Origin of the sequence: Stenotrophomonas sp. TWI169, assembly GCF_039674705.1 — a bacterium.
GTDB classification, from domain to species: Bacteria; Pseudomonadota; Gammaproteobacteria; order Xanthomonadales; family Xanthomonadaceae; genus Stenotrophomonas; species Stenotrophomonas maltophilia_P.
On sequence record NZ_JBDJOB010000017.1, the window covers coordinates 1 to 57671 of the forward strand.

General features: G+C 66.5%; 48 protein-coding genes (1 of these 48 running past the window's edge). 26 read left to right on the top strand and 22 right to left on the bottom strand.

Annotation, left to right across the window (positions count from 1 at the left end):
• Positions 1-956 (bottom strand): WYL domain-containing protein (locus tag ABE543_RS13450; protein WP_346475779.1); only part of this gene is annotated, 956 nt, incomplete at its 3' end.
• 81 nt (positions 957-1037) lie between these two features.
• Here ABE543_RS13450 and ABE543_RS13455 point away from each other — a divergent pair.
• Together ABE543_RS13455 and miaB are read left to right on the top strand one after the other, a co-directional pair.
• Positions 1038-1658: a glutathione S-transferase gene (locus ABE543_RS13455; protein ID WP_346475780.1), complete on the top strand. Its 621-nt coding sequence runs from the start codon at positions 1038-1040 to the stop codon at positions 1656-1658.
• 133 nt (positions 1659-1791) lie between these two features.
• On the top strand, positions 1792-3213 hold the full coding sequence (miaB, locus tag ABE543_RS13460; RefSeq protein WP_065176220.1) for a tRNA (N6-isopentenyl adenosine(37)-C2)-methylthiotransferase MiaB: 1422 nt from the start codon (positions 1792-1794) through the stop codon (positions 3211-3213).
• Between the two features lie 245 nt (positions 3214-3458).
• Here the strand turns inward: miaB and ABE543_RS13465 are convergent, their stop codons facing one another.
• The 3 genes from ABE543_RS13465 to ABE543_RS13475 are packed head-to-tail and all read right to left on the bottom strand — an operon-like array spanning position 3459 to position 11502.
• Positions 3459-5015 carry a hypothetical protein gene (locus ABE543_RS13465; protein WP_346475781.1) on the bottom strand — a complete coding sequence of 519 codons (1557 nt, stop codon included), beginning with the start codon at positions 5013-5015 and terminating at the stop codon, positions 3459-3461.
• A complete protein-coding gene (locus ABE543_RS13470; protein ID WP_346475782.1) occupies positions 5012-8320 on the bottom strand; it encodes a phospholipase D-like domain-containing protein in 3309 nt (1102 codons plus the stop codon). Before ABE543_RS13470 ends, ABE543_RS13465 begins: the two co-directional genes overlap by 4 nt.
• Positions 8321-8322: 2 nt before the next feature.
• The gene (locus ABE543_RS13475; RefSeq protein ID WP_346475783.1) at positions 8323-11502 is read right to left on the bottom strand and encodes a type VI secretion system Vgr family protein; all 3180 of its coding nucleotides are present in this window, start codon (positions 11500-11502) and stop codon (positions 8323-8325) included.
• 297 nt (positions 11503-11799) lie between these two features.
• Between ABE543_RS13475 and ABE543_RS13480 the strand changes: the two genes are divergently transcribed.
• The 6 genes from ABE543_RS13480 (at position 11800) to ABE543_RS13505 (ending at position 17088) form a co-directional block, all read left to right on the top strand.
• Positions 11800-12786, top strand: coding sequence for a PhoH family protein (locus ABE543_RS13480; protein ID WP_053516587.1), 987 nt, complete (start codon positions 11800-11802; stop codon positions 12784-12786).
• A complete protein-coding gene (gene ybeY / locus ABE543_RS13485; protein WP_053516586.1) occupies positions 12783-13268 on the top strand; it encodes an rRNA maturation RNase YbeY in 486 nt (161 codons plus the stop codon). The genes ABE543_RS13480 and ybeY overlap by 4 nt, the downstream gene beginning before the upstream one ends.
• A 64-nt stretch (positions 13269-13332) precedes the next feature.
• Positions 13333-13887 (top strand): hypothetical protein, encoded by a 555-nt coding sequence (locus ABE543_RS13490; protein ID WP_053516584.1) that lies wholly within the window; start codon positions 13333-13335, stop codon positions 13885-13887.
• A gap of 64 nt (positions 13888-13951) precedes the next feature.
• The gene (locus ABE543_RS13495; protein WP_053516583.1) at positions 13952-14833 is read left to right on the top strand and encodes a transporter associated domain-containing protein; all 882 of its coding nucleotides are present in this window, start codon (positions 13952-13954) and stop codon (positions 14831-14833) included.
• Entirely contained in the window at positions 14830-16059 is a 1230-nt protein-coding gene (locus tag ABE543_RS13500) for a DUF4105 domain-containing protein (protein ID WP_053516582.1), read from the top strand. The genes ABE543_RS13495 and ABE543_RS13500 overlap by 4 nt, the downstream gene beginning before the upstream one ends.
• Positions 16060-16065: 6 nt before the next feature.
• Positions 16066-17088 carry a magnesium and cobalt transport protein CorA gene (locus tag ABE543_RS13505; RefSeq protein WP_053516581.1) on the top strand — a complete coding sequence of 341 codons (1023 nt, stop codon included), beginning with the start codon at positions 16066-16068 and terminating at the stop codon, positions 17086-17088.
• 57 nt (positions 17089-17145) lie between these two features.
• Here the strand turns inward: ABE543_RS13505 and ABE543_RS13510 are convergent, their stop codons facing one another.
• The 10 genes from ABE543_RS13510 to ABE543_RS13555 all read right to left on the bottom strand — a co-directional run bounded on the left by ABE543_RS13510 (position 17146) and on the right by ABE543_RS13555 (position 29416).
• Positions 17146-18510, bottom strand: a complete 1365-nt coding sequence (locus tag ABE543_RS13510; protein WP_111185697.1) for an NAD-dependent succinate-semialdehyde dehydrogenase — start codon at positions 18508-18510, stop codon at positions 17146-17148.
• 63 nt (positions 18511-18573) lie between these two features.
• Positions 18574-19416 (bottom strand): ABC transporter permease subunit, encoded by an 843-nt coding sequence (locus tag ABE543_RS13515; RefSeq protein WP_005415928.1) that lies wholly within the window; start codon positions 19414-19416, stop codon positions 18574-18576.
• A complete protein-coding gene (locus ABE543_RS13520) occupies positions 19413-20345 on the bottom strand; it encodes an ABC transporter permease subunit (RefSeq protein WP_053516578.1) in 933 nt (310 codons plus the stop codon). The genes ABE543_RS13515 and ABE543_RS13520 overlap by 4 nt, the downstream gene beginning before the upstream one ends.
• Positions 20342-21478, bottom strand: coding sequence for a polyamine ABC transporter ATP-binding protein (gene potA, locus ABE543_RS13525; RefSeq protein ID WP_193395569.1), 1137 nt, complete (start codon positions 21476-21478; stop codon positions 20342-20344). The genes ABE543_RS13520 and potA overlap by 4 nt, the downstream gene beginning before the upstream one ends.
• Before the next feature lie 164 nt (positions 21479-21642).
• Positions 21643-23184, bottom strand: coding sequence for an efflux transporter outer membrane subunit (locus ABE543_RS13530; protein WP_065181217.1), 1542 nt, complete (start codon positions 23182-23184; stop codon positions 21643-21645).
• Positions 23184-24740 (bottom strand): DHA2 family efflux MFS transporter permease subunit, encoded by a 1557-nt coding sequence (locus ABE543_RS13535; protein ID WP_346475784.1) that lies wholly within the window; start codon positions 24738-24740, stop codon positions 23184-23186. Before ABE543_RS13535 ends, ABE543_RS13530 begins: the two co-directional genes overlap by 1 nt.
• The gene (locus tag ABE543_RS13540) at positions 24737-25903 is read right to left on the bottom strand and encodes an HlyD family secretion protein (RefSeq protein ID WP_065176210.1); all 1167 of its coding nucleotides are present in this window, start codon (positions 25901-25903) and stop codon (positions 24737-24739) included. The genes ABE543_RS13535 and ABE543_RS13540 overlap by 4 nt, the downstream gene beginning before the upstream one ends.
• 155 nt (positions 25904-26058) lie before the next feature.
• Complete coding sequence (locus ABE543_RS13545; protein WP_322523475.1) at positions 26059-27168, bottom strand: polyamine ABC transporter substrate-binding protein; 1110 nt, start codon at positions 27166-27168, stop codon at positions 26059-26061.
• Between the two features lie 92 nt (positions 27169-27260).
• A complete protein-coding gene (locus ABE543_RS13550) occupies positions 27261-28658 on the bottom strand; it encodes a glutamine synthetase family protein (protein ID WP_065181214.1) in 1398 nt (465 codons plus the stop codon).
• Complete coding sequence (locus ABE543_RS13555; RefSeq protein ID WP_346475785.1) at positions 28655-29416, bottom strand: gamma-glutamyl-gamma-aminobutyrate hydrolase family protein; 762 nt, start codon at positions 29414-29416, stop codon at positions 28655-28657. Before ABE543_RS13555 ends, ABE543_RS13550 begins: the two co-directional genes overlap by 4 nt.
• A gap of 161 nt (positions 29417-29577) precedes the next feature.
• Between ABE543_RS13555 and ABE543_RS13560 the strand changes: the two genes are divergently transcribed.
• From ABE543_RS13560 to ABE543_RS13570, 3 genes are all read left to right on the top strand, one after another.
• The gene (locus ABE543_RS13560; protein ID WP_262218342.1) at positions 29578-30855 is read left to right on the top strand and encodes an FAD-binding oxidoreductase; all 1278 of its coding nucleotides are present in this window, start codon (positions 29578-29580) and stop codon (positions 30853-30855) included.
• 98 nt (positions 30856-30953) lie between these two features.
• On the top strand, positions 30954-32555 hold the full coding sequence (locus ABE543_RS13565; RefSeq protein ID WP_164152733.1) for an MASE1 domain-containing protein: 1602 nt from the start codon (positions 30954-30956) through the stop codon (positions 32553-32555).
• Between the two features lie 194 nt (positions 32556-32749).
• Positions 32750-34330: an MASE1 domain-containing protein gene (locus ABE543_RS13570; protein ID WP_346475786.1), complete on the top strand. Its 1581-nt coding sequence runs from the start codon at positions 32750-32752 to the stop codon at positions 34328-34330.
• A 39-nt stretch (positions 34331-34369) separates the two neighbouring features.
• Here the strand turns inward: ABE543_RS13570 and ABE543_RS13575 are convergent, their stop codons facing one another.
• On the bottom strand, positions 34370-34780 hold the full coding sequence (locus ABE543_RS13575; protein ID WP_227255205.1) for a hypothetical protein: 411 nt from the start codon (positions 34778-34780) through the stop codon (positions 34370-34372).
• 358 nt (positions 34781-35138) lie between these two features.
• Here ABE543_RS13575 and ABE543_RS13580 point away from each other — a divergent pair, with 358 nt between their 5' ends.
• Entirely contained in the window at positions 35139-36482 is a 1344-nt protein-coding gene (locus ABE543_RS13580; protein ID WP_053516566.1) for a diguanylate cyclase, read from the top strand.
• Between the two features lie 86 nt (positions 36483-36568).
• Positions 36569-37030 carry a bacteriohemerythrin gene (locus tag ABE543_RS13585; protein ID WP_053516564.1) on the top strand — a complete coding sequence of 154 codons (462 nt, stop codon included), beginning with the start codon at positions 36569-36571 and terminating at the stop codon, positions 37028-37030.
• On the opposite strand, the gene ABE543_RS13590 is transcribed toward ABE543_RS13585, so the two are convergent.
• Both ABE543_RS13590 and ABE543_RS13595 read right to left on the bottom strand, forming a co-directional pair.
• Positions 37031-38311, bottom strand: coding sequence for an MFS transporter (locus ABE543_RS13590; protein WP_279941843.1), 1281 nt, complete (start codon positions 38309-38311; stop codon positions 37031-37033).
• Between the two features lie 149 nt (positions 38312-38460).
• Positions 38461-39957 (bottom strand): aldehyde dehydrogenase, encoded by a 1497-nt coding sequence (locus ABE543_RS13595; protein WP_346475787.1) that lies wholly within the window; start codon positions 39955-39957, stop codon positions 38461-38463.
• A 147-nt stretch (positions 39958-40104) separates the two neighbouring features.
• Between ABE543_RS13595 and ABE543_RS13600 the strand changes: the two genes are divergently transcribed.
• The 6 genes from ABE543_RS13600 to ABE543_RS13625 all read left to right on the top strand — a co-directional run bounded on the left by ABE543_RS13600 (position 40105) and on the right by ABE543_RS13625 (position 46339).
• The gene (locus tag ABE543_RS13600) at positions 40105-41457 is read left to right on the top strand and encodes an aspartate aminotransferase family protein (protein ID WP_065174732.1); all 1353 of its coding nucleotides are present in this window, start codon (positions 40105-40107) and stop codon (positions 41455-41457) included.
• Positions 41458-41520: 63 nt separating this feature from the next.
• A complete protein-coding gene (locus ABE543_RS13605; RefSeq protein ID WP_346475788.1) occupies positions 41521-42399 on the top strand; it encodes a plasmid replication/partition related protein in 879 nt (292 codons plus the stop codon).
• Positions 42400-42514: 115 nt separating this feature from the next.
• Positions 42515-43801 (top strand): DUF445 family protein, encoded by a 1287-nt coding sequence (locus ABE543_RS13610; RefSeq protein ID WP_128987861.1) that lies wholly within the window; start codon positions 42515-42517, stop codon positions 43799-43801.
• Positions 43802-44076: 275 nt separating this feature from the next.
• Positions 44077-44391 carry a DUF3649 domain-containing protein gene (locus ABE543_RS13615; protein WP_053518219.1) on the top strand — a complete coding sequence of 105 codons (315 nt, stop codon included), beginning with the start codon at positions 44077-44079 and terminating at the stop codon, positions 44389-44391.
• Positions 44388-46016, top strand: coding sequence for a PepSY-associated TM helix domain-containing protein (locus tag ABE543_RS13620; RefSeq protein WP_346475789.1), 1629 nt, complete (start codon positions 44388-44390; stop codon positions 46014-46016). The genes ABE543_RS13615 and ABE543_RS13620 overlap by 4 nt, the downstream gene beginning before the upstream one ends.
• A complete protein-coding gene (locus tag ABE543_RS13625; protein WP_065174727.1) occupies positions 46013-46339 on the top strand; it encodes a DUF3325 domain-containing protein in 327 nt (108 codons plus the stop codon). The genes ABE543_RS13620 and ABE543_RS13625 overlap by 4 nt, the downstream gene beginning before the upstream one ends.
• Positions 46340-46370: 31 nt before the next feature.
• Here ABE543_RS13625 and rlmKL read toward each other — a convergent pair whose 3' ends face one another.
• The gene (gene rlmKL / locus ABE543_RS13630; protein ID WP_346475790.1) at positions 46371-48509 is read right to left on the bottom strand and encodes a bifunctional 23S rRNA (guanine(2069)-N(7))-methyltransferase RlmK/23S rRNA (guanine(2445)-N(2))-methyltransferase RlmL; all 2139 of its coding nucleotides are present in this window, start codon (positions 48507-48509) and stop codon (positions 46371-46373) included.
• A gap of 145 nt (positions 48510-48654) precedes the next feature.
• Complete coding sequence (locus ABE543_RS13635) at positions 48655-49182, bottom strand: alpha/beta hydrolase (protein WP_053518227.1); 528 nt, start codon at positions 49180-49182, stop codon at positions 48655-48657.
• Between the two features lie 72 nt (positions 49183-49254).
• On the opposite strand from ABE543_RS13635, the gene ABE543_RS13640 reads away from it, so the two are divergent.
• Positions 49255-49821: an N-acetylmuramoyl-L-alanine amidase gene (locus ABE543_RS13640; protein WP_065174726.1), complete on the top strand. Its 567-nt coding sequence runs from the start codon at positions 49255-49257 to the stop codon at positions 49819-49821.
• Positions 49822-49892: 71 nt separating this feature from the next.
• Here ABE543_RS13640 and ABE543_RS13645 read toward each other — a convergent pair whose 3' ends face one another.
• The 3 genes from ABE543_RS13645 to ABE543_RS13655 form a co-directional block, all read right to left on the bottom strand.
• The gene (locus ABE543_RS13645) at positions 49893-50795 is read right to left on the bottom strand and encodes a sulfurtransferase (RefSeq protein WP_053518214.1); all 903 of its coding nucleotides are present in this window, start codon (positions 50793-50795) and stop codon (positions 49893-49895) included.
• The gene (locus ABE543_RS13650; protein ID WP_065181204.1) at positions 50792-51604 is read right to left on the bottom strand and encodes a CoA pyrophosphatase; all 813 of its coding nucleotides are present in this window, start codon (positions 51602-51604) and stop codon (positions 50792-50794) included. The genes ABE543_RS13645 and ABE543_RS13650 overlap by 4 nt, the downstream gene beginning before the upstream one ends.
• Positions 51605-51770: 166 nt before the next feature.
• Positions 51771-52472 (bottom strand): FKBP-type peptidyl-prolyl cis-trans isomerase N-terminal domain-containing protein, encoded by a 702-nt coding sequence (locus tag ABE543_RS13655; RefSeq protein ID WP_005408797.1) that lies wholly within the window; start codon positions 52470-52472, stop codon positions 51771-51773.
• 167 nt (positions 52473-52639) lie between these two features.
• On the opposite strand from ABE543_RS13655, the gene ABE543_RS13660 reads away from it, so the two are divergent.
• The 6 genes from ABE543_RS13660 to pstS (ABE543_RS13685) all read left to right on the top strand — a co-directional run.
• The gene (locus tag ABE543_RS13660) at positions 52640-53422 is read left to right on the top strand and encodes an enoyl-CoA hydratase-related protein (RefSeq protein WP_065181203.1); all 783 of its coding nucleotides are present in this window, start codon (positions 52640-52642) and stop codon (positions 53420-53422) included.
• A 4-nt stretch (positions 53423-53426) separates the two neighbouring features.
• Entirely contained in the window at positions 53427-53780 is a 354-nt protein-coding gene (locus ABE543_RS13665) for a hypothetical protein (protein WP_053518210.1), read from the top strand.
• A complete protein-coding gene (gene nth / locus ABE543_RS13670; protein ID WP_346475791.1) occupies positions 53780-54469 on the top strand; it encodes an endonuclease III in 690 nt (229 codons plus the stop codon). Before ABE543_RS13665 ends, nth begins: the two co-directional genes overlap by 1 nt.
• A gap of 193 nt (positions 54470-54662) precedes the next feature.
• The gene (locus tag ABE543_RS13675) at positions 54663-55874 is read left to right on the top strand and encodes an OprO/OprP family phosphate-selective porin (protein ID WP_053518208.1); all 1212 of its coding nucleotides are present in this window, start codon (positions 54663-54665) and stop codon (positions 55872-55874) included.
• Between the two features lie 208 nt (positions 55875-56082).
• Positions 56083-57102 (top strand): phosphate ABC transporter substrate-binding protein PstS, encoded by a 1020-nt coding sequence (pstS, locus tag ABE543_RS13680; RefSeq protein WP_346475792.1) that lies wholly within the window; start codon positions 56083-56085, stop codon positions 57100-57102.
• 352 nt (positions 57103-57454) lie between these two features.
• Positions 57455-57671, top strand: the 5' end (the start) of a protein-coding gene (gene pstS / locus ABE543_RS13685) for a phosphate ABC transporter substrate-binding protein PstS (RefSeq protein WP_053518206.1). The gene runs 872 nt beyond the window's last position; 217 of the gene's 1089 nt are visible here — the first part of the coding sequence; its start codon is at positions 57455-57457; the stop codon falls past the right edge of the window.

Here is a 57671-nt window from a genome sequence, read left to right on the forward strand (position 1 = left end):
TCCGCCCCCCCCGCCCCGCCCCCCCCCCCCCCCGGGCCCGCCCCCCTCCCCGCGCCCCCCCCCGGCGGCGTGGTCCACAGCTCCAGCGGCACCCGGTCGAGGCTGAGAATCTGCGCCAGCATCATGCCGCGGCTTTCCGCGCCCATGCGCAGCAGGCAGTGATCGGCACCATCGGCTTCGAGCACGCCACACCAGGGGGGAATGCGACCTTCCAGCTCGGTGTGGCTGCCGGCCAGGCGCAGCACCGCCTGCAGCGCGAACGGCGCCTGGCTGACCGCCTGCCGCACCATCACATCGGGCGGTGCGGGCGTGCGCCGATGCAGGCCGGGCTCGGCCAGTGCGCGCACCGCGCCCATCCGGTCCACCCGCAACGTGCGCCAGTCCTGGCGGCCCAGATCCCAGGCCAGCAGGTACCAGCGACGTCCGTAGTTGACCAGATGCTGGGCCTCGACCTCGCGCTGGGTCACCGCGTCCTGCGCGCTGCGGTACTCGAAGGCCAGCCGGGTTGCCTGGCGGCAATGCTGGGCCAGGCGCCCCAGCAGACGTGCGTCGGTGGAAGGCAGATCCGACAGCGTCGCGGTGGCGGCGTGCACCTCGCCGGCCTGCTGGCGGCGGCGGGTCGGCACCAGTGGGTCGAGCTTGGACAGCAGACCGCGCGCGGTCTCGTCGATGCCGGCCACCGTGGCCGAGGCCGCACGCAGGGCGATGGCCAGGGTCGTCGCCTCCTCTTCGTCCAGCAGCATCGGCAGTACCGGTGCGCCCGCCCCCAACTGATAGCCGCCCCCTACCCCGGCCGATGCCCTGACCGGATAGCCCAGCTCACGAAGGCGCTCGATGTCGCGGCGGATGCTGCGCCGGTCCACCCCCATGCGCTCGGCCAGCTCAGCCCCCGACCACTGTCGGCGGGCCTGCAGCAGGGCGATCAGGCGGAGCAGGCGATGGGCGGTATGGCGCATGAGGGATCGAGGACAGAAGTCGTCCGCAATAGTGCCCCAGCATGGGCCCCAGTTCACCCCTCTGCTGCAAGGAGCACTGCCATGACGTCCCGCCAGATCACCCTCTATCACGCTGCCCGTTCACGCTCGAGCGGCGCCGTGGCCCTGCTTGAAGCCCTGGGTGCCGACTACCGCCTGCATGTGCTGGACCTGAAAGCCGGCGCCAACCTGGCCCCGGCCTACCTGGCCATCAACCCGATGGGCAAAGTGCCGGCGATCATCCATGAGGGCGCGCTGGTGACCGAGCAGGTGGCGATCTACCTGTACCTGGCCGATCTCTACCCCGAAGCCGGCCTGGCGCCGCCGATCGGCTCGCCGCTGCGCGGCCCCTACCTGCGCTGGATGGCGTTCTACGGCGCCTGTTTCGAGCCGGCGATGATCGACCGCGCGATGCGCCGCGACCCGCCCCCGCAGTCGATGTCGCCCTACAACGACGCGGAAACCGTACTGCAGGTGATCGAGGCGCAGCTGGCGCAGGGGCCTTACCTGCTGGGTGAGGAAATGAGCGCCGCCGACGTGCTGTGGGGCAATGCCCTGAAATGGACCACCGACTTCGGGCTGGTGCAGCCCGCCCCCGCCACGGCGGACTACATCGCCCGGATGGGCGGACTGACGGCCTTCGACCGGTCGCGGCAGATCGACGCGGAGCTGATCGCGGCGTAAGGGCGCCCGCCGGGCACGGCCCGGCGCTACCGGGCGCGGCAGGGGCCGTGCCCCATGAGCGTGCACCGCGGCGGGAGGCGCAGGATGCGGGTAGAATTGCCCGCTTTCCCGCCACCCGAATGGATTAAGCGCCATGACCGGGACGCCAGACGTCTTTCCGCCCGCCACGCCGGGCGGCACCCCGCTCGTTGCCCTGCCCTCCGCTCCGCGCACGCCGGAGCAGATCAAGGGCAAGCTGTACATCAAGACCCACGGTTGCCAGATGAACGAGTACGACTCGGCCAAGATGGCCGACGTGCTCGCCGCCAGCGACGGCCTGGTGCTGACCGACACCCCGGAGGATGCCGACGTCATCCTGGTCAACACCTGTTCCATCCGCGAGAAGGCGCAGGAGAAGGTGTTCAGCCAGCTCGGCGTCTGGAAGGGGCTGAAGAACCAGGGCCGCGAGGTCATCATCGGCGTCGGTGGCTGTGTCGCTTCGCAGGAGGGCGAGGCCATCATCAAGCGCGCGCCGTTCGTGGACCTGGTGTTCGGCCCGCAGACCCTGCACCGGTTGCCGGAGCTGATCCGAGCGCGTCGCGAGCAGAAGCGACCGCAGGTGGACATCAGCTTTCCGGAGATCGAGAAGTTCGACCGCCTGCCCGAGCCGCGCGCTGAAGGCGCGTCGGCGTTCGTGTCGATCATGGAAGGCTGCTCGAAGTACTGCTCGTTCTGCGTGGTGCCCTACACCCGCGGCACCGAAGTCAGCCGTCCATTCGAGGACGTGGTGGTGGAAGTGGCACAGCTGGCCGCGCAGGGCGTACGCGAGATCAACCTGCTCGGCCAGAACGTCAACGCCTACCGTGGCCCGTATGGCGATGGCGAGTTCGCCGATCTGGGCCTGTTGATCCGCACCATCGCCGAGATCGATGGCGTCGGCCGCATCCGCTTCACCACCTCTCACCCGCTGGAGTTCAGCGACTCGCTGGTGGACGCGTTCCGCGATGTGCCGCAGCTGGCCAACTTCCTGCATCTGCCGGTGCAGGCCGGCAGCGACCGCGTCCTGTCGGCGATGAAGCGCGGCTACACCGCGCTGGAGTTCAAGTCGAAGATCCGTAAGCTGCGCGCGGTACGCCCCGACATCTCGATCAGTTCGGACTTCATCGTCGGCTTCCCCGGCGAGACCGAGGCGGACTTCGAGAAGACCATGAAACTGATCGAGGACATCGGCTTCGACCACAGTTTCTCCTTCATCTATTCGCGTCGTCCGGGCACTCCGGCCGCCGACCTGGAAGACACGCTCAGCGATGCCGAGAAGCACGCGCGGCTGTCGCGCCTGCAGGAGCGCATCAACGCGCACGCCGCCGGCATTTCCGCAAAGATGGTCGGCACCGTGCAGACGGTACTGGTGGAAGGCCCATCGCGGAAGAACCCGAACGAGCTGACCGGCAAGACCGAGAACATGCGCTCGGTGAACTTCCCGGCGCCGGCACGCCTGATCGGTCAGTTCGTGGATGTGGTGATCACCGAGGCATTGACCAATTCGCTGCGCGGGCGGGTGGTGACGGAAGGCTGATCGCCGGAGTGGGGAAAGCCATGTACGGCTTGCCCCCCACGCAGCAGTCGTGGTGATTTTCTCACCACGCCACGCATACCCTCTGTGCAGAAGGCTCTGCGTCACCTATCCACAGGTTGATTGCGCGTCGTTCCACAGTGATTGTGGAAAAGCGGTGGGTCTCAGGGGCGAGCCCGCCGGGCCTCGTTGCTGGCCGCAACCTTCGCTTAGCGGGTCTGCTCTGAGCCTCAGAAGGACGCACCGCGCTACTCGCTCAGGAATCCCAGCTTCGTCGTCCCGAATCCGTACCGGGTCTCCATCAGCTTCTTCACCGGTCCCATGCCCTCTATGATCATCCTGCCGTCCGGCGTCCCGCAGCGTGTGCCCACCTGCGTCCTGCCGTACTGCAGTTCGGCTTCACGACTGCGCTTGGGACGGGGATCGGGCTCCCACCAGGGGAAATGGGCATACGGCTTGTTGGTCGAGACTTCATGGCGCCAGCACACGAACGAGAGCGTCTCGTTGCCTGCTGCGTCATAGTCGTAGACGCGGTAGGAGCTGTAGCCGCTGGTCAGCGGCGTGAGCTTCAACACACCCTTCTCTGCGTATGCGCGCAGGTTCTCGGTGTAGCCACCACTACCGGGAACCGGGCCGAACAGGATCACCCGCGTGAGCCTGCCGTTTGCGTCGTAGTTTTCCTGGCGATTCAGATCCAGCGTGCGCCACTGGCGTTCGTGGGGCTGCTTGGCACCCGGTCCGAAGACCTCGAAGATCCGTCGATGCGAGCGATGGTAGTACTCCCGGACGCGGGTGTAGTCGGTGATCCCCTCGAACAGCCCCTTGGCGATTTCTGCTGGCACACGCTCGCCGGGGAACCTGTATTTCAGCTTATTAGTGGGCTCTTGGCTGCGTTGCGCGAAGACAGCCGTGGCGTCCGACGGCGCCATGGAGAATGAAGCACTTTCAACACCACGAAGCCCGCGCTTTTCACTGCCATGGAAGCGAATACCCGCGACCCGCCCCAATTCAGCATCGTCGACATTGATGAAGCCACTCACAGTCCATGCACCATCGGTTGCCTCGGTTCCAAAGCCGGTGTCCTCGCGATTGGGATTCTCACCTGGCTTACGCGTGGCTTCCTTGACTACGTCGGAAGCTCGCGATCCATCCGGTCGATAAGTGAAGTATCGAGTTGAAGTGCGGGATGGCATATCGCGGAGCTGCGCACACTGAAAATCTGGCTTATCCGAGACAATCAACCCAGAGCTCTCATTCGCTACTTCTATGCGACCGTCACCATCATAGAGCGCACAGAAGGTTGTCGCCCTATGCCCTTTGGCGTCAGTTGCATGAATCGACGTCAGTTGACCTGACCCGTCGTAATCAAGCTCCTGCGTCTTGTAAAGCTCGAAATATGGATACACATGCCTGACTGCAGGGTGCAGGCTTTCAGGAGCCTGTGCGTCAATCAATTGGGACTCTCGCCTCTTCCATTGCTCGGCGCGACATATCCGTTGCCCTTGAACGCCTCTTTCCAGGTAGTAGACCGAACCACCACTCGAGTTGAATGGCCTGTTGTGCAGCTCACTGACATGGGGGCTTATGTCAATCCGCACAAAGGGGGCAGTCGCGTTCACACGATCAAGACTGGCGGCTACTGCAGACCCTCCACCAAACTCCCTCGGCGAGAACTTGAGCACTACTTCATTGCCGTAGATCGGCGCATTCTTCTCGTTTGACGAATCACAATAGGCAGGCGCAGTCTGTACGGCACACAGGCCACCAAGAACGAAGAATCCCCTCAACAGTTGATAACCACTCATACCTGCTCTCCTTGTTCCCCGGGGACCTCCCGACTGGAGTAAGCCAGTTCAGTTGACCTGTCCCTCTGAACAGGCGCGGCTGCAATGATCTCTTTCGGCATCGCGGCAGCAGGGTCATCCATGCCGCTGCCCCAGAGCAGCGGCATGGTGACCCAGAAGCCCTGAATGCCCTTGCGCTCTTCATTGCCTCTCAGCATCCTTGTCGCCCTTTCTGCATCGTGCCGACCCACGGCACCGGTCACGTAGTTGCTTACAACGCTTGGCTCCAGCATGAACTCTGGTTGCAGGTCCGCCGGCTGCGCGTACAGGATGCGTTTGACGTGTCCTTTGTCACTCAGGCCTGCGGCAGGGAATCCATGAAGCACGGCGTCGTAGCGAGGGAACGAGTCGCGGGGCACATTGGTGAAGACTCGCTGATAAGCGACGGAATTTGAATCGGCAAGATTTCTGATGCTTCTCCACGTCTCGGCACTTGCTGGCCTGTCCACCGTCAAGGTTGGCACGTTTTTGTTGAACCACGGGTAGTAGCCCTCGGTCAACTCAGAGAACACGAAGTGCTGATTCCCCTTCTCGGGCAGCTTTTGAATCTCCTGCCCCAGAAACTTCCTCCACAACTTCAACCGCAGCTCCCGAGCAAACGTTCGGGTTATTACCTGCACGCCGTTGCCCAGATCCATCCGCTTCGCCTCGCCATCAACGATCACCGCGGCGATCTCGGTATCGCCCGTCCCCAGCAGACTGCGGTCATTGCAGTTCGCGCTGCCGATGATCGCCACCGCGTCATCAACGATCAGCAGCTTGGAATGCACATAGCACTGCTCAGTCACCACATACAGGGAGGGGCCATGCTCGGAGCCGATCGTGTGCGGCGGCAGATGATCGCTTCTGCGCGTTTCGGCCAGTACGCCGTAGCTGCGCAGATTCATCACCGACAGGTATTCCTTCCAGCGCCCGGCCTTGACCTCGGCCTGCAGGTCGGCCTCCTCCACGCTGGCCTCGCGGATGTCCTTGTCACGTGCGATCAATGATCGGCAGATGCGCCGGATCAGGCTGTCGTCACCACGCAGCAGGGTCTGCTGCACCCAGTACTGCTGCTTCACCACGGCACCGTCCGCCAGGCTGCCCTCCGGGTGCACCGGCAGGGTGATGTACACATGGAAGCCCTGCCGGGCCAGGATCGCGCGGCGGATGCGCGCGGCCAGGGCGGCCACCAGCGGGTTGCTGGCCGCCGACTTCACTCCCTGCCTGCGTTCCACCACATCCTGCACGATACCGGCCCTGCCTACCGGGCCGCTCATCCCCACGCCGCGCCCCACGTGACCAAGCTTCGCCTTTTCGGCATCCGTCGCATCCCGCCGCTCCCCGCCCTTCACTGCGGTTTCCACCACGCTGCCCGGATCCGCGTCGGACCAGCCGCAATCGGAAATGAGGAACTGCGTCTCCAGATAGATGTAGGCGCGGGCCGATGCGATGCAGTTGAGCATCGCGTCGAGAATGGAGTGCATCGGCTGTTCACGCTCCCAGTACGGCTGCAGGCAGCTGGCGTCGTCCAGGTTCAGGCCGAGTTCCCTGCACCCCTTCTTCTCCAGCGCATGCAGGGCGGTGCCCGAGGAACGCACGATCTGCACGCTGACGTTGCCCGCCGTGCCCGGCACCGTCAGGTCACCGAACACCGCCTGCATGCCGCCCATGGACTGCAGCCACTGATCGCTCAATGGCGTCAGTTCCATGCCACGCGCCAGGGTGGTCTGCTCGGGCAGCGCTGTGTCGAGCCATTCATTGGTCTTGCGAAGACCCGTGTTCAGCCCCTTGCGTACCCACGAGCCGACAGTCCGGTCACCGCGCTGGTTCTGCCAGACCATGGCATTCCAGCGATGCATGAAGTTGCTGCAGATATCGAATACGGCCGGGCCCGCGATCGGCGCGTGCACGTCCTGCCAGGGCATGCGAGGCTGGCGGCCACTGTCGAGCAGTCGCTGGGTGCGATCAACCGGCGTATTGATCCACTGCACCAGCGATTCCCAGTCTTTCTTCGCCTTGTCGATCTTTGCTTCTATTTCGCTGAGTCTGCCTTCGATGTCCGCGCGCAGGCTGCGCGGATCGAGCAGGTAGCCGACCGCTTTCTCTGCAGTCTGGAAGGGGCGCAGCACTGCCGCCCGGATGTCCTTCTTTTGCTGGTCGAGCCAGCTGCCGAACTTCTTCGCCTGGATGGCGCGGAAGCCTGCCACCGCACGCCCTGCTGCGGCAGCCGCCTCGACCGGATTCAGCTTGATGGCTTCATCGGCGGCACGGTTCGACGCGGCAATGACATCTGCATATTCCTTGCCGATCTCCTCCAGTGTCGTCTGGATCGCCAGGAACGTGCGTGCGACGGTGCGCTTGACCGCCATGCCCTGCTCCATGCCGGGGATGACCCACTCGGCGAGCTTGCGGATGCCCTCGCGCTCAAGTGCTTCGGGTACGCCCAGCTTGTCTGCATAGTCCTGCAGCTCCGCCAACGCGGCACCGGCATCCCACTGCGCCTTCATCTGGTCCAGTGCGATGGCCATGCCGGGCACATACGCCTGTGCGAAGCCGGGACGGACGCGGCCTGCCGCATCCGGGCTGGTATCGGGCTTGTCCAGCGTGAGCTCCGTCTCATCATCCGTCATGCTCCGATACTTGCTCAGGCAGTTGTTGTAATGGTCATTGATCACGTGCAGCGTCGGGTCGCAGACCACGTCGAAGTTGCCGTCGTCCCAACGGCCATGGGCGACGTCGAGTCCTCCGACGAAGCCGATGCGTCCGTCCACCACCAGGATCTTCTGGTGGTGCGAGAAGGCGATGTTGAAGGCATCAGCGCGGCCGGTCGCCGGGTTGTGCAGGCCCACCTGGATCTGCCCGGGCGTCTTGTCATCCTGCATCTTGTACAGCGCCGTGCGTACCTCGTTCTCGTGGGTGTAGGCGGCCGCCTCCACGCTGTCGTAGAGCAGTACCCGCACATCCACGCCGCGCTGGTTGATAGCGTCGAACAGCAGCTCGCTCAGCCGCGCGGAGTGCGCGTCACCGCGCGCGTCCATCTCGGTATCGAAGTTCATCTGCCAGTCGGCGATGAAGATGAATTTCTGCGCGCCGCGGATGGCATCGGCCATCGCCTTCATGGCCGAGCGCCCGTCGGTGAACGCGTCGACGCGGTTCCCGTGCCGCACCGGCGCGAACTGACGGTCCGGTGGTGCGTAGTAGTCGCCGCTGGTCGTGCCTTTCTGGCCATCCCTGCAGATGAGGGAGGCGCGCTCGACCCTGCCCCATGCGTTGGCGTCTGCCATGATCAGATCTCCTTGCGCCGGGCCGGGCTGGCGTCGATGTGGGACTGGAACTCGTACTCGGCGCGCTGCCGGTAGGCATGCAGTGCGGCATCGTCGGGCAGGTCGGCCAGACTCTTGCCATAGTTGATCGCCTCCAGCGTGTCCAGGGTTGCCCGCACCCCCGGGGAGCTGCTGTATGGCCGGGGCCGCTGCAGCGGGATCACGTCGATTCCGTGTACCAGGAACAGGCAGCCGGGATGGCGGCCTGCGTCACTCCAGATCTTCGCGCACAGCGCATCGTCCAGGCTGACATCGCCCTGTGCGTCGGCCTCACCTTCGGCCAGGGTCTCGGCCCAGCGTTCCGGCAGCAGGGCGCTGTCACGCTGCTCATCGTCCAGGGAGCGGTGCGTGCGCACGATCCTCCAGGGCTGCCCGCCCAGCGGCACACCCTGTGGGCCCGGGATGTCCTGCAGCCTGAAGGCAAGCTTCGGAACCTGCCCGTCCAGCGCGCTGGACGGCATGTCCGGCAGGGGACGGGTCAGCTGCGCCGGGCCGACGAAGGTGCGCTGCCCGGCCTGCACGGTCACCGTGCCGGGGCAGACCAGCACCAGGTTGCCATCTTCCAGCGTAATGCTGGCGCCACCGGCGGTGGCGATGTGCAGGGTGCGCGGTGCGGCAAGCTCCACAGCCCCTTGCCCGCTCGCTGCACGCACGGTGCTGCGCGCCTGCAGGTGGATCGTTTCGGACTGGGCCCGGATGTCCAGTACCTCCTGCCCAGCGACGATGGTCAATGCCGCATCACCGGCAAAGCTGCGGCCACTGGCCGCCAGCATGCCCACCGCCTGCGCCGCGTGCAGGCGCGCACCGCCGGCCACGTTGGCATCGGTGTGCCCGCCACTGGACAGTGCCACATTCCGGGCACCGCCCCAGTGCAGTGCCTGCCCGGCCACCATCATCAGACCGGCCTGCCCATGCAGGCCCAGCGTTGGCTGGCCGGTATGCGGAACATCGCCGGGCGCGGGGCGGCCCTCCTCATCGGCGCTGGCCTGCGCATAGGAAAGTCCGGTCACACTGGCCCGCGCAACCCGTTGCAGACCTGCCACGCCGGTGCTGTCCTCCCGTACTGCGTGGCTGTCCAAGCCAGCCGTGCCGTGCATCGTAGCCGCGCCATGGCTGGACGCGGCCAGGAGGGCGGCCTGCTGCAGCAGCGCGCCGGCCGCAGCCACTTCGCCTGCGGGTGACAGCGCAGCGTGGCCACGCGCGGTCAACCAGACGCCCCGTTCGGCACGCAGCGCGCCCCACGCGTCAGTGCGCAGTTCCGCGCCTTCTCCGCGCAGGGAAACACGATGGTTGTCAGCCATGTGCAGCAGATGACCAAGATTCAGCTCGCTGCTGGCGTGGCTGCTGGCCAGCTGCACGCGCAGCTGTGCGTCGGAATCATCGAAGGCCAGCCGGTTGTAACCCGTTCCGGACCATTCCCGTGACTGGATGCCCCATACCGCCCCGGCATGCCGGTGCTGGTCCTGCCCCGGCGCCATCGCGTGCCAGACAGGCGCATGGCCGCCGGCCGCATTGCCCTGTGCGCTCGGGCGGGAGTCGGTGGCATGCCCGAACAGGCCGCCGCTTTCGTCTGCGGCCGCTGCTCCGGCCGGGGTGCGCGCAACGCCCGCCTCGCCACGGCCGTTGTACAGCGCGCCCAGCACCAAGGGCTGATCGATGTTCCCGTCCAGAAAGCCGATCAGCACCTCCTGGCCGACACGCGGCAGGAACTGTGCACCGACGCCCGGTCCAGCGTAGCGCTGCGCGACCCGCAGCCAACAGGTCGTACCGGCATCTGTGGCGTCCTGTAGATGCAGACGTACCCGTACCCGGCCCAGGTGATCGGCGTACAGAGCGGCATCATCACGGCCATCGCCGGCGATCACCGTAGCGGTCTGATGGCCTGGCGCGAGCGGCCGCGGGTGGATGCGTTCGCCGGTGCCGTCGGCCAGCACGGGCCGCCACGGTCGATTCCGATCGACGGCGCGGAAGCGATTGGCATAACCCAGGGGCGCGGTTGTCTCCAGCGCCACGCCGGGTATGGCTGAACCGGCCTCAAGCCAGCGGGCCGGTGCCGCAGCGCGTGGTTGCTCCGCCCCCTGCGTGATCGGCGGCGGATTGCACCCGTAATGCAGTAGTTCGGTCGGCAGCAGGCTCGGCGTCGAACCAGCGCCCGCGGCCAGAACGCGGATGAAGCGACCGACCTGCAGGCTGCGTACGCTGCCTGCCGCCAGCCAGCCTGCACTGCCGGCCTCGTGCGCTTCAGCTGCTCGCCGCACGCGACGATACCCCTCATCGGCGCCAGCCAGGACGTGGGTGCCCACCGGCTCATAGACCTCGCGCGGGCTGTGCCCGGCGTCCTGCAGTGGCATCTGCACATGTCGGACGGTGGCCGCCGGGGCATCGTCGGTGACAAGCGAGAGCCGGCTGCTGCCCAGCCGACGCCACCTGCCCAGCTGCTGCAGGGCATCTGCGCGCTCGGTGGCGTCGTCACGGTGGAAACGGATACCGCCGTCTCGGGCCGATTGTGGATTCTCAGGTTGCACGCTGCTGTCGGCGAACAGCACGAGCGTCAATCCGCCGCTACTGTCGCTCTCGAACGTGCCCGCAATGCCTTCATCGGCCAACAGCCGCTGCACGAACTCAAGGTCCGGCTCCCGATACTGGATGCAGCACTCGCGCACAGGGGCGGCGGCCAGAGCGGCCAGGGCATCATCGCTCCAGCGCCAGCGGGCCAGTCCGCTGTGCGTGCCGAACACGTCCTCGACGATGTCCCGCACGGTCCGCTGCTGATGGACACGGCTGCGCCGCGCATGCCGCAGGAACCACGTCCATGGCACGAGATGCAGCCGATAGCGCGCCAGACCGCCGTCTGCGCCAAGGAGGTGAGCGGCGGCGATGTAGCCGCAGCGATGGTGGTCCTGGCCATCATCGAGGCAGGTGACCAGCGCGGCGCTCAGTCCCGGCCAGTCTGCGCATGACAGGCCCGCATCCGGGTGCACGGCATCTACCCAGTAATCGAAACCGTTGACCAGGCTTTCGTGGCCCCACCACTGTTCGACGAACAAGGGAGGCAGGCCCTCAGCCTGCAGCCGATGCAGTTGCCCGTTCGACCCGAGCCCCGCCAGCGGCGCGTGCGCAGCTGCCGTATGTGAAACATCCATGCCCCCTCCCTGGCCGGGCGCTCCGCCCCGACGCTCAATGCCTGTGAACCTTCCCGTGGCCACCGCTGCTTCCGGTTTCCGTTCCCCACCCGGCCGTGACGCTTTTTTCACCACCGGCGCAGGAAGCTTGTGGCACAAGCATTGCGAACGTCTATCCACAGGTTCCCGCAGGCCCGATCCACACCCCGTGTGGAAAACCGCGTCGCAGCCCCCGTACTGGCCGTGTGCGCCCCCGCGCGCTACCCTTGTTTCCCCTTGAAGACACTGTGGTGGAAGGCTTCCGCCCCACCTCCAGCAATGAAAAACATCGAGCATCGAGACTTCACCCTGTCGCCGGAAGACAACGCGCGCCTGGCCAACCTGTGCGGCCCGTTCGACGGCCATTTGCGACAGATCGAACTGAAACTCGGCGTGGAGATCGCCAATCGCGGCTTCGTGTTCCGCATCAGTGGACCGAAGGAAGCCAGCGTGGAAGCGCAGAAGCTGATCGAGGCCCTGTACGCCGAAGCCGGCGAGACCACCTTCGACAACCACGCCATCCACCTGCGCCTGGCCCAGGCCAACGTGGAGCAGATCGCCGAACGCTCGTACGAAGCACAGGACGTGGCGATCCGGGTCAAGCGTGGCACCGTGCGCGGTCGCGGCGCCAACCAGGGCCGCTACCTGCACCAGATCGCCACCCATGACATCAACTTCGGCATCGGCCCGGCCGGTACCGGCAAGACCTTCCTGGCCGTGGCCAGCGCGGTGGAAGCGCTGAACGAGTCGCGCGTGCAGCGCCTGATCCTGGTGCGGCCTGCGGTCGAGGCCGGCGAGAAGCTCGGCTTCCTGCCCGGCGACCTGACCCAGAAGGTCGACCCCTACCTGCGGCCGCTGTACGACGCCCTGTACGAAATGATGGGCGTGGAGAAGGTGGTCAAGCTGCTGGAGAAGAACGTCATCGAGATCGCACCGCTGGCGTACATGCGTGGCCGCACGCTCAACGACGCGTTCGTGATCCTGGACGAGGCGCAGAACACCACCATCGAGCAGATGAAGATGTTCCTGACCCGGCTGGGCTTCGGCTCCACCGCCGTGGTCACCGGCGACCTGACCCAGACCGACCTGCCCAAGCACCTGAAATCGGGCCTGCGCGATGCCATCGACGTGCTGCGCGATGTCGAGGGCGTGAGCTTCACCTTCTTCGAATCGCGCGACGTCGTCCGCCATCCGCTGGTGGCCCGCATCGTCAGTGCCTACGACCGCCGCGACCTGCATCAGATCCAACCCGGAGCGACATCATGACCCGTGGTCCCGTACGGCTGGACGTCGCCGTCAGTTACGCCCTGCCCCGCGCCGGACTGCCGGCCGCGGTGAGCTTCCGCAGGTGGGTTGCCGCGGCCCTGAAGGGGCGGATCCGCGAAGCCGACCTGGCGATCCGCGTGGTCGATGCCAAGGAGGGGCAGTCGCTGAACCGCCACTACCGCGGCAAGGACTACGCCACCAATGTGCTCAGCTTCCCGGCCGAAGTGCCCGAAGGCCTGCCCAAGGGCGTGAAGTTCCCGCTGCTGGGCGACCTGGTGATCTGTGCCCCGGTGGTCGAGCGCGAGGCCGGTGAGCAGGGCAAGGCGCTCAACGCCCACTATGCGCACCTCACCGTGCACGGCGTGCTGCACCTGCTCGGCTGGGATCACGAAGACGACAAGGAAGCCGAGGCGATGGAGCAGCTGGAACGCGAGATCCTGGCCGAGCTCGGCATCGCCGACCCTTACGCCGGCGAGCGCTGAGCCCGCCGCCCCCCTGACCGGAAGGCAGCCGAGCCCAGGCTCGGCGCCACCACGGAGTGCCGCTGTGTTCCTGCCCCTGCTGCTTGCCACCTCTGCGTCCGCCGCTCCGCTGGACCTGCCGGCACTGATCGAATGCCGCCAGGACGTGGCCGCCCATGCCGCGCTGGCACCGCTGCTGGCCGACCCGCTGAAAGCGGTCGCCAGCGGCCTGCAACCCCTGCCGCAGGGCAACCGGTTCCTGAGCGAGTACCGTCTGGCGCAGCCCATCACGGTGTTCGGCACCCGCACGGACCGGGTCGCGATGGCCGGTGCCAGCATCATGGCCATCCTCGATGAGGCCGACCCCCGGCCACTGGCCAGGCGGCTCGGGCTGGAGACCGGATACGACCAGGACGGCAAGTTCATGGCGGGGCGCGAACTGGTCAGCCGTGACGTGACCGACCCGACCACCGGCGAGGCGCAGATCGAGTCGATCATCCTCAGTGTCTCAACGGTGGCCTCCCACCCGGGCCGGACGCTGGCCGGCTGCACCTACAGCCTGGACCTGCCCGAAGCACCGGCGTCCCGGCCTGAACTGGCGCCGCCCCCGATCACCGGCCCCGGCAGCGGGGGGCGCTGACAGGCCGCTACATCCTGCTAGACTGGCGCCAACGCCCGGCATGCCGGGTGCCCTTTTTCCAGAGATGTCTGAAGACGACAGTAGTAGCTCCCTGCAGGAGCACAGTGAAAAGAAGCGCGGCTGGCTGGAACGCCTGACGTCCGCATTCTCCGGCGAACCCCATACCCGCGACGAGCTGGTCGCTGTCCTGCACACCGCGCAGGAAGAAGGTCTGATCGCCGCCGATACCCTGAAGATGATGGAAGGCGCCATTTCGGTGGCCGAGCTGACCGTGGGCGACGTGATGATCTCGCGTTCGCAGATGGTCTCGCTGCCGGTCGAAGCGCCCTTCCTGGAACTGATGAAGCAGGTGGTCGAATCCGGCCATTCGCGCTTCCCGGTGCATGGCGAGAACAAGGACGACATCCTCGGCATCCTGCTGGCCAAGGACCTGCTGCGCGGCGTGGTTGCCGACCACGGCCCGGCCAACGTACGCGAACTGCTGCGCCCGGCGGTGCTGATTCCTGAAGCGAAGAAGCTCAACGTGCTGCTGAAGGAGTTCCGCCTGTCGCGCAACCACATGGCCATCGTGGTCGACGAGTACGGCGGCGTCGCCGGCCTGGTCACCATCGAGGACGTGCTGGAACAGATCGTCGGCGACATCGATGACGAGCACGACGAAGCCGAGGACCCGTCGGCACAGATCGCGATCCAGGCCGACGGCCAGTACGTGGTCGATGCCCTGACCCCGATCGGGGATTTCAACGAGCGCTTCGGTGCCACGTTCTCCGACGAGGACTACGACACCATCGGCGGCCTCGTCACGGAAGCGGTCGGTCACCTTCCGGAGATCGGAGACGAACTGGCGCTGGACCGCTTCATGTTCCGTGTCGCGCGTGCCGATGCGCGCCGGGTACAGGCCTTCCACGTGACGGTGCTGCCACCGGACGCGCAGGACGACGCTTGAAGCGGCGCGGGCTGGTCCTCACCCTGTGGCTGGCACTGTGCATGCTGGCCACGGCCGTGCCTGCCATCGCCTTCGCGCAGGCGACGGCTACAGTCGCCGGAACCCCGGCGCCGCGCATCGGCGTGGTGACGATGCAGCCCGGCACGGTGTTCTTCGAGCGTTTCGGTCATGACGCCATCGTGGTACTCGATCCGGCCAGTGGTGAAGCAACGTCGTACAATTTCGGCTACTTCGATCCGTCCGAGGATGACTTCATCGGTCGTTTCGTGCGTGGCGACATGATGTATTACCTGGTGGCGCTGCCCCTTCAGCAGGACCTGTCGTACTACGACGAGACCGGCCGCGGAGCGAGCGTGCAGTGGCTGGATCTGCGCCCGGACCAGGCGCGCGCACTGGCCGCCGACCTGGCCGAGCGGGCCAGGCCGGAGAACGCGCGCTACCACTACGACTACTACACCGCCAACTGCGCGACGATGGTGCGCGACACGCTGGACAAGGCGCTGGGTGGTGGACTGCATGCGCAGCTGTCCGGACGCTCGCGCGGCAATACCTACCGCAGCGAATCGGTCCGCCTGGCCTCGCCCGCGCCGTGGATGTGGCTGGGCTTCGACGTGGGCCTGGGCCCGTTCGCCGATCAGCCGCTGTCACGCTGGCAGGAAGCGTTCGTGCCGATGCGCCTGGCCGATGCCCTGCGCCAGGCGCGCAACAGCGACGGTCGTCCGCTGGTGCAGTCCGAGCAGGAACTGCTGCCGCACCGCATCGATCCGGAGCCCAAGGAATTCCCGCGCCGCTGGTGGCCGTGGCTGCTGTGCGGCCTGGCCATCGCTGCCGGCGTGCTGGCGTTGCGCAACCGGCCGCGCCTGCTGGCCGGACTGGGACTGCCGTTGTGGCTGCTGTGTGCCGTCGCAGGTGGCCTGCTGGTGTTCCTCTGGGGCTTCAGCACCCATTACGCCGCCTGGGCCAACCGCAACCTGCTGCTGCTTTCGCCGTTGTGCGTGCTGCTGCTGCCGGGCGCGGTCCGGCTGCTGCGCCGTCGCCCGCCGGGCCGCATGTTCACGGTCGTGCTGTGGCTGGTGGCACTGCAGGCCCTGGCCGCGCTGGTCCTGCACTGGCTGAGCCTGCAGGCACAGTACAACGTGCAATGGATCGTGCTGCTGCTGCCGATCCATGCGGCCCTGGCCTGGGTGCTGGGGCGCGATCGTCACTTGTCGGATACGCGGCACTGACGCACGATGGCGGGCATGTCACTGCCCGCCTCCGCTGCCGCACCTGCTTCGGCCAATCCCGCCTGCGTCATCAACTGCGTCCACTACGATGAGCAGGGCGTCCGCCATGACATCAGCCTGGACGCCATCAGCGACGTCATCGCCAGCGGCAACGGCTTCGTCTGGGTCGGCCTGTTCGACCCCAATGAAGACGTGCTGCTGAAGCTGCAGGAGGAGTTCTGCCTGCACGACCTGGCGATCGAGGACGCGCGCAATGCGCACCAGCGGCCGAAGGTGGAAGCCTACGGCAACTCGCTGTTTGTGGTGATGACCACCGCGCAGATGGTCGATGAGCGCATCCAGTACGGTGAAACCCACGCCTTCCTCGGGCCGCGTTTCCTGGTGACCGTGCGCCACGGCGCTTCGCTGTCGTATGCGCCAGTGCGTGCCCGGGTGGAACGCGAGCCGCAGCTGCTGAAGATGGGTCCGTCGTATTGCCTGTATGCCGTCACCGACTTCGTGGTCGACAACTACCTGCCGATCACCAACCGCTTCCGCGACACGCTGGAGCTGCTGGAGAAGGACATCTTCGCCGAGAGCTACAAGCGCAGCACCGTGGTGCGCCTGTACGAGCTCAAGCGCGAGTTGAACAAGATGCGGATGGCCGTGGCCCCCTTGCAGGACGTGCTGGCGCAGCTGCGCCGCTACCAGGGCGAATTGATTCCGGACGAAGTGAAGCTCTACGTGCGCGACGTGCATGACCATGCGGTGCGCATCAGCGACGTGATCGATACCCTGCGCGAGATGCTGGGTACCGCACTGAGCGTGAACCTCTCGCTGGTGACGCTGGCGCAGGGCGAAACCGTAAAGCGGCTGGGTGCGTGGGCGGCCCTGCTGGCGGCGCCAACACTGATCACGAGCTGGTACGGCATGAACTTCAGTCACATGCCGGAGTTGAGCCAGCCATGGGCATACCCGCTGATGATCGTCGGCGTGGGCGGTGTCTGCGTGGGCCTGTACCGGTTGTTCAAGCGCGCGCGGTGGTTGTAGAGCCGAGCCCAGGCTCGGGCTCGGCTGCTTCTTTAACGTGGCACACGGAATGCATCATCAGGCCACGTAGACAGTCTTGATGTTCATGAACTCATGGATGCCATGGTCCGCCAGTTCGCGGCCGAAGCCTGACTGTTTGCTGCCGCCGAACGGCAGCCGCGCGTCACTCTTGACGATGGCATTGACGAAGGCCGCACCGCATTCCATGCGCTGGGCGAAGGACTCGCCACGCACCGGGTCACCGGTCCAGACACTGCCGCCCAGCCCGAAGCGGGTGTCGTTGGCCACGCGCAGCGCTTCCTCTTCATCCTTGACCCGGATCACCGCAGCCACCGGCCCAAACAGTTCCTCGTCGTAGGCGGGCATGCCCGGCCCGACCTGGTCCAGCACGGTGGCCGGATAGCCGGCATGCGTGCCCGCGATCGGCTCGCCGCCCAGCAGCACCCGCGCCCCCTTGGCCACACTCGCCCGCACCTGCTTGTGCAGCTCGTCGCGCAGGTCCGCGCGGGCCATCGGTGCCAGCGTGGTCTCGCGCTCGCTGGGGTCGCCATACCGGCGCTGACCAGCCGCCTCGACGAAGCGGCGGGTGAATTCATCGGCCACGCGCTCCACCACGATGAAGCGCTTGGCAGCGATACAGGTCTGCCCACTGTTGTCGAAGCGTGACTTCACTGCGGCCGCCACGGTCTTGTCGAGGTCGGCATCGTCCAGCACCACGAAGGCGTCGCTGCCCCCCAGCTCCATCACCGACTTCTTCAGCTGGCTGCCCGCATTGGACGCGATCGAACGCCCTGCGCGCTCGCTGCCGGTCAGCGTCACCGCCTTCACCCGCGCATCGCGCAGCACCTCGGCTGCCTGGTCGTTGTCGATGTGCAGAACGTCGAACACACCGGCCGGCAGGCCACCGTCGCGGCACACCGCCAGGATCAGGTCCGCACACTGGGGCACGTTGCTGGCGTGCTTGAGCAGCGCCACGTTGCCGGCCATGAAGGCAGGCGCAAGGAAGCGGAACACCTGCCAGACCGGGAAGTTCCATGGCATCACCGCGAACACGCAGCCGATCGGCTCGTAGCGCACGTAGCTGCGCTGTGCCTCGGTATCGATCAGCTGGGGCTTGAGGTAGTCGGCGGCGTGATCGGCGTAGTACTCGCAGGCCGCCGCGCATTTGTCGACCTCGGCCAATGCCTCGGCCTTCAGCTTGCCCATCTCGTGCGTCATCGCCTGCTGCAGCTCGTCACGCCGCGTGCGCAGCTGCGCGGCGATCCCTCGCAGGACGGCACCCCGCTCCTGCAGCGAACGTGCGGCCCAGCCCGGGAATGCGTCGGCAGCGGCCTGCAGGCGCTGCTCGACGTCGGCAGCGCCCATCAGTTCATGGCGGTAGGTCACCTGGCCGGTGGTGGGATCGATGATCTCGACAGTCATGGGGGATCTCCTTCAGGCAGATCCCCAGTGTGCGCCCTTGCCCGTGAGCCGCGCGTTGCCGGATCAGCCGTTGTCCTGCCGGGCCAGCTGCAGGTCGCGCTGGCGCCGCTTCTCGGCGCGCGCGTTGATGTACCAGCCGATCACCGCCGCGATCGACACCGCCGATACCAGCAGCGTGGCCAGCGCATTGATCTTCGGGCTGATGCCCATGCGGACCGAAGCGAAGACCTTCATCGGCAGTGTTGTCGAGCCCGGCGTGGCGACGAAGCTGGCCACCACCACGTCATCCAGCGACAGCGTGAAGGCCAGCAGCCAGCCCGCTACCAGTGCTGGGGCGATGATCGGCAGCGTGATGCGGGTGAACACGGTCAGCCGGCTGGCCCCCAGGTCCATCGCCGCTTCTTCCAGCGACAGATCCATTTCCTGCAGGCGCGAAGACACCACCACGGTGACGAAGCACAGAGTGAAGGTGACGTGGGCGATCCAGATGGTCGCCAGTCCACGCGCCGGGAAGCCCGGAATGGCCCCCATCGAGGCCAGCAGCGCCATCAGCGAGAAACCCAGGATCACGTCCGGCATCACCAGCGGCGCGGTGACCAGCGCGCCGAACAGCGGCTTGCCGCGGAAACGCTTGAATCGGGTCATCACCATGGCCGCCAGCGTACCGAGCACCGTGGCGGTGCAGGCGGTCCAGAACGCCACCACCAGGCTGGTCCACATCGCGTCCATCAGTGCACGGTCGGCGAACAGATCGCTGTAGGCGCGGGTGGAGAAGCCCGCCCACACCATCGCCAGCCGCGAACTGTTGAACGAATAGAACATCAACAGCAGGATCGGCAGGTACAGGAAGGCGAAGCCGAGCAGCAGCACGCCCAGACCCAGGCCCTTGGCGGTACGCGGGCTCATGCCTGCTTCCCTTCCAGCAGGCGCTGCTGGGAACGGTTGAACAGCAGGATCGGCACCAGCAGCAGCAGGATCATCGCCACCGCCATCGCCGAGGCGCCCGGCCAGTTGCGGTTGTTGAAGAACTCGTTCCACAGCTGCCGGCCAACCATCAACGTCTCCGATCCGCCGAGCATCTCAGGGATGACGAACTCGCCGACCGCCGGAATCATCACCAGCATGCAGCCGGCGATGATGCCGGCCCTGGACAGCGGCAGGGTGATGCGCAGGAAGGCCTGCCACGGCTTCGCACCGAGATCGTAGGCCGCCTCCAGCAGGCGGTGGTCATGCTTGACCAGGTTGGCGTACAGCGGCAGCACCATGAATGGCAGATAGCAGTAGACGATACCGATATAGGCCGCGGTCGGCGTATCGATCAGCTGCAGCCTGGGCAGCCCCATGCCGGTCATCAGCGTCTGCAGACCGGTGAACTGCAGGAACTGGTCGAGCAGGCCGTTGCGGTCCAGGATCGCCTTCCACGCGTACACGCGGATCAGGAACGAGGTCCACGACGGCAACACCACCAGCATCATCGCCACGTTGCGCGCCGCCGGCGACAGCCGGGCGATGGCATAGGCCATCGGGTAGCCGATCAGCAGGGTCAGGAAGGTGGAGATCGCTGCGATCTTGATGGAACTCAGGAACGCCTGGGCGTAGATCGAATCGCGGAACAGCGCCAGATAGTTCTCGAGGTTGAGCTTGAGCGAGAACCCGCCGTCCACGTACTGCAGCAGCCAGGTGTACGGCGGCGAGCCGACACGGCTGTGCGAGAAGCTGATCATCAACACGATCAGGAAGGGCACTGCGAAGAACAGCAGCAGCCACAGATACGGAACACCGATCACCGTGGCGCGCAGTCCCGGCAGCCAGCGCTTCAGCCCGGCGACACTCATGAGGTCAGCACCACGCCGTCATTGTCGCGCCAGTGCACCCACACGCTGTCACCCCAGGTCAGGCCATCGCTGGCCCAGCGCTGCGAATTGGCGAAGTTGGCCAGCACCTTGGCTCCACTGGGAAGGCGCACGTGGTAGACCGAGTGACTGCCGAAGTAGGCGATGTCCTCGATCACACCCTGTGCCTTGTTGGTGTGCCCTTCCGGCTCGTCCTTGCCGATCATCACCTTTTCCGGGCGCAGCGCGAATGCGACCGGCTGCCCTTCATATCCAGTGATGCCATGGGCGATGTAGATCGGCGCCGGGAACAGCGGCGATCGTACGGTCACATACTCCGGCAGGTCCTCGTCGATCACGCCGTCGAACAGGTTCACCGAGCCGATGAACTCGGCGACGAACCGGTTGGCCGGCTGCTCGTACACTTCGTCCGGCTTGCCGACCTGCTGGATCCAGCCCGCATCCATCACCGCGATGCGGGTGGCCATGGTCATCGCTTCTTCCTGGTCGTGGGTGACCATCACGCAGGTCACGCCCGACGATTCGATGATGCTGACCAGTTCCAGCTGCATCTGCGAGCGCAGCTTCTTGTCCAGTGCACCCATCGGCTCATCCAGCAGCAGCAGCTTGGGGCCCTTGGCCAACGAGCGTGCCAGCGCCACGCGCTGCTGCTGTCCGCCGGACAGCTGATGCGGCTTGCGCTTGCCGAGGTGGCCCATCTGCACCAGCTCCAGCATTTCGCCGACGCGCCTGCCGATCGCATCCTTGCCCAGCCCGTCCTGCTTGAGGCCGAACGCGATGTTCTGCTCGACCGTCATGTGCGGGAACAGGGCGTAGGACTGGAACATCATGTTGACCGGCCGCTGATAGGGCGGCAAGGCGTCCAGACGCTGCCCATCAAGGGTGATACTGCCCTTGGTGGGTGTCTCGAAGCCGCCCAGGCAGCGCAGCAGGGTGGATTTGCCGCTGCCGGAGCCGCCCAGCAGGGCAAAGATCTCGCCCTTGCGCACATCCAGATTGACGTCGTCGACGGCGACGAAACCGTCGAATTCCTTGCGCAGGTCACGAATGGAGAGATAGCCGGGCGCACTCACCGAATCAACGGCGGCGGCTTCCGGCTGGGCTTCAACGGGCATGGGGGCTCCGGGAGCGGGCGGTGGACAGCGGGCGCCATTCTACCGGCCAGGGGGCGATGACGGTATGACGGGGAATGGCGAGCGGCCGTTGCCCGCCGGGCATGGCCCGGCGCTACCCGCATGGCCTGGCTCCGGTAGCGCGGGGCCTTGCCCGGCGGAGAGGATCAGCGAACAGCCACCGGCGGTGCCTCCTGCCAGCCCAGCCCCAGGCTCTTCTGCAGCGCCACATACCGCACCAGCAACTGCAGCCGCGCCTGGGCGGCGGCATCCTGCGCCTGCAGCCGCTGGCGCTGTACGTCCAGCAGATCGATCTGCGAGGTGGCACCCGCCTGTCGACGCTGGCTCATCAACGCCAGCGAACGGTCCGCCGAAGCCTCGGCGCGGACACTGGCCTGCAGTTGCTGCCGGGCCGCACCGAAGCGCGCCAACGCGGTGTTGGCATCCTGCAGTGCAGCCAGCACCGTGCCCTCGTAGGCCGCCAACCGGGCCTCATTGCCGGCCCGAGCCTGGGCCACACGGGCCTTGTTCACGCCGAAGTCGAACAGCGACCAGCGCAGGAACGGGGCGACGATGGTGGCGGCTGAATCCCGCCCCAGGTCGGAAACCGAGGTGGCGCCCGCGCCGATGCTGCCCAGCAGGGTCACCTGCGGAAAATACGCCGAGATCGCCTGGCCGATCTGCGCCGAGGATGCCGCCAGCTCGCGCTCAGCCTTGCGCACATCCGGCCGGCGCTGGATCAACGCGCCCGCATCGTCCACCGGGACGCTGGCCGGCAGCACCGGCAGCGGCTGGTCTGCCGCCAACCGTGCATCCAGCGCCCCCGGCTCGCGGCCTACCATCAGGGCCAGCACATCTCGGGCTTCGTCGGCCTGTGCCTGTAGCGGCGGCAGCGCAGCCTGCTGCTGTTGCAGCTGGGCCTGCGCGCGCTCCACCTGCAGGTCCGAATCCGCACCGCGTTGGCGACGTTGACGGGTCAGCTGCAGGCTTTCATCGGCGGCTCGGAGGTTGTGCTCGGCCAGGGCGATACGCTCGCGGCTGCTGCGGTAGCCGAGGTAGACCTGGGTCAGTTCCGCGGCAAGCTGCACCTGCGCATCGGCCAGTGCTGCGGCGTTGGCCTCGGCTTCGGCGGCGGCCTGCTCGGCCGCGCGGCGTCGGCGGCCGAACAGGTCCAGTTCCCAACTGGCGTCGAAGCCGGCCACGTACAGCTCGGTGTCCAGATCGATATCGGCGAACTGCTGGCGCAGCTGCGCCGCCTCCTGCGGACGGCCGTTGGCCTCGGCCACCCCGGCGATGTTCTCGCCCAGACCGCGCACGCTGTTTTCCAGCGAATCCGGTGCCTTGATGTTGGCGTAGCCCGCCGCCGCGCCCACGCTGGGCAGCTGCTCGGCGCGGCGCTGGCGCTGCAGCGCGCGCGAGGCCAGCAGCTTGGCCTGGGCTGCGCGCAGGTTGGGGCTGTTGCGCAGCGCCTCGTCCACCAGCTGGTCCAGCAGCGGATCGTTGAGCGCGCGCCACCACTGGCTGGGCGGGCTGGCAGGCTGCACGCCGGCCTGCGCCGCGCGTGGGAGCTGCGCCTGCGCGGTAGCGACCGTGGCCACGTCCGGTTTCACGTAATCCGGCCCCACCATGCAGCCCGCCAGCAGCAGCGGCAGGGTGGCCGGGCACAGCCGGCGCAGAAGGGGGGAAACGGGCAAGGTCGTCGAAGTCATCAGTGCATCGCCAATGGAACGCCCTTGGGCAGGGGCTTGAGCAGGAAGACCAGCGGCAGGGTGGCCACCACGATCAGGCCGAAGATCCAGAACAGGTCGTTGTAGGCCATCACCATCGCCTGCATCTGCACCGTCTGCGCCAGCACGGCCATCGCCTGGGTGGCGTCGCCCAGCTGCTGGCCGTAGGCATGCAGCGCGTCCTGGGCGATGGTCGAGTTTGCGGTAACGCTGCTGCTGATCGCATCGATGTGCAGGGTGGTGCGGCGTTCCTGGAAGGTGGAAATGATGGCCAGCCCGATCGAGCCGCCGAGATTGCGCGCGGCGTTGAACAGGCCGGACGCATCGCTGGTGTACTCGCGCGGCACCGAGGTGATGGCCGCCTGGTTCAACGCCATCATCGCCAGCGCCAGCCCACAGCCCTGCAGCAGCTGGCCTATGACGAAGTGCGGGCCGATGCTGTCCGGAGTCAGCCCCAGATTGACGAAGCAGGCAGCGGCGAAGCACAGCATGCCGCCGAACACCATGATGCGTACGTCGACCGTTTCCAGCATCTTCGGCATCAACGGCATCAGCAGGATGGTCGGCAGGCCGGCCAGCAGCAGCACATAGCCGGCCTGCTCGGTGTTGTAGCCGGCGATGATCGCCAGGAACTGCGGGATCATGTACATGACCCCGAACAGGATCATGCCCACCGCCATCACCATCACGAACACCGCGCCGAAACTGCGCTGGAACAGGATGTTGAGGCGGATGACCGGCGCCTTGCTGGTGAACTGCGAAAGCGCGAGCAGCGCGAAGCCCAGCACCGAGACGATGCTGAGAACCACGATCATCGTCGATTCGAACCAGCGCTCGCGCTGGCCGTCTTCCAGCACCACGGTAAGCGCGGACAGGCCGGCGGTCATGCCGACGATGCCCAGCCAGTCCGCGCGCAGCAGCCCACCCCAATCAGACGTTTCATGCGGAAGGCCGAGCAGCAGCAGGGCAACCAGGCCGGCGCAGATCGGCACGTTGATGAAGAACGCGTAGTGCCAGCTGACGTTCTCGGTCAACCAGCCGCCCAGCAAGGGGCCGATCACCGGGCCCAGGATGACGGTCATGCCGAACAGCGCCGTACCCAGCGGCTGCTGCTTCTGCGGCAGCCGCGTGCCGACGATGGTCAGCGCGGTCGGGATCAGCGCACCACCGGCAAAACCCTGCCCTACCCGTCCGGCGATCATCATCGGCAAGGATTCGGCCAGGCCGCACATCACCGAGAACGCAGTGAACAGCGTGGCGCAGATCAGCAGGAAAGTGCGCAGGCCCAGCGTGCGCACGAACCAGCCGGTCAGCGGAATCATCACGATTTCCGAGACAAGGAAGGCTGTGGAGATCCAGGTGCCTTCGGTGCCGCTGGCGCCCACTTCGCCCTGGATGGTGGGCAACGCGGCGTTGACGATGGAGATGTCCAGCGTAGCCATGAACGAACCGATGGTGCCGGCCGCCACGGCCAGCCAGGCCGCGGCATCCGCCTTGCCTCCGGCGACAGGTGCTGCGTGGGCACGGGTGGCGTTCATCGCGCCGGCGCGGCCATGGCCTCGGCCTCGTCCTGGGTGCGCTCGCGCGCATCCTTTGCATTGCGGGTATCGACGGTCACTTCCACCGACATGCCCGGCACCAGCACCTTGCGTGCTTCAGCACCTGCGTCCACCCGGATGCGCACCGGCACGCGCTGCACGACCTTGGTGAAGTTGCCGGTGGCGTTCTGTGGCGGCAGCAGCGCGAACTGCGAGCCGGTACCCGGCGAAATGCTCTCCACCGTGCCGCGCAATGGGGTGCCTGGCAACGCATCGACCTTGATTTCGGCCGCCTGGCCGGCGCGCATCAGCCCCACCTGGGTTTCCTTGAAGTTGGCAACGAGGTACAGCGAAGCAACCGGCACGATGGTCATGGTGCGGGTACCGGCAGCAACAAACTGGCCGACCTGCACGGTCTTGTTGCCGACACGGCCATCGATGCGCGCGCGCAGCTCGGTGTCCTCAAACGCCACTCTGGCCTGCGCAGCGTCGGCCTGCGCCTGCTTCAGTCCGGCCTGGGCCTGCTCGAGCTGGGCCTGGCTGGCTTCGATCTGGCTCTGCGCGCCCTGGATCTGTGCCTTGGCCGCATCGTACTGGGCCTGGGCGCGCTCGACATCGTGGCGCAGGCTTTCAACGTGTTCATGGGTGTCCGCACCACTGGCCGCCAGCGGGGTGAAGCGCGCCAGCTCTGACCGGCCGAAACGCAGCGAGGCGGCGGCCGCGGTGAGCTGGGTCCGTGCCTGCAGCAGGCTGGACTGCTGGCCCTGCACCCCAGCGGCAGCAGCGGCGATGTCGGCTTCGCGCACGGCGATCACGGCCTCGGCCTGGTCCAGCGTGGCACGGTAGGTGCGCGGGTCGATGCGCAGCAGCGGTTCGCCGGCCTTGACCCACTGGTTGTCCTGCACCAGCACTTCGGTGACGTAACCGTTGATGCGCGGAGCGACCGCGACAGCGTCGGCCTGCAGATAGGCGTTGTTGGTGTCCTGCAGGTAGCGGCCGACCAGCAGGTGGTAGATCAGCCAGGCAACCAGGGCGATGACCACGACGACGCCGATGATGGCCAGCGTCCAGCGCACCTTGGGGTTCTTCAGCGGCGAGGGCTTGTCCTCGGTGGAAGGCGTTTCGTCAGGGGCGGCGTCGGCGCGCTGGGGCTGTTCGGTCATTGTCTGAAGGCGGTGGTCGGTGCCATACGGGACGGTAGGGGAAGCGATGCGGAGGCAAGGTGAAAAAGAAACGGAGGCCATTGGCCTCCGTTTCCTGTGCGCTGACGTCTGCCCGCACCCGCCGGGCATGGCCCGGCGCCGGCGCCATCGTCATCTCACCTGCCGGTCTTCACCTCGGTCCACAGACGGGTGTACAGCTTGTCCGTCTCCGGGGTGTTGATCGAATAGGTGAACATCTTCGCGGCCACATCGGCCGGCGGGTAGATGGTCGGGTCGGTACGGATCGCCTCGTCCACCAGCGGGGTCGCGGTCGGCACCGGGTTGGCGTAGTGGATGAAGTTGGTATTGGCCGCAGCGACCTTCGGCTCCAGCAGGTAATTGATGAACTTGTAAGCGGCTTCCGGATGCTTGGCGTCCTTCGGGATCGCCAGCATGTCGAACCACTGCGGTGCGCCTTCCTTCGGAATCGAATAGGCGACATGCACGCCGTTGCTGGCCTCCTCGGCGCGGTCGCGGGCCTGGATGATGTCACCCGACCAGCCGACCACCAGGCAGGTGCCGCCGTTGGCCAGCGAACCGACGTACTGCGAGGAGTGGAAGTTCTGCACGTACGGGCGGATCGACTTCAACAGGTCGGCCGCCTTCTGCAGCTCGGCCGGATCGCCGCTGTGCGGGTCCAGGCCCAGATAGTGCAGTGCGATCGGGATCATGTCGGCCGGCGTGTCCAGGATGGTCACGCCGCAGTCCTTCATCTTGCTGATGTTCTCCGGCTTGAACACCAGGTCCCAGCTGTTGGCGATGTCGGTGCTGCCGCCGAAACGCTCCTTCAGCATGTCCACGTTGTAGCCGATGCCGGTGGTGCCGACCATGTACGGCACGCCGTAGCGGTTGTCCGGATCCTGGGTGGCGATGCGCTTCATCACCGCCGTGTCCAGATTGGCCAGGTTCGGGATCTTGCTCTTGTCCAGCGGCAGGAACACGCCCGCCTGGATCTGCCGGCCGAAGAAGTTCAGCGTCGGCACCACCACGTCGTAGCCGCTGTTGCCGGCCAGCAGCTTGGTCTCGACCATCTCATCGCTGTCGAACACGTCGTAGGTCACCTTGATCCCGGTTTCCTTCTCGAAGGTCGGGATGGTGTCCTCGGCAATGTAATCGCTGTAGTTGTAGACGTTCAGGACCTGGCTGTCCTGACTGCCACCGTTGCCACCGCCACAGGCGGCGAGCATGGCGGAGGCCAGGCCGAGCGTGAGGATACGCAGCTTCATCGGGTGCTCCAGAATGCGGGGAGGGGGGCCGGCTCGGGCCGGCGACGGATGCCAGCCTACCCCCCGGCGGCGGATTTTTCTATTCCACGCTTTCACACGTTCAGCAGCAGGAACTCGCGCTCCCACGAGCTGATGACACGGAAGAAGGTCTCGTACTCCTTGCGCTTGACCGAGATGTAGGCCCGGCAGAAGCGCTCGCCCAGCAGCGCCTGCAGTTCGCCGCAGCGCTCAAGCCCGTCCAGCGCTTCGCCCAGCGAGCGCGGCAGGTTGTAGCCCAGCTCCTTGGCGCTGCCGGTGACCGGCGCGTCCGGCGCCAGCCGCTCGCGGATGCCGAGCAGGCCACAGGCCAGGGTGGCGGCCATCGCCAGGTAGGGATTGGCGTCGGAGCCCGCGAATCGGCTCTCCACCCGCATGTTCTCCGGTGTATCCAGCGGCACGCGCAGGCCGCAGGTGCGGTTGTCGAAGCCCCAGTGCACGTTGCTCGGCGACACCTCGCCGAACACCAGCCGTCGATAGGAATTGACGTTCGGCGCGAAGAACGCCATCGCCTGCGGCGCATACTTCTGCAGCCCCCCAAGATAATGGCCGAACACCGGGCTGAACTCGCCTTCGGCATCGGTCTCACCGGCGAACACGTTGCTGCCATCGCTCACCCGCACCAGGCTCTGGTGGATGTGCATGGCGCTGCCCGGTTCGTTCTCCATCGGCTTGGCCAGGAAAGTGGCGTACACGCCGTGGCGCATCGCCGCCTCGCGCATGGTGCGCTTGAACAGGAAAACCTGGTCGGCCAGATCCATCGCATCGGCATGGGTGAAGTTGACTTCCAGCTGTGCCGCGCCGGATTCGTGGATCAGCGTGTCCACGTCCAGCTTCATGGCATCGGCGTAGTCGTACATCAGGTCGAGGATGGGGTCGAACTCGTTGACCGCATCGATCGAATACGACTGCCGCGCTGTTTCCGGGCGACCGGAGCGGCCGGCAGGCGGCAACAGCGGGAAATCCGGGTCGGTGTTCTTCTGCACCAGGAAGAACTCCAGTTCCGGCGCCACCACCGGGCGCAGGCCCAGCTCGGCGTAGGCCGCCAGCACGCGACGCAGCACATTGCGCGGCGCCAGCTCATGCGGCTCGCCATTCTTGGTGTAGCAGTCATGGATGATCTGCGCGGTGGCATCGGCGGCCCACGGCACCATGCGCACGGTATCCGGATCCGGGCGCAGCATCATGTCCGAGTCCGACGGCGAGGTCAGTTCGTAGTAGTCATCCGGAAACTCGCCGGTGACAGTCGTGGCGAAGATGCCCTCGGGCAGGCGGGTACCGTAGTCGTGCGAGAACTTATCGGCGGGAATGATCTTGCCGCGCGCGTTGCCGGTGATGTCGGGCACCAGGCATTCGACTTCGGTGATACGCCGCTCCTTCAGCCAGCGCAGCAGGCTGCTCTCCTGCGGTGCGGGGGGCGTTGCCGTCTTGCGCGGGCGCGTTCGGGAACTCATCGGGAATCCAGTTGGTTCTGTTGATGCTGCCGGCAAGCTTGGCCGAACGCACGGAAAATAGCGTGATAGAACGGCGCCTGCATGACGCGCCACTCCGGGTGCCACTGTACGCCGAGCACGAAGCGGTGGCGCGGGCTGCGTGCCGCCTCGACCAGCCCGTCATCGGCGCGGGCCTCGACCTGCAGGCCGCTGGCCAGGCGGGCAATACCCTGGCCGTGCACCGAATTGACCTGCACCCTCCCCTCGCCGTGCCAGTCCGCCAGCCACCCATCCGCCACCAGTGTGACCGCGTGGGACGGCCCGTACTGCACGTCCACGGGTGCCTGCGGATCTTCGCGATGATCGGCCAGCCCGGGTACCCGATGGACCTGTGGATGCAGGCTGCCTCCCAGGGCGACGTTCAATTCCTGGAAGCCACGGCAGATCGCCAGCACCGGCAGGTCCATCGCCAGCGCCTCGTGCAGCAGTGCGAAGGCATTGGCATCCCGCGCAGGATCATGCGCATTGCCGGGCCAGCTGCGGCCACCGTCGTAGTGCTGCGGCTCGATGTTGCTGACCGCACCGGTCAGCAGCAGACCGTCGAGGCCCTGCAGCCAATCGCGCGCCGGCAGCGGCGGCTGCAGGCTGGGCAGCACCAGCGGCGTGACCTCCGCTGCCTCGACCAGGGCGCGGACATACTTCTCGCCGGCCACCGCAAAGCGATGATGGCCAAGCACCGTACTGTCGGTGGGCAGGCCCACCCAGGGCAGGCGACGCATGGGGAAACTCCTTGGCGTGCAGACACGTTACCCGCAGGTGCGCGAGTGCGGCAAGTCGTCGCCATCACGCGCGAGGTGCCAAGTATCGGCGAAACTGGGGGCGTGAACGCCGATCAACCTCCTCCGCCCCGTCTTCCCACCCTGCGCCCGCGAGGCCCGCAGTGACGTCCGCCTTTCCAGCCAGCTGGTATGCCGCCAGCCTGCCGGAGCCGGCCGCCCTGCCTCCGTTGCAGGGCGACGTGCAGGCCGATGTCGCAGTGCTCGGTGCAGGCTACACGGGCCTGACGGCGGCGCTGGAACTGGCCTCACGCGGCCAGCACGTGGTCCTGCTGGACGCCCAGCGGATCGGCTGGGGCGCGTCCGGTCGCAACGGTGGCCAAGCGCTGGTGGGCTATGGCTGCGAGGTGGACGAACTGGAACGGCAGCTGGGCCGGGACGATGCCCGCCATCTGTTCGACTGGTCACGTGACGCCGTGCAGGCCATGCGCACCCGCATTGACCGCTACGGCATCGACTGCCATTGGCGTGAGGGCCACGCCAGCGTCGCCATCCGTGCCCGCCACGAGCGCGAGCTGCGTGCCCACTGCGAGCACCTGCAACAGCATTACGATTACCCGATGCAGTGGTGGGATCGGCAGACACTGCGTGGGCAGCTGGACAGCCCGCGCTATCGCGCGGCCATGTTCGATCCACTCAGCGCGCACCTGCACCCCCTGGCGTATGCGCGCGGCCTGGCCGACGCAGCGCGCGCGGCCGGGGTGGTCATCCACGAGAACTCTGCGGTCACCCGCGTGCAGCGCGGGCCTCGTCCGGCCCTGCACACCGCGCACGGCAGCGTCAGCGCCGCGCATCTGGTGATCGCCGGCAATGCCTGGCTGCAGGGCCTGCTGCCAGTGCTGGAGCACCGCATCATGCCGGTAGGCACCTATATCGGTGCCAGTGCGTGCCTCGGCCCCGAACGGGCCCGCGCCCTGATCCGTAATGACATGGCAGTAGCAGACACTGCCTGGGCGCTGGACTATTTCCGCCTGAGCCACGACCATCGTCTGCTGTTCGGGGGCCGCGCCAGCTACTCGGCGCTACCGCCGCCCGGGCTGCGCGGGGTGATGCAGCGACGCATGCACGCGGTTTTTCCGCAGCTGGCCGACGTCGCTCTCGATCAGGTCTGGGGCGGCTATGTCGACATCACCCGCAACCGCGCCCCGCATTGGGGACGGCTGGACGGCAATCTGTACTTCGCGCAGGGATTCTCCGGCCACGGCGTGGCGGCAGCCGGCCTTGCGGGTGACGTGATCGCCGCGGCAATCGCCGGCCAGAGCGAGCGCCTCGACGTGTTCCAGCGCCTGAAGCACGCGCCGTTCCCGGGCGGGCGCCTGCTGCGCATGCCGCTGCTGGTGGCTGCGATGTCGTGGTACAGGCTGCGGGATGCGTTGTGGTGACGATATCAGCGCCCTTGACGGGACTCCACGGCAGCGCGACTTGATCCCTTCACACCGATTGTTTGCATAATCTGCACAGGAGCAGGGGGAGCACGTGGATGCAGTGGTGGAAGGAAGGTCTACCGGTGAACATCCGGATCAGTCCCCAGGGACTGGTGCTGATGCTCATCTATGCCGTCGCCTGCGTGGCCACGCGCAAACTTTCGGTAGACCAGTTCTACCTGCCGGCAGGTGTGCGTGTGGCCGCCTTGCTGCTCTGTCCACCGCGCCTGTGGCCTTACCTGTTGCTGGGCGAGTACGCCTACTTCGCCCATCTACGGATTCCGCTGCTCGAAAAATACGGGTTGGCATGGGTGCTTCTGGCCTCGGCATTTCTCATGCCGGCAGTGATGCTGATCGTACGCATGCACCGGAAGTTGCTTGCGCGCACCACGGTCCTCGGCGTGATCTCGATCGCGGTCTGTGCCGCGACGATCATCAGCCTGCTCAACCTCGGAATCTCGTACCTGCTCTGGGAGCCGCTGCATAACGCGTCGTTTATCACCAACGTAATGCGCTATGCGCTGGGCGACTTCACTGGGATCCTCATCCTGGCGCCACTCGCGCTGCTCTGGATCCGTCGCGCCGAGGAACAATGGACACCCCGGTCCGTTGCGGCCACAGTCGGAGCACTAGTAGCCATGCTGGTCATTGGCCTGCAGGCGACGCCGGTACCCGCCTCGATCACGGCCCCTGGCTCGCTGCAGTTGTTGTTGATCCTGCCTATTCCCGCAATCGCCCTGACCTGCCTGCTGGGATGGCGCGGGGCGGCCGTCGGTGTCGCCGCAGTAAACATGATTCTTGGTCTGAGCACCCCTTCTGACCACCCCGCATCATTCGATCAGGCGACCTTTGCCACCCAGCAGGCCATGGCCATCGCCAGCGTCGCCCTGTTGCTGCTGGGTGCGCGCATCACGCATTTCCAGAGCCAGCATCGGCTGCGTGAGGAAGACGGCAGAAACTCGATGAAACTGGCCCGCAGTACGCACATGGCCAGCGAAATGGATCTGCGAGAGCGAGCGGCGCACCTGCGCAGGCTGGGCGAGGGGATGGACCTGTCGCTCAACGAGATGGTGAACTGGCTGCACGCGCAAGGGCACCACGCTGTCGCCAACAGCCTGAAACACACATCAGAAGTCCATTCGCGCCAATTCCGCGCGCAGGCGAGCATGATCTACCCATCCGCCCTGGAGCGTCTCGGGCTTTACGTCGCTCTTCGTGCAGGTGGCGTGCGGGAGGCATGGGACAATACGCACCGGGTTACGCAGCCCCGGCTGACGGGCGACCCATGTCAGTTGGGAGTGGATCTGCAGCTGGCCGCATACCGGACCGTGGTTGAGGCCGTATCGTTGCTGCTCAGGTATGAGCCCGGTCAGATCTCCGTGCGCATCAGGTGCGGCGTCTTCAGACAGATGCACGGAGTACTGATTTCCGCCGCTCTTGTCGATCCTCACCATGCGCTTTCGCAACAGACTCAGGAACTGGTCCGTTCACAGCTATTGGGCCGGATCGTCGCCTATTCCGGGGTCGTCGATGTTCAGAAAAACAGGATCCGGATCGCCTTGCTGGATGGGCTGGCCACCTATCCGCAGGCCCCTCTGGCAGCACACTGTCCAGATGCGCCGTGGCCGTTCGACCAAGGTCGGCAATCTGCAACCTGACATAGAATTGCCAGTCAAAGCGCGATGGATGTCACTAATTCGCAGCAGTGCTGAACTGGTGTCGGCGGCAGAGAGCCAGGTAACGAAGAAGAGATCCGATTGCGTAGGCGGGAATCTGCCGATACTGTCGCCAGAGGTGTAGACGTCCAGAGTGGATGGAACGCCACCATGGTACGAGCAAGGGAGGCTTGGGATTGAACTGGTGGAAGAACGATGTCGAGCTGAGCTTCCGGATACGCCCCATCGGACTTTTCATCGCTGGGATGTACGCCGTCACGTGCTGGGCCGCTCGTCAGGTCTCGCTCGACCAGTTTTACCTGCCGGCAGGCATACGGGTCGCTGCGCTGCTGCTCTGCCCTCCGCGCCTTTGGCCCTATCTGCTGCTTGGCGAATACGCTTACTTTGCCCAGATGCGATATCCACTCATCGGGAAGTATGGGCTGGCTTGGGTGATCCTGGGCTCCGTGTTCCTCATGCCAGCGGTAGCCTTGGTCGTGCGGGCGCATCGCAGATTCATGACCGCGACAACGGAGGGCTGGCTTCTCTCGATGGCGGTTTCCGCCGCGCTCATCGCCACCGCATTGAAACTGGGCTTGGCCCACCTGCTCTCCGAGAACCCGTCTTCCGTGCCATTTGCGACACGAGCTGTCCGCTTCGTGCTCGGTGATTACATCGCAATACTGACTGTCGCCCCACTCGCACTGCTCTGGATCCGGCGCCGGTCACTGTACGAGTGGAAGTTTTGGAAGCACGCGCCTACCGTAGCCGCATTGACACTACTGATATCGCTGGGCGCATTCATGGCCTCGGGTGTCGAGCTCCCAGATGCCACCAAGACATCCCTGCAACTGGTGATGGCTTTGCCGGTTGTTGCCTTGACCTGCATCCATGGCTGGCGAGGAGCCGCTGTGGGTGTTCCGCTGTTGAACATAGTGATTGCAATGACAACACCAGCATCAGGACTGCCTGGTTCGTTCGACCAGCGAACATTCATGATGCAGCAGCTCATTGCCGTTGCAGGGACGGCGCTTCTTCTACTCGGTTCCCGCATCACTCAGCACTATCATCAGCATGCGCGCCATGATCTGGATGGGAGTCAGACGGCCAGACTTTCGAGAACTGCTCATATGGCCAGCGAACTCGATCTGAGGCAGCGGGCGCTTGATCTCAGGAAGATCGCAGACGGCGTCGAGAAATCACTGAACCAGACTGCCGATCTTCTGAAAATGCACGGACACCATGCACCTGCAATGGATCTGCTGCACACCTCGACGACACATTCACGCCAGTTCCGTGAACTCACAAGCCTGGTGTATCCAACCGAAGTCGAGCAGGTCGGGTTGTATGTTGCCCTGCAGATCAGCGGCATCAGCGAAAACTGGGACCGGACCAGCAGGGTTGCGCTCCCCCGCATGACGGGCGACCCCTGCAGGCTGAGCATTGCACTGCAGCTTGCTGCCTATCGAACCCTTACCGAAACGGTCGCACTGCTGCTCAAACACGAACGGGGGCAGATCCAGATCCAAGCACGCTGCGGCAGCCTGCATGGTCAACAGGGCATCCTGATCAGTGCATCTCTTTTGGACAGAGATCGCCACTTGTCGCTGGAAACCGCAAAACTGATCGTCGAGCGCCTGAGTTCACGTGCACTGGCCTATGGCGGTAAAGTGCAGACACGTCAAAACCGCGTAAGAGTGCTACTGCAGGAAACGGCCACGGGTGCAACCCACGGCAGCACGCATGCAGCGTGGATTGCTCGCGCCGACATCACCTGACTCTCACTCATCCGCCTCGATCAAGGAAAAGATCATGCTTCAGCGACTCGTAGCCGGCAGTTCGATCGCCCACGTTGCGTTGCTACCAGCACCATAGACGACCAGCGAGAACTCGGCTTGCCTGAGTACCACATGCCGCTGGGACTTTTCCGGCAATGCCAGCCGCTGCGACGGCAATGACACGGTAATCGGACTTTTGCCGGCCGGGAGCGTCCAGAACGTGGTGTCAACCTTGCCGATTATCAGCAGGACCTGTCCGGAGAGGTCATTCACCTGATAATAGTTGATTCCCTCACGCTCGAACCCATACACCAGCCAGTTCGGATCTGCACTCAGATTCGTCGCTGCTGGACGGGACTCACCAAGCCCCGCCTGAGCCATATGTGTTCCGTTGTCGTCACTCGGGCAGCATGCCGCCTCGGCGACAGCAGGTGCGGACAACAGAGTCATTGCAGGCATCAAAAAACGCAGACCAGAGAAATTCACACTCACCCCCGTGTTCGGTTGGACAACGCCAGGCAAACTCACTTCGCCACCCCATGACTGGATGGGCTCTCGGCCTCGCTTGCGGGCTGCCTCAGCCGGACGGAGTCAACCTCAGGCCGCCGGCAGGGTGGCGCAGCCAGCATAACCATCAAACAGCACCAGCGCCACGAGCAGAACTTCCGCCACTCCGCTCGTCGGGCCCCGACACTGAACGTGTCGGCCGGCGTTCACGCGATGACAACGCATGCGGTACCACCACTAAAGTTACGGCCGAAACCGCCGCTACCCGTGCCAAGACTTCCCTGACGTGAGCCTCCGCATCATGCCCGTCCTGCCGCAGGCCGCCGTCGATGGCGACCTCGCCGATCCGCTTCCGCAGCGGATCCTGCTGGTCGAAAACTCCCGTGCCTTCACCGGCATGCTGCGCGAGGCGATCGAACAGCGCCTGGAGCTGCCCGTCGTGGTCGCTTCCACCCTGGCCGAGGCCGACCGCCTGCTCAATGAGAGCGGCGGCTGGTTCCTGGTCCTGACCGGCCTGGTTCTGGCCGATGGCGACAGGGACGCGGTGGTCGAATTCTTCCTGAAACGCGATCTGCCCACCGTGGTGGTCAGTGGCGTGTATGACGAGGATCTGCGCAAGCGCGTGCTGCAGCAGCAGATCATCGACTACGTCCTGAAGAACACGCCCGGCAGCATCGACTATCTGGTGTGGCTGGTGCAGCGCCTGGAACGCAACCGTCGCATCGCCGCGCTGGTGGTGGACGATTCGCCCTCGGCACGCGGCTATGCGGCCGCGCTGCTGCGCATGTACGGCCACGAAGTGTACGAGGCTGCCGATGGCAATGAAGGCCTGGCGGCGATCGAGGCCCATCCTGCGATCCGGCTGGCGGTGGTCGACCAGGAGATGCCCGGCATGCAGGGCGTGGAATTCACCCGCCGCCTGCGCACCCTGCGCTCGCGCGACAAGGTGGCGGTGATCGGCATTTCCGGCAATACCGACGCATCACTGATTCCGCGCTTCCTGAAGAACGGCGCCAACGACTTCCTGCGCAAGCCCTTCTCGCGCGAGGAATTCTTCTGCCGCGTGTCGCAGAACGTGGACCAGCTGGAGCTGATCGGCACCCTGCAGGATCTGGCCACCCGGGACTTCCTGACCGGCCTGCCCAACCGCCGCTGCTTCCTGGAACAGAGCCAGCGCCAGCTGCCCCAGCTGCAGACCCATGGCCAGAGCGTGGCGGTGGCGATGATCGACATCGATCACTTCAAGCATATCAACGATACGCACGGCCATGAGGCCGGCGATGACGCCCTGCGTGCCGTGGCCGGGGCGGTGGCCGTGCATGCGCGCAGCCAGGACTTGATCGCGCGCTTCGGCGGCGAGGAGTTCTGCCTGCTGGTGCCGGACATGGAGCAGGACGAGGCAATGCTCTACTTCGAGGAACTCCGCCAGCGCATCGCGGCGCTGGAAGTGGATATCGGCACCGCCACACTGCGCATGACCGTCAGCATCGGCCTGTGCTGCCTCCGCCCGCAGCGCGATGCGCTGCATCGCCTGATTTCCGAGGCCGACCGTCAGCTGTACCTGGCCAAGGCCGGTGGCCGCAACCGGGTCAGCTGCACCACCATGGGCAGCCCGCTGCGTCCGCGCGAGCCCGCCCTGCCCTGATCGATCCGCTTTGATCCAGATCAACGCTGCCTGCCGGCAGCAGCCCTACAGTCGGCCCCGACATCACGCATGAAGGGGAGCCGGGGATGGCATTACTGGTCTGGCAGGACGATCTGAACATCGGCATCGATGTGATCGACCAACAACACCGCCGCATCATCGAGATGCTCAATCACCTGCATGTGGCCCAGGCCAGCATGCAACGTGCGGCTGTCGGCGAAGTGATCGACGAGGTGGTTGATTACACCATGTCGCACTTCGCGTTCGAAGAAGAGCTGATGGAGGAAGCCGGCTATCCGTTCTGCGCTGCCCACAAGCGCGTGCATGAGGTCTTCATCAAGCGCGTGGCCGAGTACCGGCTGCGGTTCCAGGCCGGCGAGGACATCAGCGACGAGCTGCGCACGATGCTCTCGCGCTGGCTGTTCAACCACATCCGCGGCGACGACCAGGCCTACGCCGAACAGGTCAAGTCACATCTGAACCAGTTCACCCGTGAACACCAGGGCGGGGGCTGGCTGGGCCGCACGCTCAAGCGGATCTTCGGCTGATCAGCGCACGCGACGCTGCAGTGCCACCAGCGCGGCCAACGTCGCAATCGCGGTCAGGCACAGGTAGTAGCCGACCGCGACCAGGCCGAAGCGCTCGGCCAGCCAGGTCGCCAGGTACGGAGCGGGCGCCGCGCCGAGAATGCCGGCCAGATTGAACGACAGCGATGCGCCGGTATAGCGCACTTCGACCGGATAGATCTCGGCCAGGAATGTGCCGCAGGGGCCATAGGTCAAGCCCATCAGGAACAGACCCAGGCACAGGAAGCCCAGCACCAGCCACGGGCTGCCGGGCTGGAACAACGGCGCAAACAGCAGGCCGAAGCCCAGGATCAGCAGGCTGGCCACGATCATCGTCCGGCGGGTGCCCCAACGGTCGCCGTAGCGCGCCGACAGCGGGATGCCCAGCGCGAAGAACAGCATGGCGGCCATCTGCATCAGCAGGAACTGCTCGCGGCTGTAACCGAGTACCGCCGTGCCATGGCCCAGGCTGAATACCGTCATCAGATAGAACAGCACGAAGGTGGCGAATGCGCCCAGCGTACCCAGCAGCATCGGCACGGGATGGTCGCGCAGCACCGTCCACATCGGCAGCCGCACCGGCGCTCTGCGTTCCAGTGCCTTCTGGAAGTCCGGCGTCTCATGGATGTTCAGGCGCACCCACAGGCCCAGCCCGACCAGCAATGCGCTGGCCACGAACGGAATACGCCAGCCCCACTGCAGGAAGTCGTCCTGCCCCATGCTTCGGCCCAGCACCAGGAAGATGCCTGCCGACAGCAGGAAACCGAGCGGCGCGCCCAGCTGCGGGAACATGCCGTACCACGCGCGCTTGCCCGGTGGTGCGTTCTCGGTTGCCAGCAGCACCGCCCCGCCCCACTCGCCGCCCAGCCCCAGCCCCTGGCCGAACCGGCACAGCGCGAGCAGCGCCGGAGCCCACAGCCCGATCTGCGCATGGGTCGGCAGCAGGCCGATTGCGACAGTCGACAGTCCCATGGTGAGCAATGCCGCGACCAGGGTGGCCTTGCGGCCGATGCGGTCGCCGAAGTGGCCGAATACCGCCGAACCCACCGGCCGCGCGATGAACGCCACGGCGAACGTGGCCAGGGATTGCAGCAGCGCGGCCTGGTCACTGCTTTCCGGAAAGAACAGATGCGGGAACACCAGCACCGCGGCGGTGGCGTAGATGTAGAAGTCGAAGAACTCGATGGTCGTGCCGATCAGGCTGGCCAGCAGTACACGGCGAGGGGAATTCACGGGTGACGCGGCAGCGGTGATCGTCGACATCGGCAAGGCAGGCAATCCGGATCGTCCGATTCTGCCACGCATGACCCGGCAGGCGTGACGATGGTTTCAGCCGACACGGATGCAATCACACGCGATCCGATGTGTTCAGGGCGGTGGTGCCGCCGCTCCCTTCGGGGCGCGGCCCGCTGCTACAGCTGGATCCAGGTGGCCTTGATCTCGCTGTACTTGTCGAAGGCATGCAGTGATCTGTCGCGCCCATTGCCGGACTGCTTGTAGCCCCCGAAGGGGGCGGTCATGTCACCGCCGTCCCAGCCGTTGACCCAGACGCTGCCCGCGCGCAGCTGCAGCGCAACCCGGTGTGCCCGGCCCAGGTCCCGCGTCCACACGCCCGCCGCCAGGCCGTAGCGGCTGTCATTGGCCAGGCGCACCGCTTCGGCCTCGTCGTCGAAATCCAGCACCGCCAGCACCGGACCGAACACCTCCTCGCGCGCCAGGGCCTGTTCCGGCCGGACCTGGTCGAACACGGTCGGCTGCACGTAGCAGCCGCCTGCTTCCACCTCGGCGCGGCGTCCCCCCAGCAGCAGGCGCGCTCCGTCAGCTTCGGCCATGGCGATGTCCGCCAGTACCTTGTCCACATGCGCGGCATCGACGAGGGCACCCATCGGTGCGTCGGCCTCCAACGGGTGGCGCGGCTGCATGCGCTGGCCATGGGCGATCACCCCATGCACGAACTCCTCGCGGATCGAACGCTGCACCAGCAGCCGCGAGCCGGCGGTGCAGACTTCTCCCTGGTTGAAGAAGATGCCCTGCGCCACCCCCTTGGCCGCCCGCTCCAGGTCGGGCGCATCGGCAAACACGATATGCGGGCTCTTGCCGCCGCACTCCAGCCAGACCCGCTTCAGATTGGAGCGCCCGGCATGCTCGAGCAACTTGGCGCCGGTGGCGGTGGAGCCGGTGAAGGCCAGCACGTCGACATCCCTGTGCAGCGCCAGCGGCTCGCCCACGCGGGCACCATCGCCCGGCAGAACGTTGAGCACGCCATCAGGCAGACCGGCCTCGCTGGCCAGCGCTGCCAGCCGCAACGCCGTCAGCGGCGAGCGTTCGGAGGGCTTGAGGATCACCGAATTGCCCATGGCCAGCGCCGGCGCGATCTTCCAGCAGGCCATCAGCAACGGGAAGTTCCACGGCACGATGGCGCCGACCACACCCGCAGGCTCACGCGTGACCAGGCCCAGCTCCTGGGGGCCGGTCGGTGCGATCTCTCCGTACAGCTTGTCCACCGCCTCTGCGGTCCAGGCCAGGCAACGCACCACGCCCGGCAGGTCGATGCGCCGTGCATCGCGCACCGGCTTGCCCATGTCCAGCGTTTCCAGCAGGGCCAGTTCGTCGGCATGCGCTTCCACCAGCGCCGCCAATGCCAACAGCACGCGCTTGCGTTGCGCAGGGCTCACCTGCGACCAGTGGCCGGCCTCGAAGGCGCGCCGTGCCACCTGCACGGCACGCTCCACGTCCTGCGCGTCGCAGTCGGCGACGGTGCCAAGCACGCGGCCGTCGATCGGGCTGACGCAGTCGAAGCGGGCACCGCTGGCGGCATCCACGTAGCGGCCCGCGATGAAGGCCTGGCCGGGAATGGAGAGCTGGCCGGCCAGCGCCTGCCAGTGGCTGCGGTCGGGGAAATCGGCCATGACAGGATCCTGCAGTGCGTGTCGTTCCGGTTATACCGGTGCCGCCGCGACCTCGCCGTGACAGGCCATGCCCCGTGTGCACGGCGGGCATGGCCCGGGCGATGACGGCTGCGCTACAGTCCCTGCATCGGACCCGACGGAACCGGCATGAAGAACCCCGCGAGCGACGTGCACGAGCTGGCCATCCAGCGCCCCGACTCCCTGGAGGCGTACTGGATGCCCTTCACCGCCAACCGCCAGTTCAAGGGCGCGCCGCGCATGCTGGTACGGGCCGAAGGCATGCATTACGAAGACGTGGACGGGCGCCCGGTTCTCGATGGCACCGCCGGCCTGTGGTGCTGCAATGCCGGCCACGCCCGCCCGCGCATCGTCGAGGCGATTGTCGAACAGGCACGCACCCTGGATTACTCACCCGCCTTCCAGATGGGTTCGCCACCGGCATTCGCGCTGGCGCAGCGCCTGGCCGCGCTGGCTCCGGCCGGGCTCAACCACGTGTTCTTCACCAACTCGGGCTCCGAGGCGGTGGATACCGCAATGAAGATCGTGCTGGCCTATCACCGCCAGCGCGGCGAAGGCCAGCGTACCCGTTTCATCAGCCGCGAGAAGGCTTATCACGGTGTGGGCTTCGGCGGCATGGCGCTCGGCGGCCTGCCCAACAACCGCCGCCAGTTCGGCCTGCAGCTGGCGGGCGTGGACTATCTGCGGCACACCCTGGATCTGCAGCGCAATGCGTTCAGCAAGGGCCTGCCGCGCCAGGGCGCGGAACTGGCCGACGATCTCGAGCGGCTGATCGGCCTGCACGACGCGTCCACCATTGCGGCCGTGTTCGTCGAGCCCATCGCCGGTTCTGCGGGAGTGATCCTGCCTGCGCCCGGCTATCTGCAACGGCTGCGGGAGATCTGCGACCAGCATGGCATCCTGCTGGTGTTCGACGAGGTCATCACCGGTTTCGGCCGGGTCGGCATGCCGTTCGCCGCGCAGCGTTTCGGCGTCACGCCGGACCTGCTGACCTTTGCCAAGGGAGTCAGCAACGGCGCGGTTCCGCTGGGTGGCGTGCTGGCCAGCGATGCGGTGCACGCCGGCCTGATGCAGGGCCCGGCACAGGCCATCGAGCTGTTCCATGGCTATACCTATTCGGGGCACCCGCTGGCCTGCGCGGCAGCCCTGGCCACACTCGACGTCTATGCAGAGGAGCGCCTGTTCGAGCGCGCCATCGAACTGGGCGAGTACTGGCAGGAGCGGCTGCACGCCCTGCAGGGGCTCCCCAACGTGATCGACATCCGCAACTTCGGACTGGTCGGTGCGGTCGAGCTGGCCCCGCGCAAGGATGCTCCGGGCAGCCGTGGTCACGAGGTCTACCGGCGCTGTTTCCACGACGGCGGACTGCTGGTGCGCTGTACGGGCGACATCATCGCGCTGTCGCCGCCACTGATCGTGGACAAGCCCCAGATCGACCAGATCACCAGCACCCTGGGCGAGATGATCCGGGCCACCGCGTAAGCCCGGGCCGGCGACAGCAAGCAGGTACAATGGTCGGTTCCGTTCCTGCCCGTTGCCGTGCCCATGGACATCGTCGTCAAAGAAGAACTCAAGGCCTACATCGACCCGCTCACGCCCGACGAACATGAGGCGCTGGAGCGCAGCATCCTCGCCGAGGGCTGCCGCGATGCACTGGTACTGTGGGGCGATGTCCTGGTGGATGGCCATAACCGCTACGGCATCTGCCAGAAGCATGGCCTGCCGTTCAACACGGTGCAGAACAGCCGCTTCCAGAGCATGGAGGACGTGCACCTGTGGATGATCGAACAGCACCTGGGCCGCCGCAGCGTGTCCGATTTCCAGCGCGGCGTGCTGGCCCTGCGCAAGCGCGACATCCTGTCGGCACGCAAGCAGATCGAGCAGGCCCAGCTGCAACGCGAAAGCGATGGCACCGCCGCATCGGCCGACGATGCCGGTGAAGACAGCCCACCGTGGGAACCCGCGCCGAAACTCAGCCGTGCGGAACTGGCCCGCGAAGCGAAGCTGAGCACCAGCCAGGTCGGGATGATCGAACGCATTCACGCACAGGCCGCCGCCGAAGTCGTGGAAGCGGTCAAGGCCGGCGTGATCTCGATCAGCGCGGCCGCGGCCGTGGCCGACCTGCCCGAGGAAGAGCAGCGCGCGGCAGCCGCAGGCGGCAAGGACGAACTGAAGCAGGCCGCCAAGCGCGTACGCGAGTCCAAGCGCAAGCCGCGCGCGGCGAAGCCAGAACCGGCGGACATGGCGTTCGAGGAGCCCAGCGAGGACGAGATCGCCCTGCGCGATGCGGAAGTGCTGTCCGCGCTGGAGCAGTTGGGTGAGGATGCGCCGGCGCTGCGCCGACGCGTCGTCGCGCTCACTCGCGAGAACGATGCCCTGCGCACGCAGCTGGCGGCATTGCGCAGGCAGCTGGAAGCGCTGTAACGAATGGGTAGCGCTGGGCGATGCCCGGCGAGCGCAGCGGGCTCTGAAAAGCCGCCGGGCATGGCCCGGCGCTACCGATGCGCCGGCATCATCCGGTGGCGGTTAGACTGCCGCCATGACGTCCGCAATCGATCCGCGCCGCGCCCAGCTGCGACGCCTGAAAGCCATCGCCCTGGGCCTGCTGGTGTTGATGTTGGCCGGTTTTGCGGTCAGCCACTGGCAGGGCGAGCGCGGCGCCTGGGCCTGGGTATCCGCCTTCTGCGAGGCGGCAGCGGTGGGCGCGCTGGCAGACTGGTTCGCGGTGGTCGCCCTGTTCCGCAGGCCGATGGGCCTGCCGATTCCCCATACCGCCATCATTCCGCGCAGCAAGGAGCGCATCGGCGACAGCCTGGCGCTGTTCGTGCGCGATCAGTTCCTGGAACCACAGGTGCTGCTGGCCAAGCTGAAGGTGTTCGATCCGGCTGGCCGTCTCGGCAGTTGGCTGGCCGAACCGGCACGCGCACGCATGCTGGCCGACATGGCACGCGGCTGGGCGTTGCAGGCACTGGACTTCTTCGATGAACGCGCCGTGCGCCGGCAGCTGCACGCGTTCGTGGTGCAGCAGTTGCGACAGTGGAACGCGGCATCCACCGCCGGCGAGCTGCTTGCCCTGCTGACCGCCGACGGGCGCCACCAGCGTGTGCTGGACGAGGGCCTGCAGAGACTGGGACGCTGGCTGGAGCAGCCGGAAGTGAAGGAGCGCGCGTCGCAGCTGATCGTGCGCTACATCCAGCGCGAATGGCCGACGCTCTCAAGCACGGTGAACTGGGTGAAACCCATCGACGAGATCGGTGACAGCCTGGCCGAGCGGCTGGCACGCGCCGTGCTGGAGGAGCTGCAGCAGGTACTGGCAGAGCCGCAGCATCCGCTGCGGCAGGATTACGAGGCGTGGCTGGGCAACTACGTCCAGCGCCTGCGCGAAGACCCGGCGCTGGCCGAGCGCATCGAACAGCTCAAGCAGGAGATGATCGACCATCCTGCCCTGCAGGAGTACGTGCAGGGGCTCTGGGCACGCATCCACGCCAGTCTGCGCGCCGACCTGCAGCGCGAGGATTCGGCGCTGGTCGGCCACCTGCAGCGCAGCCTCGCCTCGCTGGGAAGCACCCTGCAGTCCGACCCGGCACTGCGCGATGCACTGAACCAGCATCTGCTGGAAGGCGCACAGCGCCTGACCGGGCGACTGCGCGAGGGGGTCACCACGCACATCGCACAGACGGTCAGGGGCTGGGACGAGCGCCATCTGGTCGAGCAGCTGGAACTGAGCGTCGGGCGCGATCTGCAGTTCATCCGCTTCAACGGCACGCTGGTTGGCGGCCTGATCGGCCTGCTGCTGCACGCGGCAACGGTGGTGTTCCGCTTCTGAGCGTGGGTCCGCTGACCTGCTGCGTGGGCACGGAACGACTCCTCTTTCGTCACGCAGCCTTGATTAACAGAATGCGAATGCCTATCATTTACTGATCGGTGGTGCGCTTGGCCGCACGGGCAAGGAAGACCTGTCCGGTGCCCATGTACAGCCCTGACCTCCGGCTGCCCGTCTGCGCGGGCAGCGCTGCATTGATGGGACACGCTGGGCGACGTGCGCGGGGCGCAAGGGGGCCGCAGGCGCGTTCGATCCCCTCCCCGACCGACAGGACCACCGTGGACCGCTCGCCCGCAACCGCCAGCTCCCGTGTTTTCTTCCGCAACCCGCGCTGGGGCATCCTGTCGCGCTCGCTGGCCGCGATCTTCGGTGGCTATGCGCTGGCCTCCATGACCGGCGTGTTCTGTGCCGTCGTCCTGCCGGGCGCGCGGGGCCAGACCGTGCTGACCGGCATGCTGCTGGCCATCCTGGTTGCCGCCTGTGCCGCGCTGTGGGCATTCGCCACCCGCAGTGCCCTGCGTGCGTGGATCGGCATCCTCGCCCCTGCCCTGCTGATGGCCGGCATCGCGCGGCTGATGGGAGCCTGGGCATGAAGAACGGATTCCGCCAGTCGATGGCCTGGCTGCACACCTGGACCGGCCTGCTGGTCGGCTGGCTGCTGCTGCTGATCTTCATGGCCGGTACCGCAAGCTACTACCGTGAAGAGATCAGCCGCTGGATGCGCCCGGAACTGCCGGCCAGCACCGTCAGCATCGATGTGGCCGCGCAACGCAGCGTGGACTACCTGCAGACCCATGCGGCGCAGGCCCAGACCTGGTTCGTGACCCTGCCGCAGCCGCGCAACCCGGCCATGCAGCTGTTCTGGCGCCTGCCACCCGAGCTGGCCGATCCAAGCCGTGGCCGCCGCGGTGCCTTCGGCGATGCCACGCTCGACCCGAACACCGGCGACGAACTGAACGCCCGCCAGACGCGCGGCGGAGATTTCTTCTACCGCCTGCATTTCGACCTGCACTACATCCCCGTGCTGTGGGCCCGTTACCTGGTCGGCTTCTGCGCCATGTTCATGCTGGTGGCCATCATCACCGGGGTGATCACCCACAAGAAGATCTTCAAGGACTTCTTCACTTTCCGCAAAGACAACGGCCTGCGCTCCTGGCTGGATTTCCACAATGTCAGCGCGGTGATGGCGCTGCCCTACCACGCGATGATCACCTACACGGGCATCGTCACCCTGATGATCATGTACCTGCCCTGGGGCGTGAAAGTGGCCTACCCGCAGGATGAGGACAAATTCTTCAGCGAAGCCTTCGGTGGCCTGCCTGAAGTAACCGCGCCGGCCGAAGGCCGCGCCGCGCCGCTGCCGATCGCCCGCCTGCTGGACGATGCGCGCGCCCACTGGCATGGCGCCGAAGTGGCCGGCTTCACCGTGTCCAATCCGGGCGCGCGCAACGCGGTCATCGACATCCGACAGCGTGACGGAAAGCGCCTTTCCATTGACACGCCTTCGCTGCGTTACGACATGGTGGACGGCAGGCTGCTGGAACAGACCCCGGCCTCCGGTGGTGCCACCGCCACCCGTGGCGTGCTGTATGGCCTGCACCTGGCGCGCTTCGCCGACTGGGGGCTGCGTGCGCTGTTCTTCCTGTCCGGCCTGGTCGGCTGCCTGATGGTGGCCAGTGGCGTGGTGCTGTGGGCAGTGAAGGAACGACCGAAGCACGCCAAGAGCGGGCGCACCGGCTTCGGCCTGCGCCTGGTCGATGCGTTGAACATCGGTACCGTGGCCGGCCTGCCGATCGCCTTTGCCGCCTACTTCTGGGGCAATCGGCTGCTGCCGCTGGATCTGGCCGATCGCTCCAATGCCGAAGCCAACGTGTTCTTCTATGCGTGGGGCGGCGCCCTGCTGGCCGCGTTCGTCTGGCCGAAGCGGGTGATGTGGACGTGGCAGCTGTACCTGGGCGCAGCCGCATTCGCGCTGGTTCCGGTGGTCAACGCGCTGACCACCCACGCCCATCTGGGCATTACCCTGCGCAGCGGCGACTGGGTGCTGGCGGGCTTCGACCTGTCGATGATCGCCTTCGGTGCGATGCTGGCGCTGTGCGGCTGGCGCATGCAGCGCTGGACGCCACCGCTGTCTGCGGCCGAGAAGAAAAAACGTGCCGCAGCAACCGTTGCGCCTAGGGCACCGACCGAAGCCACCGAAGTGGAGGCCAGCGCATGATGCTGCTGGCGCTGGCGCTTTCCTTCTCCGCGTTCACCGCATTGTCGCTGGCAATGGAAAGGCACCAGCACGATCTGCACGGCAAAGCCGCCGTTCCGGCACGGCGCGCCCAGTGGCGGGTGCTGGGCTGGTCGCTGCTGGCAGTCACCTTCGCCCTGTGCGTTGCCGACCATGGCTGGGCCATGGGCCCGGTGCAGTGGCTGGGCGTGATGACGGTGGGCGGCGTGACGCTGTCGTTCGGGCTGTATCCCTACCGCCCGCGGTGGATCGTGCCGCTGGCGATCACCCTGCCGTTGCTGGGCCTGGTGGTGGCGCTGGCATAGCCGGTAGCGCCGGGCCATGCCCGGCGAACCTTCAACCCAAACGCTTCAACTCCCACGCACGGTGGATGCGTGCGTTGCGCTCGAAGTCCGGACCGATGGTACGCGCAGTGATCTCACGGCACTGGGCGAACTCGGCGATCGCGTTCTCTTCCAGCTTGAAACGGCGGAAGTTGTTGGAGAAGTACAGAACGCCTGCCGGTGCCAGCCGTGCCACCGCTGCACGCAGCAGCCGCAGCTGCTCGCGCTGCACATCGAAATCATCGGCGCGGGCGGAGTTGGAGAACGTCGGCGGATCGCAGAAGATCACATCGTACTGTCCGCGGTCGGCTTCCAGCCAAGCCATCGCATCGGCCTGCACCAGAAGATGCTGGTTGCCGCCCTGACCATTCAGGGCCAGGTTGTCGTAGCACCATTGCAGGTAGGTAGCGGACAGGTCGACACTGGTGGTGCTGGCCGCGCCGGCCACGGCTGCCTGCACGCTGGCCACGCCGGTGTAGCAGAACAGGTTGAGGAAGCGCTTGCCACGCACCTGCTCGGCCATCATCCGGCGCAGCGGGCGATGGTCCAGGAACAGGCCGGTATCGAGATAATCGAACAGGTTCACCTGCAGCAGCGCATGATTCTCGCGCACCACCACGAACTCGTCGCGCTGCTCGAAACGGCCGTACTTGCTGCCGCCCTTGCCACGCTCGCGTGACTTCATCGATACCTGTTCGGGCGGCACGCCGAATACCTCACGCGCGGCGGCCAGCAGTTCGTTGCGGCGGCGGCGCACGTCGTTCTCGGGAATCGCCGCCGGTGCAGCGTATTCCTGCACGTGCAGGAAGGTACGGCGCTGTCCACCGTCCTCTTCGTAGACATCGATGGCCGCCGCGTATTCCGGCAGGTCCGCATCGTAGGCGCGGAAGCAGGTGATGTCCTCGCGCGCGCGCCAGCTCTTGAACTTCTTCAGGTTCTTGCGCAGGCGGTTGGCCACCATCTGCGCACCTTCGCTCAGCTCCCGCGGCTGTGCCGGATCACGCCCCGGCACCGCGATCGGGTCGCAGACGATCAGCGCGCATTCCAGCGCGCCATTGAACATCTGGTACTTCTTGGCCGCACGAAGACCCGTGGCGAAGGCCAGCTCGTCGTTGCCGCACAGCAGGCTGGCGCGCCACTGCGGCACCGCCCTCTGCAGCGCGTTGCCCAAGGCGCGGTACAGCGCCGGATCGGCGGCCAGGCGCTCGTCGTAGGGCGGGTTGCAGACCACCGCACCGATCTCCTGCTCCGGCGAGGTGAGCTCGGATACGTCGGCGCGGGTGAAGCGGATGGCGTGGGCCACGCCCGCCACTTCGGCATTCTCGCGTGCCGCTTCGATCGCCGTCGGATCGATGTCGCTGCCGTGGATCACCGGCTTCAGCGCGGCCAGGCCGGTGGCCTCGCGCTCGCGCGCTTCGCTCTGGATCGCCTTCCAGGCCACCTTGTCGAAGCCCAGCCAGCGGCTCGGCGGCAGGCTGCCGTGGCGCATCAGGCCCGGCGCGACGTCGGCCGCCATCAGCGCGCCTTCGATCAACAACGTGCCGCTGCCGCACATCGGGTCCAGCAGGCCACCACCGGCGGCATGCAGACGCGGCCACTGCGCCCGCAGCAGCAACGCGGCCGCCAGGTTCTCCTTCAGCGGTGCTTCGTGCGCGGCCCCCCGCCAGCCACGGCGGTGCAGCGGGCCGCCGCCGAGGTCGATCGACAGCGATGCACGGCCCTTGCGCAGCGACAGGTTGACGCGCACATCCGGCAGATCAGTGTTGACCGACGGCCGCTCCAGGCCCTCATCGCGCATGCGGTCGACGATGGCGTCCTTGATCCGCTGCGCGGCAAAGCGGGCGTGGGTGATCTTGTCGCCGGACACATGCGCATCCACCGCCAGGGTCATCTCCGGCTTGATGTGCTCGTGCCACGGCAGCGCACGCACGCCGTCATACAGCGCCTGCTCGTCCGGGCATTCGAACTCGTCGATCGGCCACAGTACGCGGCTGGCCAGGCGTGACCACATCACGATCCGCAGCGCCTGCTCCAGCTCGCCCTCGGCATTGACGCCGGCAATGGTGGCAGTGGCCTTGTCCAGGCCCAGGGCCGACAGTTCATCGGCAAGCAGGTATTCCAGGCCCTTGGCGCAGGAGACGAAGAATTTCACGGGATCGGTTCGCAGGTGGTCGGGCGCGGCAGGGGAGCCGCGCCAGTCGGAAAGGAGGGCCGTGGGCACGGCCGGCAGGCCCGCGCCGGGGGCGGCGGGGCTGCCATTGTAGTCAATGCGGGCCGGCGCGCCGTGCGCCCCGGCTTCACAGTTGGCGCAGCAGGCGCTCGAAGGCGTGTGCGGATGCCTCCACGTGCCGCTCCAGGCGGTGGCCATCGTCCACCAGCAGCAGCTGTGCCGAGCGCGCCTGCGCCCAGGCGATCACCCCGGCGGCAGGCACAACATCATCGTGCCAGGCCTGGACCACGGTGGTGGGGACCGCTGCGGCGTCCAGCGCCGGCATGGGCCCCATGGTGGTCGGCGGGACCATCAGGAACAGGCCCGCCACCGGTACCTGCAACGAGGCGATCGCAGAGATGTAGGCGCCCAGGCTGGAACCCGCCAGTACCAGCGGCCCTTGTGCCGCCGCATGTGCAGCGCGTTCCAGCAGGCGCTGCAGACGCCCCGGCACGTCACCGACGCGGCTCACTTCGCTCATCGCGTCCAGATCGGTGTAGTCCGGCCGCTCATGGGTCCAGCCCAGGCGTTGGGCGACCTCGGCCAGTGCCGTGACCTTGGTGGCCTCCGGCCCGCTCTCGAAGCCATGGGAGAGGATGCAGTGACCGCGGCTCATGCGCACGCTCCGCAGGCGCGCACCGACAACGAAAGAGAATGCAGGTTCATTGCGCAATGCTAGCATCGCCGCATGCCCAACCCGCTCCTGCCCGGCCTGCTGCTGCAGCCCCTGCCCTATCACGACCTTCTGCCGCTGCGCGCGCCGGACACGCTGGAGATGGTGGTGATCCACTGCACCGAGCTGCCCGACCTGGCCACGGCCCGTGCCTATGGCGAGCGGGTGCTGTACGACAGCGGGGCCGGCAACAGCGGCCATTTCTACATCGACCGCGACGGCAGCGTAGTGCAGTACGTGGCCCCTGAGCGCGTGGCCCACCACGTCCGCGGCATGAACGCACGGACGCTGGGCATCGAGCTGGTCAACAGCGGGCGCTACCCCGACTGGTTCGACAGCCGTCACCAGGCGATGGACGAGCCGTACACCGAGCCGCAGCTGCAGGCCCTGGAACAGCTGCTGCTGGCCTTGGTGGCGCGCTACCCGTCACTGCAGCGGATCGCCGGCCACGACCAGCTGGACCGGGAACAGGTGCAGGCCAGTGACGATCCGACGTTGAGCGTGGCCCGCAAGCGCGATCCGGGGCCGTTGTTTCCGTGGGCTCGGGTGCTGGCGAAGGTGCCCCTGCAATCGATCGGGTAACGGGCAGGACTGCCGCCTGAAGGGGGCAGATCCGTTCTGCGCGGGAAAACGGATCTGACCCCGGTTCTGTCTCAGGTACCGCTGGCGACCGGTCGGCTGCTGTCGCTCACCCAGCCGCTCCAGGAATCGGCATAGATGCGCGCCCCGGACAGGCCCGCCGCTTCCATCGCCAGCAGCAGATGGCACGCCGTCACGCCGGAACCGCACATCAGTACGACCTGCTGCGGATCGCGATTGCCGATGATGCCCTGCAGCTCGGCACGCAGCTCCTGCGTATCGCGCATGCGGCCATCGAGCACATTGGATGCGAACGGGCGGTTGACCGCGCCGGGCACGTGGCCGGCCACCGGATCCAGCGGTTCGACTTCGCCGCGGAAGCGCTCTCCCGCGCGGGCGTCCAGCAACCAGCCCGGCGCATGCTTGAGCCGGGCGGTGATCTCGTCGGCATTGGCGATCTGCGTGGTGTCAAAGCGCCCCGGATAGGCCGGCTGGGCCGGAACCTCGCCCGCACCGGTCGCCAGCGGCAGCCCCGCTGCCTGCCAGGCCGCAATGCCTCCATCGAGCACCGCCACCCGCGCGTGGCCCATCAGGCGCAGCAGCCACCACAGGCGCGCGGCGGCCATGCTGCCATCGCTGCCGTCGTAGACCACCACCTGGGTCTCCGGGGCGATACCCCAGCGACCCAGCCGTGCGGCGAACGCGTCGCTGTCCGGCAGCGGGTGGCGACCGTGGCCGGCACGGGTGAGGTCGGACAGATCCCGGTTGAGGTCGGCGTACACCGCACCGGGGACATGACCGGCCAGGTACTGGCCCTCGCCCGCCTGCGGATCGCCCAGCGACGCGCGCGCATCGACCACACGCACGGCGGTGCTCGCCGTTGCACGGGCGTCGACCACGCGCACGTCCTCGCCCAGTGCAGCGGCGAGGGTGGCGACATCGACCAGGGTGGTCCACGGCGGATCGATCGGCTTCATTGCACTTGCTCCAGGCGGCGACGCAGGTTGTAGAGAATGGCCGCCGTCGCCCCCCAGATCCGCTGGCCAGGCCAGCCGTACTCGAGCACATGACGGATGCGGCCACGATGGTTGATTTCGACCTGGCGCAGGTTGTCGGCCGCCATCAGGTAATCCAGTGGCACCTCGAACACCTCGGCCACTTCACTGGGCTGCGGCACGGGCACGAAATCCGGATCGACCACCGCCACCACCGGGGTGACACGGTAACCGGTGATGGTCACGAACGGATCGAGGTAGCCCAGCGGCTGCACCTGCGCAGGCGCCAGCGCGATTTCTTCCTGGCTTTCGCGCAGCGCTGCGGCCAGCGCATCGCGATCATCCGGCTCGGTACGGCCGCCGGGAAAGCCGACCTGGCCGCCGTGCTGTCGCAGGGTTTCAGTGCGACGGGTCAGGATCACCTGCGCGCCGCTGGCACGCGGCACGATGCCGGCCAACACCGCCGCTTCCACCGGCGGACCCGGCGGCAGCAGGTCGATCAGTTCACTGCGGTTCCAACCGTCACCGGCGGGCGGGGCGGCCAGCGGATGCAATGCGCGCAACAGGCGATCATGGTCGGCCAGCGAGCCGTGCAGCGATTGCTGCAGCTGCTCGCGCAGCGGCAGCACGCGATGCAGGATGTGGCTGCGTTCGCTGTCGCTCATCGACGACCACCGTGTGATCTCGTCAATGTGCCGCCGGCAACCGCGGCACAGCCGGTTGCCATCCAGCTTGCACGTTCCGATGCAGGGGCTTGCGACAACACGCGCCGGGTCTTCCGTAGTTTGCACGTTGCAACAGTAGCGCGATTGCGCTGAATTTGCGCGGGCTGAAGATGCGGCATGCGGTCCTTCGCCGCGCGCCTTCGCCGAGCATGGCCCGATGCTGCCGGCCGCGCGCGGCGCAAACAAAAACGCGCCGGTGGGATCACCGGCGCGTTGATGTTGATGCGGAGGCTTACTTGACGCTGACCAGCTTGATCTCGAACTGCACGGCCACGTTCGGCGGGAACGGGGTGCGCGGGTCGGCACCGTACGCCTGGTCCGGCGGCAGGGTGACTTCCCACTTCGAACCCGCCGGCATCTGCAGCAGGGTCTCACGCATGGCCTTCATTTCGACTTCGCTGACCTTGATCGACGGAATCTGCTGGGCCGGGCGGGCCTCGGTCGGGCGCTGACCGTACGGGAACGGACCGGCAACTTCCAGCTGCACGGTGCTGGCCTGGGTCGGCTTGGCACCCTTGCCGGCTTCGATCACGCGGTACTGGACGCCGCTCGGCAGGGACTGCACGCCGGCCTTGGCCTTGTTCGCCGCGATGAACTGATCGCTCTTGGTCTTGTTTTCGGCAGCGGCCTTTTCGTACTCGGCCTTGGCGGCCTGGGCACGACCCTGCTCGCGCTTCTGGAACGCTTCAACGGCCGGCTTCAGCTGCTCGGCGGTGATCGCCGGCTGCTTCTTGGCGTAGGCGTCCTGCAGACCCTTCACCACCGAGTTGATGTCCAGCTGCTCACCACGACCGGTCAGCTCCGCCAGGTTGTTGCCGTAGTCGTAACCGAAGTAGTAGCTCAGCTTGCCCTTTTCGGACGAGACGTCCTGGGCGAAGGCATTGCCCGTCAGGGCCAGGGCCGCGACGGCGACCGCGATAGAACGCAACTTCATCAAACAGTTCTCCAGGGGTGGTAACTCAGGGACGTTCTGCGCCGCCCTGAGGCGACGGGTTAGGATAACGGCCACAACGTGTAACCGCTACTCACCACGCAGGCTATGACCTGTCTGCGCGGGCAGAGTTCAAAATCACTCTTTTTTAACGTTCCAGGAGTTTCACCGTGGCCGATGACCTGATCGCTGTCACCGACGATGGCGCCATCCGCACCGTGACCGTCCAGCGCCCGGACAAGCTCAATGCCCTCAATGCCGCGACCCTGCAGGGTCTGGCCGATGCGTTCAGGGACGCCGCGGCCGACCCCGAGGTGCGTGTGGTGGTGCTGACCGGTGCCGGCCAGAAGGCCTTCGTCGCCGGCGCCGACATCGCCGAGATGAACACACTCAGTGCGGTTCAGGGACGTGATTTCTCCCTGCTCGGCCAAGGACTGATGCGTCAGATCGAACGCATGCCCAAGCCGGTCATCGCCCGCGTCAACGGTTTTGCCCTGGGCGGCGGCCTGGAACTGGCGCTGGCCTGCCATCTGCGCGTTGCCGCTGACTCGGCCAAGGTCGGCCAGCCGGAGATCAATCTCGGCCTGATCCCCGGCTTCGGCGGCAGCCAGCGCCTGCTGCGCCTCTGCGGCCGGGCTGCCACCCTGGAACTGTGCCTGCTGGGTGCGCCCATCGATGCCGCCCGTGCGCTCGCGCTGGGCATCGTCAACGAGGTGGTGCCGGCGGCCGATCTGGACACCCGTGTGCAGGACATCGCCCGGCAGCTGGCACGCTCGGCGCCCCTGGCGCTGCGCGCCCTGCTTGATGCGGTCCACGTCGGCGGCGAGTGCAGCCTGGAGGCGGGACTGGAGTACGAAAGCGCGCAGTTCGGCCTGCTGTTCGCCACCGAGGATATGCGCGAAGGCACCGGTGCCTTCCTGCAACGCCGTCCCCCCGCCTTCCAGAACCGTTGACCCCATGGCATCCCGACCCAACCCCGCGCTGCTGTTCGCCCGGGTCCAGGCAGACGATCTTGATGGTGCCCTGCAGGCCGGTCTGATGGACTATGTCGCCAACGAAGGCGACACACACGAGGTTCCCGGGCACCCGGAACTGCCGGAGGTGCTCAGCCAGGCGCGGCAGCAGTTGCAGCGCGCGTGGGCCGCACGTGACCGTTACCGCGCACGCGCGGTGCGCCTGGCCCGCCGCGACGCCGAACGCGATGCGCGTCGCACGCCGCGCCCGGCGCCGGACGTGAAACCTGCGCTGCCCGCCGCCGCTGCCGCCATCCTCGCCCGTGCCAAGGCACGCGCCACCGGCAAGGAGCGCTGATGGCCACCGCGAAGAAGGCCGCCCGCGCGCCAGCGCGGCGTGGCAGCAGCATGCCGCGCGCCGACGTGGTGGAAATGTTCACGCGCCTGCGCGAACTCAACCCGCATCCGAAGACCGAACTGGAATACAGCTCGCCGTTCGAACTGCTGGTGGCGGTGGCCTTGTCGGCCCAAGCCACCGATGTCGGCGTCAACAAGGCCACGCGCCGCCTGTTCCCCGTTGCCAACACGCCCGCGCAGATCCTGGCGCTGGGCGAGGACGGACTGAAGAAATACATCGCCACCATCGGCCTGTTCAACGCCAAGGCGAAAAACGTGATCGCCACCTGCGCGATCCTGCTGGAGAAACATGGCGGTGAAGTGCCACGCGATCGCGAGGCACTGGAAGCCCTGCCCGGCGTCGGCCGCAAGACCGCCAACGTCGTGCTCAACGCGGCCTTCGGCGAACCGGTGATGGCGGTGGATACGCACATCTTCCGCGTTGCGAACCGCACGGGACTGGCGCCGGGAAAGAACGTGCGCGAAGTGGAAGACAGGCTGGTGAAGGCGATTCCTGATGAATTCCTGCTCGACGCACATCACTGGTTGATTCTGCACGGACGCTACGTCTGCAAGGCACGCAAGCCGGACTGCCCGGGTTGCGTGATCGCTGATCTGTGCCGCTTCAAGGACAAGACACCGGCCCCCTGAGGCATCCCCGCAGCGCCTGCGGGTAAATGCCATCGCAGCGCAATCCCCACGTCATATCGGCCCGGCATCAATGCCGGGCCCAGTCGTGGCAAGGGTCGCGGCGGACAGACTGCGCGCGGAAACTGTCACATTTACGCAATCTTTACCTTCTAGCCTGCGCGCATCTTCCCACCTGCCTGCAAGGCTCCTCTCCATGAAACTGCATCACCAACTCCTGACGGTGGCCGTGGCCGCTGCGCTCTATGTGCCGGCTGCCCACGCTGAAGTCGCCATCGACGTGATCGGCGGTTCGGAAATCACCTTCGAAGGCCTGGTCCAGGCCGACGGCAACTGGTTCCACAACGACGTCGTGGACCTCAATGGTGGCGATGCCGGCAACGGCAAGGACAGCGAGTTCGAGCTGCGCCGCGCCGAGCTGGTGCTCAAGGGCAAGGGCCCGGGCAACGTGGAGTGGGTGCTCGGCTACGACGCCAAGGCGGACAAGTTCCTCGACACCAACGTGAAGTACAAGCTGCTGGGCAATGCCAACCATTTCATCCAGGTCGGCCAGTTCAAGCAGCCCAACAGTCTGGAAGAGCTGTCCAGCACCAAGAACAACGACTTCATCTCCAAGGCCGCGGTCACCAACACCTACGCGATCGCCCGCCGCCTGGGTGGCGCCTACAGCTACGGCCAGGACAACTGGTCGGTCACCGCCAGCGCCTTCGGCCGCGAGCTGACCCGCAACCTGGCCCATGGCAGCGGCTACGGTGCGCGTGGCACCTGGGCTCCGATCAACGAGAAGGGCCAGGTCCTGCACTTCGGCCTGAGCTACGTGGACTACGACGCCGACGCCGACACCCTGCGCGTGCGCGCACGTCCGAACGCCGACCTGGCCACCGCCCGCCTGATCGACAGCGGCAACCTGACCGACACCGACCGCGTCAGCACCGTCGGCGCCGAAGCCATGTACTTCCAGGGCCCGTTCAAGGCCCAGGCCGAGTACTACACCAGCAAGGCCAAGCGCTACGACCACGACAACTACACCAGCGACGGCTACTACATCAGCGGCCTGTGGAATGTCACCGGCGAGACCTGGAGCTACAAGGGTGGCACGCCCGGCACCGGCCTGCCGAACAACCCGGCCAGCGGCCAGTGGCAGCTTGGCGTGCGCTACGACCACATGGACCTCAACGACGGCAACCTGGCCGCGAACCCGGTCGCCGGTCGCCCGCCGATCGTCGATGGCGTGCTCGGCGGCAAGATGGATGTGTGGACCGTCGGCGCCAACTGGTACTGGCGCTCGAACTTCAAGCTGATGCTGAACTACGTGAAGGTCGACAGCAAGAAGTACAGCTCCAGCGCCCGCGGCTTCGTCAATGACGATCCGAACATCCTGGAAGCCCGCGCGCAGTTCTTCTGGTAAGAGCCCGCGTCATCGCATCACGCATCGGCAAGGGCACGACTGCGGTCGTGCCCTTGCCACGTGCGGTGACGCCTGTAACGCAGCGCGATCCCCTCATCCGATGTCACACCGGCGTCATATGACAGACCTTTCCGTGTCACGGAATGGTTATGGAATGTGCACCGATACGTTGGGCAACCGCCCTTCGACCACCCCAGGAGTCTCTCCCGTGATCCACGCCTTCAAGTCGCGCGCCGCTGTCGCCATCCTGGCCGCGTCGTCCGTGTTCGCCGCCAATGCTGCCGATGTCACCGGCGCGGGCGCCTCCTTCATCTACCCCGTGATGTCCAAGTGGTCGGCGGACTACAGAACCGCCACCGGCAAGAAGGTCAACTACCAGTCGATCGGTTCCGGCGGCGGCATTGCCCAGATCAAGGCAGCGACCGTCGATTTTGGTTCCTCCGACGCGCCGCTGAAGCCGGAAGAACTGGCTGCCGCCGGCTTGGCCCAGTTCCCGTCGGTGATCGGCGGCGTGGTGCCGGTGATCAACGTCGCCGGCGTCGCGCCGGGTGCGCTGAAGCTCGATGGCCCGACCCTGGCCAACATCTTCCTGGGCAAGATCACCACCTGGAACGATCCGGCCATCACTGCACTGAACCCGGGCCTGACCCTGCCCAGCGGCAAGATCACCATCGTGCACCGCTCCGACGGTTCGGGCACCACCTTCAACTTCGTCAACTACCTGTCCAAGGTCAGCCCGGAGTGGAAGAGCAAGGTCGGTGAAGGCACCTCGGTGCAGTGGCCGGCGGGCATCGGCGGCAAGGGCAACGAAGGCGTGGCCGCCTACGTCAAGCAGATCAAGGGTGGCATCGGCTACGTCGAGCTGTCCTATGCGCTGCAGAACAAGATGTCGTACGCGGCAATGAAGAACGCCGCGGGCAAGATCGTGCAGCCGTCGGACGCCTCGTTCTCGGCCGCCGCTGCCAGCGCCGACTGGGCCAATGCCCGTGACTTCTACCTGGTGATGACCAATGCCCCGGGTGCCGATGCGTGGCCGATCACCGCCACCAACTTCATCCTGGTCCGCAAGCAGCCGAAGAACGTCGCCGGTGCCAAGGCCACGCAGGAGTTCTTCCGCTGGATCTACAGGAACGGCGACCAGCAGGCCAAGCAGCTTGATTACGTGCCGCTGCCGGACACCCTGGTCCGCCAGATCGAGACCTACTGGACCCAGAACCTGAAGTACTGAGCAAGACCTCCCCCGCAGGAGCGGGGCCGGCGGGTCCTCTCTCCCCCGCCGGCCCCACCGGGCGCGAGATCCTCAGGATCTCGCGCTCTTCTCGTTTGTGGGGTCCGGCCTGCCGTCGCAGCGGGGCGTGGGGCTCGATCCTGCACCGGCCCCGGGGCAACCCTGCCGGTGCGCAGATCGGGCGGCCGCGGCGGTCTCCGGGGGTGTCCGCAGTGGGCGAGGCCCCTGTGAAACCCTTGTCGGAACGTGATCCAAGACACCTCTGTCATGGACGTCATACGGCTGTAACAAAAACATCATTTCATAGCCGCATCCGCCGACGCCGTCGGCTCTTCCCCGCTATGGAGTGACCATGAAACTGCACTCGGCCGGCCTCGCCGCCCTTTCCCTGGCCATTGCCCTGGGCCTGTCGGCCTGCGGTGGCGACAAGCAGGCCGCGCAGCAGCCGGCCGCCGACGGTGCCGCTGCCCCGGCTGCCGCCGGTGCGAAGGTGACCGCCGAAGTCTCCGGCGCCGGCGCGTCCTTCATCTTCCCGCTGGTGTCGAAGTGGTCGGCCGACTACAACGCCA

What these genes read in the sequence shown, in the direction of transcription:
- ABE543_RS13455 (WP_346475780.1), top strand. Translation starts at nt 1,038, where the DNA reads ATGACGTCCCGCCAGATCACCCTCTATCACGCTGCCCGTTCACGCTCG.
- miaB (WP_065176220.1), top strand. Translation starts at nt 1,792, where the DNA reads ATGACCGGGACGCCAGACGTCTTTCCGCCCGCCACGCCGGGCGGCACC.
- ABE543_RS13465 (WP_346475781.1), bottom strand. Translation starts at nt 5,015, where the DNA reads ATGAGTGGTTATCAACTGTTGAGGGGATTCTTCGTTCTTGGTGGCCTG.
- ABE543_RS13470 (WP_346475782.1), bottom strand. Translation starts at nt 8,320, where the DNA reads ATGGCAGACGCCAACGCATGGGGCAGGGTCGAGCGCGCCTCCCTCATC.
- ABE543_RS13475 (WP_346475783.1), bottom strand. Translation starts at nt 11,502, where the DNA reads ATGGATGTTTCACATACGGCAGCTGCGCACGCGCCGCTGGCGGGGCTC.
- ABE543_RS13480 (WP_053516587.1), top strand. Translation starts at nt 11,800, where the DNA reads ATGAAAAACATCGAGCATCGAGACTTCACCCTGTCGCCGGAAGACAAC.
- ybeY (WP_053516586.1), top strand. Translation starts at nt 12,783, where the DNA reads ATGACCCGTGGTCCCGTACGGCTGGACGTCGCCGTCAGTTACGCCCTG.
- ABE543_RS13495 (WP_053516583.1), top strand. Translation starts at nt 13,952, where the DNA reads ATGTCTGAAGACGACAGTAGTAGCTCCCTGCAGGAGCACAGTGAAAAG.
- ABE543_RS13505 (WP_053516581.1), top strand. Translation starts at nt 16,066, where the DNA reads ATGGCGGGCATGTCACTGCCCGCCTCCGCTGCCGCACCTGCTTCGGCC.
- ABE543_RS13510 (WP_111185697.1), bottom strand. Translation starts at nt 18,510, where the DNA reads ATGACTGTCGAGATCATCGATCCCACCACCGGCCAGGTGACCTACCGC.
- ABE543_RS13515 (WP_005415928.1), bottom strand. Translation starts at nt 19,416, where the DNA reads ATGAGCCCGCGTACCGCCAAGGGCCTGGGTCTGGGCGTGCTGCTGCTC.
- ABE543_RS13520 (WP_053516578.1), bottom strand. Translation starts at nt 20,345, where the DNA reads ATGAGTGTCGCCGGGCTGAAGCGCTGGCTGCCGGGACTGCGCGCCACG.
- potA (WP_193395569.1), bottom strand. Translation starts at nt 21,478, where the DNA reads ATGCCCGTTGAAGCCCAGCCGGAAGCCGCCGCCGTTGATTCGGTGAGT.
- ABE543_RS13530 (WP_065181217.1), bottom strand. Translation starts at nt 23,184, where the DNA reads ATGACTTCGACGACCTTGCCCGTTTCCCCCCTTCTGCGCCGGCTGTGC.
- ABE543_RS13535 (WP_346475784.1), bottom strand. Translation starts at nt 24,740, where the DNA reads ATGAACGCCACCCGTGCCCACGCAGCACCTGTCGCCGGAGGCAAGGCG.
- ABE543_RS13540 (WP_065176210.1), bottom strand. Translation starts at nt 25,903, where the DNA reads ATGACCGAACAGCCCCAGCGCGCCGACGCCGCCCCTGACGAAACGCCT.
- ABE543_RS13545 (WP_322523475.1), bottom strand. Translation starts at nt 27,168, where the DNA reads ATGAAGCTGCGTATCCTCACGCTCGGCCTGGCCTCCGCCATGCTCGCC.
- ABE543_RS13550 (WP_065181214.1), bottom strand. Translation starts at nt 28,658, where the DNA reads ATGAGTTCCCGAACGCGCCCGCGCAAGACGGCAACGCCCCCCGCACCG.
- ABE543_RS13555 (WP_346475785.1), bottom strand. Translation starts at nt 29,416, where the DNA reads ATGCGTCGCCTGCCCTGGGTGGGCCTGCCCACCGACAGTACGGTGCTT.
- ABE543_RS13565 (WP_164152733.1), top strand. Translation starts at nt 30,954, where the DNA reads ATGCAGTGGTGGAAGGAAGGTCTACCGGTGAACATCCGGATCAGTCCC.
- ABE543_RS13575 (WP_227255205.1), bottom strand. Translation starts at nt 34,780, where the DNA reads ATGACTCTGTTGTCCGCACCTGCTGTCGCCGAGGCGGCATGCTGCCCG.
- ABE543_RS13580 (WP_053516566.1), top strand. Translation starts at nt 35,139, where the DNA reads ATGCCCGTCCTGCCGCAGGCCGCCGTCGATGGCGACCTCGCCGATCCG.
- ABE543_RS13585 (WP_053516564.1), top strand. Translation starts at nt 36,569, where the DNA reads ATGGCATTACTGGTCTGGCAGGACGATCTGAACATCGGCATCGATGTG.
- ABE543_RS13590 (WP_279941843.1), bottom strand. Translation starts at nt 38,311, where the DNA reads ATGTCGACGATCACCGCTGCCGCGTCACCCGTGAATTCCCCTCGCCGT.
- ABE543_RS13595 (WP_346475787.1), bottom strand. Translation starts at nt 39,957, where the DNA reads ATGGCCGATTTCCCCGACCGCAGCCACTGGCAGGCGCTGGCCGGCCAG.
- ABE543_RS13600 (WP_065174732.1), top strand. Translation starts at nt 40,105, where the DNA reads ATGAAGAACCCCGCGAGCGACGTGCACGAGCTGGCCATCCAGCGCCCC.
- ABE543_RS13605 (WP_346475788.1), top strand. Translation starts at nt 41,521, where the DNA reads ATGGACATCGTCGTCAAAGAAGAACTCAAGGCCTACATCGACCCGCTC.
- ABE543_RS13610 (WP_128987861.1), top strand. Translation starts at nt 42,515, where the DNA reads ATGACGTCCGCAATCGATCCGCGCCGCGCCCAGCTGCGACGCCTGAAA.
- ABE543_RS13620 (WP_346475789.1), top strand. Translation starts at nt 44,388, where the DNA reads ATGAAGAACGGATTCCGCCAGTCGATGGCCTGGCTGCACACCTGGACC.
- ABE543_RS13625 (WP_065174727.1), top strand. Translation starts at nt 46,013, where the DNA reads ATGATGCTGCTGGCGCTGGCGCTTTCCTTCTCCGCGTTCACCGCATTG.
- ABE543_RS13635 (WP_053518227.1), bottom strand. Translation starts at nt 49,182, where the DNA reads ATGAGCCGCGGTCACTGCATCCTCTCCCATGGCTTCGAGAGCGGGCCG.
- ABE543_RS13640 (WP_065174726.1), top strand. Translation starts at nt 49,255, where the DNA reads ATGCCCAACCCGCTCCTGCCCGGCCTGCTGCTGCAGCCCCTGCCCTAT.
- ABE543_RS13645 (WP_053518214.1), bottom strand. Translation starts at nt 50,795, where the DNA reads ATGAAGCCGATCGATCCGCCGTGGACCACCCTGGTCGATGTCGCCACC.
- ABE543_RS13655 (WP_005408797.1), bottom strand. Translation starts at nt 52,472, where the DNA reads ATGAAGTTGCGTTCTATCGCGGTCGCCGTCGCGGCCCTGGCCCTGACG.
- ABE543_RS13665 (WP_053518210.1), top strand. Translation starts at nt 53,427, where the DNA reads ATGGCATCCCGACCCAACCCCGCGCTGCTGTTCGCCCGGGTCCAGGCA.
- nth (WP_346475791.1), top strand. Translation starts at nt 53,780, where the DNA reads ATGGCCACCGCGAAGAAGGCCGCCCGCGCGCCAGCGCGGCGTGGCAGC.
- ABE543_RS13675 (WP_053518208.1), top strand. Translation starts at nt 54,663, where the DNA reads ATGAAACTGCATCACCAACTCCTGACGGTGGCCGTGGCCGCTGCGCTC.